Source organism: Colwellia sp. C1TZA3 (genome assembly GCF_007954265.1).
In the GTDB taxonomy this organism is placed as follows: domain Bacteria; phylum Pseudomonadota; class Gammaproteobacteria; order Enterobacterales; family Alteromonadaceae; genus Cognaticolwellia.
The window spans coordinates 1-53,096 of the sequence record NZ_VOLS01000029.1 but is presented as its reverse complement, the minus strand read 5'-3'; the positions used below and the strand labels follow the sequence as shown (position 1 = coordinate 53,096).

The following is a 53,096-nucleotide window of genomic DNA, read 5'->3' as shown; positions in this document are numbered from 1 at the left end:
GGTCAGAAATTGCGAACCAGCAGGCCCAGTATCATTGAACCCAGAAAAGGAAAGTATAAAAAACGCACAAAAAGAAGTCGCTTAATAAAATTAGGGGAAACAGTGTCAACTATCTTGAAAAACACCGCTATCGGTTGTACCTTTTTCATTTAACAAAGGTTTATGTTGGTAAACTTTATGACCTAAAATATCACTCCAATAAATGGCTTGTTCTGCAACAGACCAAATAACAGCTTCGCCAATACGACAATGGCTTTGATGGACTAATTCGACGTTAGACATATTTATCCTTAACTTCTTATTTCACTTAAAAATTTAGTGTTTAATCTTTGTTTTAGATTGATTGCGATGAAAACTTACCATTAACACGACGCACAATGTTGTACGGATTAGCGTTCTGTAGCGCTGCAGGTAAAAGCTGTGCTGGCGTGCTTTGGTAAGCGACAACACGAGTAAATCTGTGAATTGCATCGATTCCCACACTGGTTGTAGAACCATTTGATGAAGCAGGGTAAGGACCTCCATGATGCTGCGAACCACATACTTCTACACCCGTAGGGAAGCCATTAAAGATGATTCGACCTGTATTTTGTTCTAGTAAAACAATGAGCTCTTTCACTAAGGCGTTATCTTCATCAACGGCATGTATGCTGACGGTTAAGTTACCTTCTAAACCTTGAGCTATTTGTGTAAATTGCACATCATCATCACATTCAACCACTAAGGTTGCAGGACCAAATACTTCACTTTGCAATTGTGGATTTTTCAGGAAAGCACTCGCTGTGGTTTTTAATACAACGTTAGGTGGTAATAAGGCATTGTCGGTTGTTGAAGTTAAGCTAGCCTCATCATTATTAACCCATTCAACTTCACCTGTTGCTATAAACTCTTGAATACCTTTCAAAAATGCTTGTCCAATACCTGCATTTAGCATAATACCTTTAGGGTTAGCACTCATGGTTTCGGCTAAAGTATTTACAAAGCTGTCGTTCTTTTGAATCACAATGACACCTGGAGACGTACAAAACTGTCCTGTTCCCATGCAAACAGAGCCAGCAAGTGCTTTAGCGAGTGATTCTGCTGATTGAGTAAGTACATTATTTGTAAAGAACATAGGATTTACGCTGCCCATTTCTGCAAACACAGGAATAGGTTTAGCGCGTTTAGCTGTAGCATCCATTATTGCTCTGCCACCGGTTAAAGAGCCTGTAAAACCAACTGCTTCAGTTAAAGGGTGGCAAACTAATTGAACTGATAACGGGATGGCGTTACCTTGCAATAATGAGAAAACTCCTTGTGGAAGTTCGCAACGTGAAATGGCGTTACCAATAGCATAAGCAAAAAGCTCGTTGGTTGCAGGATGTGAAGGATGACCTTTAACAATAACTGGGTTACCTGCAGCAAGTGCTGATATGGTATCGCCACCTAATGTACCGAAAGCAAAAGGAAAGTTAGACGCGCCAAATACAGCAACTGGGCCTATAGACTTAAGCATTTTACGTAAGTCTGGTTTAGGTAAAGGTGCTCGCTCAGGTTCAGCTGTATCAATACTTGCTTGTACCCAGCTGGCATTTTTTACTATTTCTGCAAAAGCTTTTATTTGACCAGTAGTACGGCCACGTTCACCTGTTAATCTTGGTAAGCCTAATCCTGTTTCTTGGTTACAAACTTCAAGTAGTTGATCACCTAAAGCTTCAATTTCTTCTGCTATCGCTATTAGAAAGTTAGCGTGATCTACAGGTGAAAGTTGATTAAATACAGGATAAGCCTGTTGCGCTGCTTCCATTGCTGAATTTATTTCACTTTCAAGACAATTATTATGCTCAGAAAGGAGTTCTTGAGTTGCTGGGTTTTGTGCTTGAAAAGCTTCTCCTTTTGGAGAAACCCAAGTGCCGGCGATATATGATTTTTGTGTTAGCTTGTACATAAATTGGATATTCCTAAATTAGGTTCAGTTAATTTTGCTTCAGTTAATGTTGCTTCAATATGGCTCAGTTATATAAGGTTTCGTTGAGCAAGATTTTTAATGAGTGCGCTAATACCAAATTCCCATGGTGAAATTTGGTCAGAAAAATGCACATTATTTTGTAGAGAGCCAAGTTTGCTCGTAGATATAACAACACAGTCGTTAATTTTGTGTGTAAAGCCCATATTAGGTTCGTCACGATCTTGAGTTGGTGTGAATAAAGTGCCCGTGAATAAAGCAAATCCATCGGGATATTGATGAGATTTTGAATAAGTTTGAGCAACAAGATCTTCTACATCACGACTGATTTGTGTCATGTCGTTAGTGGCTTCAAGTATATAACCATCTTCACCTGTAACCTTCAGGGTTACTTGTGTTGACTTAACGTCTTCAAGGGTAAATGTTTCATCAAACAAACGAATGAAAGGCCCGATAGAGCATGATGCATTATTGTCTTTAGCTTTACCTAAAAGCAGGGCGCTTCTGCCTTCAACATCACGTAAATTTACATCGTTACCTAAGGTGGCACCGACAATATTTCCTTTGTTATTTACTGCAAGTACAACTTCTGGCTCTGGGTTATTCCAACTAGAAATAGGGTGTAATCCTACTTGTGCGCCAAGGCCTACCGAAGAGAGCGATTGAGATTTAGTAAATACTTCAGCATATGGGCCGATACCTACTTCTAAATACTGAGACCACATGTTTTCTTTGATTAATACTTCTTTTAGCTCGAGCGCTTCAGGCGAACCAGGTATTAGGTTTTCAATACTCGAACCTATGGTTTCATCTATCTTAGAACGAATATTTTTAGCGACTATCGGATCGCCACCGGCTTTTTCTTCAATCACTCTTTCAATCATTGAGCAAACAAAAGTAACGCCACAGGCTTTTATTGCTTGTAAATCAAATGGAGATAAAAGGTGTAAATACGCTTGATCACTTGGGTGATTTATCGAGTTAGACAGTAAGGTTTCTACACTACCAATAATAGGGAAGTTACTCACTAATAATACTTGTTTGGTAATGCCGACATTAAGTAAATCTGAACACGTTGGCGCTAATGAAGATAAATCGTAAACGTTTGAATTGTTTATCCAAATAGGCGACGGACCACTAACATTTATCGTGCTTTCACTTACGTTAGCGGGTACCCAAGCTCTACCGATTAATGTGCCGGCGTATTGGTCTGATGGTAAATATTGATCTAATTGCATAATGTTTATCTTCTAATTGTTCAGAGTTAAGTGTTTATGAGCTTTTATTGTAAGTTTGTAGAGACTAATGATTGTGTCTTGGGAGCTTTTTAGAGATCCCTTGATACTTAGTTGCTAGCTCAATAACGGCGCCTTGTGATAAATCGCCAACGGTATCGCGGTAAATTTCTTGCCAAGGTGTTTGTGATTTAGGAGGTGAAAGTGGCATTGTTGATTTGCGACTTTCAAATTCACCTTCAGGCAACAATACGTCACAAGTTCCCTTGTTCATATTGACCCGCAGCATATCGCCTGTTTGTAAATAGGCTAAACCACCGCCAACAGAGCTCTCTGGTGAAACATGTAAAATTGAAGGACTGTCTGATGTGCCTGATTGTCGGCCATCCCCCAAAGTCGGTAAGCTAGTAATACCTTGCTTAATTAAATGATCAGGTGGCTGCATGTTGACAACTTCAGCAGAGCCTGGCCAACCAATAGGACCAGCGCCACGAATAACTAAAATACAGTGGGCATCAATATTTAAGGATGGATCGTTAATACGTTGATGATAATCCTCAGAGTCTTCAAAAATTATCGCCCGAGCATCAAAAACGCCTTCGTTATCTTTTTCTGAAAGAAAACGTTGTGTAAACTCAGGTGAAATAACACTGGTTTTCATAATGGCGAAGTCGAAAAAGTTACCTGAGAACACAGCAAAGCCAGCGTTTTTCAACATAGGTTCATCAAACGACTTAATCACTTCTCTATCGGTTTTAGGTAAGTTTTGTAAGTTTTCAGCTAATGATTTACCCGTAACGGTTAATACATTGCCATTAAGTTTATTTGCATTTAATAGTTCCCACATAATGGCAGGAACACCACCCGCTCTATGAAAACGTTCACCTAGGTATTTACCCGCCGGTTGAACATTAGCAAGCAATGGAATAGGTCGTGCAAGTTCATTCCAATCTTCAGCGGTTATTTCAACACCTGCATGTCTAGCCATTGCCATAAGGTGTGGTTGCGCATTAGTTGAACCACCTAAGGCTGAGATAACTTTCATGGCATTAATAAAGGTTTCACGTGTGAGTATTTTAGAAGGTGTTAGATCTTCATAAGCCATTTCAACAATTCGAACGCCGGTACGATAGGCCATTTGGCCTCTCTCTTTATAAGGTGCGGGTATTGCGGCACAACCTGTTAAAGACATACCTAACGCTTCAGCAACCGAGTTCATAGTTAATGCAGTTCCCATTGTATTACAGTGACCTGCAGATGGAGCTGAGTTCATAGCTAGGTTGAGGAATTCAGTTTCATCAATTTCACCGGCAGCTAAACGCTTTCTTGAGCGCCAAATAACTGTGCCTGAACCCACTAATTCACCATCGTGCCAGCCATCAAGCATTGGTCCGCCTGATAAAACAATCGCTGGAATATCAACCGTAGATGCCGCCATTAGGCTAGACGGTGTAGTTTTGTCGCAACCGGTAGTTAATACAACGGCATCAATTGGGTAGCCAAATAATATTTCGACCAAACCTAAGTAAGCTAAGTTACGGTCAAGTGCAGCAGTAGGGCGTCGACAATTTTCAAAAATAGGATGAGCCGGAAATTCTATTGGAATTCCACCTGCGGCTCTAACGCCATCTTTTACGCGTTTGGTCAGTTCAATATGAATGCGATTACACGGCGCTAAGTCGCTGCCTGATTGCGCTATGCCAATAATAGGTTTACCTGAACGTAGCTCTTCAGGCGTAATACCATAGTTCATAAATCGTTCTAAATATAAGGCGGCTAAATCAATATGTTCTTTGTTATCAAACCAATCTTGTGAACGGAAACGGTGGTTTTTATTTAATTTCATTATAAGGTTTCTTATTAGATTAATTTAAAGGTGAGGGACATATTCAAAATGATGGAAGTCTGCAAAAACGCCTTCACCACTTTGATCTGAACAATGTAAACAGACAAACGCGCCAGTAAAAAAACCTTTACCTTTTATGTAATCATCTGAGAGTTTCCAAGCATCGAAAACCACATCTAATGGTTGCCAAGTTGAGTCATCGAATGAGTATTCAAACGTTAAATTTTTACCGCGCACACAAACTTTCAACGATATATTACTGACAGAGTCAGGTATATGTATCGGTTGTTCATAGAGATAATAAGAAGCTTTGCCTCGATCCACTTGAATAATTTTAAGCGCACGAATACCTAAGCTTTCATCAAAATCAACAAAACAGTAAACCCAGTTTTTAGTGTTGTAATAACACGCAATACCTGCATTTTGTTGTTCATTAGTTGGGGTGAAAGATACGGTGGTTGTTGCTTCAAAGTCGAAATGCTGCCATCTATACCCAACTGTTGATTGAGGGAATTGTGAAATAAGCGGCTCTTGTCCGTATAACCTTAACCCTGATTTGCTTTCTGTTAGCGCTCCCATTTCTTCACAAAAAGGAACACGTAAAGTTTGCCATTCTGGGTGTAGCGTATTGCGATCAAAATTATCGATAAAACCGTCTGACGAGATTTGAGAAGTCGCTGTTGTAGACGAAAGTGTAGCAAAAGTTGGCGCTTCAACTTGTAGCTTAGTGGATGCTCCGCCAACCACATAAGGCCAACCATCACGCCATTCAATTTTGTCGATAGCGGTTTCTCTGCCTAAAGGGCAATAGCCTGAAATTTTGTTATCGGTAATTTTAATGGTATCTGGTAAAGGACGACCCACAAGAAACACCATATACCATTCGTTTGAATGGGTTTTAATCATTGAACCATGTCCTGCTTTTTGTAGAGGAGCTTCTGGTTTATCAATGGTGGTTAAAATGGTTTCATCAGGGTGTAATTCAAAGGGGCCAAACACACTTTTACTGCGTAATACCGTAACAGCATGGTCGTAAACAGTGCCACCTTCAGCGACCAATAGGTAATAGTAGCCATCAAATTTATATAAATGAGGGGCTTCAGTTAACTTACGTTCTGTTCCACCAAAGATGATTTTACGGTCGGTTGATAAGCGTTGCTCGTCATGAAAATATTCTTGGATGATAATGTTGTTATGCGGATTGCTATGATGTCTAGGTCCCCATTGTCTGTAAGTCATAAACTTTCTACCAGACTCATCATGGAATAGCGAAGGATCGAAACCGCCAAATTTTAGCTTGATTGGCTCGCTCCATGGGCCTTCAATATTTCCCGCAGTAACCAGAAAGTTGTCGCCAGATTTCCAAGGGCTATCAACACTTTTTACATTGGAATACACCAACCAAAACAAACCATCGCTATAGGTAAGGCAGGGAGCCCATACACCGCCAGAGTCAGGTATGCCGTTCATGTCTAATTGGCTAACGCGATCTAAAGGTTGGGCGATTAAGTTCCAGTCGATAAAATCTCGACTGTGATAAATGCGAACACCCGGAAACCATTCAAATGTTGAGGTAGCGATATAATAATCTTCGCCTTTATTACAGATAACAGGATCTGGATTAAAGCCTTTAATAATAGGGTTAGATATCATAATTAATGACTCATAGGAATGTAGTGTATTAAGCCATCAAAGCTACAATTGCATAAGTTAAAATAACATTGGTATTTACTCTTGTTCATATTTGATCCCATTATTTTATGCTGAATTAATTGAATATTCTATTGGTTTTGATGCGTTCAACAGAACGTAATTCAGGTGAACCACCTTGCATTCCTGAACCTGATGCAATCCACAAATAACCATCCATTTCAACAATGCCACTGCCATGTCTACCTTGTTTTAATGAGGCAACTTTCAACCATTCATGTTTTTTTAAGTTATAAAAATGTACTTCTTCATGCGCTTTATTTGGATTGGCGCTTTCGCCACCAACAACAATAAAACCGTTGTTTTTTGCAAATACAGATACACCGGCTCGAGGAACAGGCAATACTTCTTTGAACGTATCCCATTTGTTGGTTGTGGTATTAAATACATCGACTTTATCTACAACTAAATCGAAAACGTTATTTGTTTTTCCAAATGTTTTACGCCCACCAGCAACATAAATTTTATTATCTATAACGGCAGCTTGCGCATGATCTCTAGCATGTGGAGCATCAGGCAATGTAGTCCAAACTTTTGTTTTTAAATTATAACGATCAACCCATGCAACATTACCGTCTGTATGGCCATTTTTTATGCCACCAACAAGAAAAAGAGAATCACCAATAACTACGGTAGATACACTTCCTCTACGGCGTTCTTTAGGAATTTCAGGACCTTTTTCCCATTTGTTTTCGTTAGGGATAAAATAATAAATGTTAGCAACGGGTGTTTCAAAAGGGTAACCACCCGTTAATGCGCCAGCAATGATAATTTTTTTATTCCAAATAACAGGTTGAAAGTGATGCATTTCAAAGGGTGAGGCAGCAAGTGATTTCCAAGCGAGTGTTTTAGGGTTTAACACGTTAACAGGCTTAATTCCGCGCCCACCAATTAAATAACCTTGATTTTCGAAGGTGATAAACCCAGCTTCATGTCTAGCTGAAAATTCATTATTGGTTTCAATAGGATCCCAGTTGTCAGCATATACATTTGAACAGGTTATAAAACTCATTACCGCCATGAGGGAATATTTGCGTAAACAACACATAGAACGATTATTTAATAACATGTACTACTTTTCCTTGTTGAATTGATTAAAGAAACTGGCAACATCGGGGGTGTTTTTAATACCTAAAATCCAAGTAACTTCAGATAAATCTGAAAAATCGACGCCACCATTACTGATCGCTTTATTATGATATCTACCGTTGATACCGTTATATTGCGCAGAAACTTTATTTGCTTCAATCCATGTGTCAGAAGATAATAATTTTTTATTTTCAAGGGGGGTTGTTGAAAACTTTTCTTCGTTAAATCCTGATGAACCGTTGCCAGCTTTATTACCATCTGCAATTTTTATGTAGGTTGTATTTTCTTTCACGTAAAGTAGGGCGTCATGGCTAGTTTCTTTCTCATTCCATTCGCTGTGTTGAACAACAATGATGTTATTTGTAGGAACAGTAATATTTTCAGACTTTAGTGTCTCAAGTAATGTTTGCGTATAATCGCTTTGTCCCGCTTCGGCAATCCAAATGTTACCGCCCATAGTTAATGTAGCTTTGATCTTGTCTGTTGTTTGAGTAATGGATTTTTTTCGCGATTGGTGAGCATCTGTCCAATGTTCAGAAAAAACCATATTAAATAAATTATTGGCTGGCACATATAAACCCGCTTGCACGCCATAAGTGCCAGCTACAGCAAAATAGTTAAGCTCTTTGTAGGTTGGAGAACGTAAAATTAAATCTAATGCAGCAATAGTGTGAACATCATCTACGTCTGTTTTCAGATCAAAATTTAAAAGAAGTAGATCGTTTTTAATATCAAACACAGGTGCTTTGGCAATTGCGCCTAACGACAAAAGCGTTGATATCATTATCGTAAAACTTATTAGTATTTTTTTCATAGTCACTCTCAAAAGTTAGGGTTAAGCAAATGTTTTGTGTTAATGAACTTTTATTTTCTTGCTTTTTCAATTTCTTTTTTAACTATTGGGTACAAGTCATAAGTGGGGTAAAATTCGGTTGTATAAGCTTTCCAGCCATAGCGCTCTACAGATAAATTAAGTGCCGCCAGTTTGCTTGGCGGTACGCGTAAAGTTACCACTTGACCAATGCCCATCATGACCTTCCATGATTCAACTTCAACACCTTCAGGAGGGAAGTGTTTATAAAAGTTAGACTCTTTTAATAATTCTTTTATTTCAAACAGGTTTTTTGATTGGTCATGCTTTAAAAAAACAGTAATGCTTATGGCTTCATCTGTATCGGCAAATGAAGGAAAGGTGATGAGTAAAAACAGTTGCGTTATGAGTATTAATTTCAGATTTTTATAAAGTTTCAAAAGTTATTCCTTTTATGAATGTTACTGGTAACATTGGGTTTGCCAAATACTACCAATAACTTCTCATGCTAACAAGTGCCATACCAATATTTATGCTACAATTCACATACTATTTACTGCTTTTTAGAACTATCTTACTAATAAATATATGAAAAAAGTTAAAAGAACTTCACTGCAAGATATTGCAAATGCTATCGGTATAACCAAAATGACGGTAAGTCGTTATTTAAAAGATGAAAATCTTGTTGCTGAGCCGCTGCGGATAAAAATTAAAGAAACAATTGCCACACTTGGATATATTCCCAATCGCGGCCCCAGTATTTTATCTAAAGGTAAAAGCCAAGCCATTGGTGTGTTATTTCCCTCTATTTCAAATCATGTTTTTGATGAAGTATTACGTGGTATTGAGTCGGTTACGGAGCCTGCAGGCTATCAAATTATGATCGCTCATTATGCATATTCTCCTGAGCTTGAAGAAAAAAGAATTAGCTCTTTGTTAGGCTATCATGTTGATGGGCTTATACTTTCTGAAAGTGTTCATACGGGTAATACTTTACGTATGATTGATTCATCTGGTGTTCCTGTTACAGAGATTATGGATACTTGTACTCCACCTATTCAGCAAGCGGTTGGTTTTGATAATTTAGCAGCAGCTAAACAAATGACGTTAAACATGCTAGAAAAAGGTTATAAAAATATTGCTTATATTGGCGCTAAAGGAGATACACGTGATTTATTACGACAACAAGGTTACGAAGAAGCGGTTCTGTCTTATCAGTTAACGCCTTTAATTTTTCGATCACCTGAATTTTCTTCTATCCGGTTAGGATCAGAAATTTTAGATGATATTATATCTATTGTATCTAAAGTAGATGGCGTAATTTGTACGAACGACGATGTTGCTATGGGGATGTTGTTAAGTTGCAAAAAAAAGGGCATAAAAGTACCTGATGAATTAGGGATTACAGGTATGCATGGACACGATATGGGACAGCTTTATTCTCCTGCTTTGGCTAGTGTTATTACCCCAAGGTTTCTTATTGGACAAGTAGCAGCTGAACAGCTATTAGCTAGAATTGATGGCTTAGAAGAAATAGAAACTTATATAGATTTAGGTTTTACGTTAAACGATGGTGAGAGCATTTGATGTTGTACCAATCAGACTAACTAAGTGATCTTTTTAAATGGGCTAAATACCCAATAACATCGTTGCTTTCAATCCCAATAGCCAGCTATTGGTCAATCAAGCGCCTTGTTCTTGAAAATTTATCCTCATTAAAATTTGAACCATTAATTAATTTTATTGATATTATACAGTTATTGTAATTAGGCTTACATTAAGTTAATAGTAAATAATGTAAACCTAGGGTCTGTTGAACTATCGATATTACTTTTCTTGGTATTCAAAATACTCAAAGTCGGCGTGAATTTTCTGTCCTGAAAGATCTTGGCAAGCTAGTCCATAAAATGCGCCCGTAAAGTTAGGTGAATAGCCTTTTTCTGTATGCACTACATAATCGTCTGATAGAATACTACCGTCTAATTCTGGTCCTATTGCTTGCCATTTAGGTTGGGTAGATCCAATTTCTGTCGCAAAGAAAAACTGTATAACAGCCCCATTAAATTCAGCCTTTAGATAGACTTTTTTAACCTCTGATACATCGATAGCTTGGCTGATAGGGTGCGATGTTTTATTGTCATCGCAACTTAAAACGTTAATAAACTTTTTACCTGAATAAGCATCTATATCGTCACCTGAAATATACACATAATGATAATGAGTTGTATTGTAGTAACAAACTAAGCCTGCCATCTGTTGAAAATTTTCGGGTGAAAAATCAATACAGGTAGACGCTGTTGTATGGTGAGCTTGTACTCTTCTGCCGAGTAAACTTTGTTCAAAACAAGAACTAAGAGATTCACGGCCATATAAACGTAGGTGTTTTTGTCTATCTGTTTGACTTATCCATTCATTAGTCATGGGAACACGTAAACTTTGAAAGTTAATATCTAAAGTAGGGGAGTCAAACGTAATACGTTGTGTTTCAGGTTTAAATGTATGTTCAGGTAAATTTGGTGCAGGAACATGTTGGCGTGCCTCTTGAGAATCATGGTCTAAATAAAGCCAGTTATCTTCTTTCCACACAACCTTTTCTATTGCTGTTTCTCTACCTGTAATGCATCGCCCTTGTTCAGTTAACGGACGACCCGTTAGAAATACCATATACCATTCACCATTTTGGGTTTCTACTAGATCTGCATGGCCAGTTTTTTGTAAATAGTTACTTGGTGAATCTTTAGAGGTGATGATTGGATTATTAGGCGCAATCTCATAAGGACCAAATATAGATTTAGAACGCGCTAAAGATACACAATGGTTATAACTTGTGCCACCTTCCGCTGTTAGTAAATAAAAGTAACCATTCTTTTTATAAATGTGTGGGCCTTCTGTTAACCCATGTTCGCTTCCTGAAAATATATGATGAACTTTTCCTATAGGCTTCTTCAGGTAACGGTCAAATTCCTGGATGACAATACCACCAAAAAATTTACTGTTTCTGTGATCTACCATCATACTCATGTAATACGACTTACCGTTATCATCATGAAATAATGAAGGATCAAAGCCTGTCCCACTTACAAATGATGGTTTAGACCAAGGGCCTTTAATATCTGAAGAGGTAACAACATAATTAGGTGTGTCTTTCCAATCACCATTAAAGTTTTTTACTACGGTATAAGTCAGGTAAAAAACACCATCTACATGAGTTAAACAAGGTGCCCAAATACCACATGAATCAGGTACACCTTTTATATCAAGTTGTGATTCTCTATTAAGGGGTCGAGTAATTAAATTCCAATTTACTAAGTCTCTTGAATGATGGATTTGTACACCTGGGAACCATTCAAACGTTGAGGTGGCAATATAATAATCATCGCCAACTCTAATAATGCTAGGGTCAGGATTAAAGCCTTTTAAAATAGGATTAGAAATTGTATTCATAAATTACTCTTAGATTAAAATTAATCACTTACTTTGAATAAGGGTGGTAATCATAACTGGCCAAGCTTATGATTACCGGGGAAGGGGGGATATTTATTACTATTTATGTTTAAGCGTTTTTGTATCTAAGGCTTATTGCTCGCTCAAACTAAGTACAAATGACTTAGTCTTTAGTTGACGGTCAAATAATAATGGATAGTCAGATCTACCTGTCATTGGCCAATCATTCCTCCATGTTTGAGCATCACTTACGCCCCAAAAGGTTACACGTTTTATAACATCTTGATGCCTATTAAATATTGCAAACAATTCCTGATAACGCGCACCTAACTGATTTTCCACTTCAGTAGGTAGGCCGTCAGGGTAAGGATTAAATTCAGCCTGAAGGTCAAAATTAAGTGATACATCTGCGCCCATGTTATCTTCGTCAGGAAATGGAATAACTGATACATCTAATTCAGTAATTAAAACATCCATATTTAAGGCGCTATAAGCTTTGATAGAGTCTTCAATTTCGTTTAATTCAGGTGAAGTTAAAGAGTAGTGAGCTTGCATACCTACGCCATCAATACGTATACCTTTATTCTGTAAGCTTTTAACTAACTTTAAAACACCGTTACGTTTTTCTGGTTTATATAAGTTGTAATCATTGTAATAAAGTTTAGCTTTTGGAGCGGCTTTTGCTGCCATGATAAAAGCTTGCTCGATAAAGTCGTCGCCAATAATCGTAGACCATTTAGACTCTCTCAAAGAACCATCTTCATTTAATGCTTCGTTAACTACATCCCATGCATCAATTTTACCTGCATAACGACCAGCAACAGCGTTAATGTGCTCTTCCATACGCTTAAGTAATTGAGCTCTATTTAATGGTTTGCCATTTTTATCTTCAAATACCCAATCAGGTACTTGTGAATGCCACACTAATGTATGACCTGTAAAAAAGTGGTTGTTTTTGTTTGCAAACTCAACCAATGCATCGGCTGCTTCAAAATCGTAAACACCCTCAGAAGGGTGAATACGTTCCCACTTCATTGAGTTCTCAGGTGTAATGGCATTGAATTGTTGATTAACAAAAGGTAATACTTCAGTTGCTTGACCCATTATTTGCTCACGACTTAAAGCCGTACCTATTTTGTATTTATCTAAAAATAAGTCTTTTAGTGCAACAGAATTGTTTGTTGTGCTTTCATCTATTAATGCTTTTGCGCTCGAGGTATTTTCTTGAATACTATGATTTGAATTAATACACGCAGACAAAGCCATTGTAATAGCAGGGATCAGTAATATAGTTTTAATTGATTTTTTATGTGACATAGGAATTAATTTCTAATTGTGATTATGACTATTACAATTACTATAATCGTTTAAGAGGGAAACATTCAATAACTTTTAACAATAAAATGATTTTATTCATCTTACCTATTGATATTAAGAAGTTTATTTATATTTATTTAGAATTATACTATTTTCTTTTAGCCAGTGTAAAAGCTTTATTCATACAATTTATTATTAAATTAACATTGTGCGTTATCTGCTAACTATCTATTATTTGATATCAGGCTTAATAAGCGTATTATGCTTTTATGTTTTGTTATTATAAATAAAAAAGTTACCGGTAACATTGTAAGTTATTAATATTATTAATGAAAAGTCCATCTATTTTCCATGATATTATATCGATTTATTGATTTGTTAATGTGGAATATGTATCCTCATCTTAATCAAATAGTCTTTATAACTATATAGGTAGAGAAAGTGACTTTTTTACCTAACATATAACGTACTGCATCAAAATGAGTTAAGAGCCAAATTATGCACCATAGTTCATCTAATATACCAAGCACAGTGCTTGATGAAGAAAAAATACCTGAAGATTGTATTAGTAATCTCACTGTTGATAATCTTATTTTTACTTTGCACGACAGCAAGCTTAAAGTTTTGTTGGTAAAGTATAATAGGGGACTGGCTACTAATAAATGGGGGTTAATAGGACACTGGGTTAGAAGTGATGAAAACTTAGAAGATGCAGCTTTACGTGTAGTTAAAAAAACAACCAATGTCGATAATCTTTACCTTGATCAATTAGGCGCCTTTGGTGCTGTAGATAGGTATCCAGCCGATCGAATTATTACTATCGTTTTTTATTCCTTAGTTAGGCATGAAGAAACTAATTTAATTAGCGGTGAAAATGCACTTGAGTGTGAATGGTTTGATGTTTACGACTTACCTACTTTAATGTTCGATCACGCTGATATTTTAGCTGCGGGTTTAAATTACTTAAAATACAAAGTACGCCATGAACCCATTGGTTTTAACTTATTACCTGAAAAATTTACTTTGCTTGAGTTACAAGAAATTTATGAAGCAATGTTAAATAAATCGTTAGATAAACCTAATTTTAGACGAAAAATTCAAAAAATGAATTTGCTTATTAATTGTAAAGAAAAACAGAAAAAAGTTGCACATCGTGCAGCTACTTTATATAGATTCGACATTAATGTTTACGAAAAATTAAAAGAATTTGGCTTTACATTCGAGTTTTAGTTCATTTATTACTTTTCCCTTAAAGATAACATTTGTTGTCTTTTTTTTTGCTTTACTCTCTGCGGGTTCAATTCCTCGGCGCTTGCGGCGTAAAGGTTTTTGACCTTTGACTAATTTAGAACCCCCCTCTTCGCGAAGCGAATTAGAGCCTAAGCGAGAAGCCTTGGCGTGGGGTAGTTCATTTTCTCTCTTAATCATATAGCTGTTTACATTCGAATAATTTGGATATAGTATTTTGGACTATATCGATGATTAAACAATTATAAAATTATACTTGGGGTATCCATGCAAAACGAACAAAAGAAATTAACAATAAAAGAAAAGTTAGGCTACGGATTAGGGGATACGGCAAGTAATATCGTTTTTCAAATGGTCGCTAATTTCATGCTAATATTTTACACCGACGTTTACGGTTTATCTGCAGCAGCTGCGGGGACATTATTATTAGCGGTTAGGTTATTTGATGGCTTTACTGATCCAATAATGGGTGGTATTGCCGACAGAACGAGAAGTCGCTGGGGCTCTTATAGACCTTATTTACTTTTTCTTGCTGTACCTTATGCTGTTTTTGCGGTACTGGCATTCATCACGCCTGATTTTGATAGTACTGGTAAATTAATTTATGCCTATATAACTTATGGCTTATTAATGACGTGTTATACCGCGATTAATATCCCTTACGGTGCGCTAGGTGCGGTTATGGCAACCGATCCAAAAGAAAGAACATCGTTACAGTCATATCGCTTTGCGATGGCCATGGCAGCATTAGTTGTAATTGTTTGGGCTATCCCTAAGCTAGTCAAATTTTTTGGTGAAGGTAATGATCAAATAGGGTATCCATTAGCCATGGTATTTATGGGTACGTTAGCTGCGATTTGTTTCTTATTATGCTTTAAATATACGAAAGAAAAATCGGTACCTAAAATTGAACTTAGTACTGATAGTTCAATAAAGCAGCGTAAACGTGGAATTAGTAAGGCAATTTTTACTGACTTTTTGATGCTATTCAAAAATGATCAGTGGGTAATTATTGCCCTAATCAGTCTTATTACCTTAATACTTATTGGTATACGTGCATCAGTAGCACCACATTATATTAAGTATTACGTGGGTGATGAATCGCTATTATCAAGCTTTTTAACATTATCAGCTATAGGCGCAGTGTTAGGTGCCGTATCGACTAACTTCTTAACCAAATTTTTTGAGAAAAAGACCTTGTTTCAAATTGCTTTATTGGTTGTTGTGGTTTCTCATTCTTTGTTCTACTTCTTAGGTGCTGATCAAATTGTCACGATATTTATCGTTTACTTTATTGCCAACTTTGCTCACATGATAATCACGCCAATTATGTTTTCAATGGTTGCAGACACTGTAGATTACGGCACTAAAAAACTTGGTAAAACATTAACGGCTATTACATTTTCAGGGCATCTATTAGCGATTAAATTTGGTTTTGCGATTGGTGGTGCTTTAGCAGGGTGGATCCTTGCCTTTACAAGTTATGAGCCCAATGTCACGCAATCAGCAGAATCATTGTCAGGAATACTATTTGCCTTTGCAGGGGTACCTGTAATTTGTACTTTATTGTGTATTGTCGTTATATGGAAATATAAATTGACAGAGCCAGAAGTTAGAAAGATACAAAGCTCACTTGTAAAAAGTTAGTTAACGAAGTTAAGTCGGCATAAACCATTTAAGGTGATGAATTATTACGTTTTATATCGCATAAAATTAAATAATTTACTCACCACATAAGTAATAGAAATAAAGCATAGGAATATATATGACAACTAATATTCAATCGGATATTGATTTAGCAGAATCATTGAGTCACGCTGAGCAAATTCAATTAAAAGATTTAGAGCGCGCTAAATCTCTAAAGCAAAAAAGTCAGCCACTCGTCAGCCACATTTATACCGCAGATCCTTCTGCTCATGTATTCGATGGAAAAATTTATATTTATCCATCTCACGATGTAGAGTCAGAAACGAGCATTAATGATGATGGTGATCATTTTGCGATGAATGATTATCACGTTCTTTCTCTCGACCCTGAAGATTTTAGTGCTACAGACCATGGAGTATCACTTTCTGTTGCCGATGTACCTTGGGCTGATAAACAAATGTGGGCGCCTGATGCTGCTCATAAAGATGGAACTTATTATTTCTATTTTCCTGCACGAGATAAAGACGGAATTTTCCGTATTGGTGTTGCTTCGGGAACCTCTCCAACAGGGCCGTTCACTGCAGAAGAAAATTATATACAAGGTACATTTAGTATAGACCCTGCTGTTTATGAAGATGATGACGGTAGTTATTACCTTTATTTTGGTGGGTTATGGGGTGGCCAATTACAAAATTGGTACGATGGTAAATTTAATAAAGAAGACAAATACCCTGCAGATAACAAAGCTGCTTTACCGGCTAAAATGGCAAAGCTTTCTGCTAATATGCTTGAGCTAGATGAAGAACCTAAAGATATAATTATTATTGATGAAAACGGTGATTCAATAACAGTAGGTGACAATAATCGTCGATTTTTTGAAGGACCATGGGTTCATAAGTATAATGGCGTTTATTACTTTTCTTATTCTACCGGTGATACTCATAAAATAGCTTATGCAACTGGCTCTTCACCTTATGGGCCGTTTACTTATCAAGGGGTTATTTTAAACCCTGTACTAGGCTGGACCAATCATCATTCTATTACTTGCTATGAAGGAAAATGGTATTTGTTTTACCACGATAGCAGCTTGTCAGGAGGTCAAACTCATTTACGTTGTGTAAAAATGACTGAATTGATCCACGATAAAAATGGAAAAATTGAAACTATTGACGCCTACGAGTAAGGCTAAAAATTTACCTATGTAAGATATGGTCAAATAGACCTTTTCTGGTGTTGGGCTAGGCTCAATTTATTAAAACAATCATTTAATGTAGAACACTGAATTCGTTGTTTTTAGTTTAGTTATTTTAGTGTTTAAAGCATTTTTATTCTAGTTTTCAAAAAAATAATTTCATAAGTAATAGAATGTTTTTTCGCCAAAACATCTTATTGTCATATTGAATATAATGTGATAGTAATGTAATTGTCATTTTGACAATAATAAAATAATTATGTAAATCAGGGGAATCAAATGTTTAATAAAAAGATATTAACTACCTCCATCTTAGCGGCGCTTGGCTCAATGTCCATCTCAACTATGGGCTATGCACAAGAAAGCGAAGCGAAAGATATAGAAGTTATTACGGTTTCAGGTATTCGTGGCGGTTTAATGCGAGCTATGGATTTAAAACGTGGCTCTGAAGGTATTGTTGATGCTATTTCAGCAGAAGATATGGGTAAGTTTCCAGATACCAACTTAGCTGAATCTCTTCAACGTATTACGGGTGTTTCTATCAGTCGTGACAACGGTGAAGGTAGCCAAGTAACTGTTCGCGGCTTTGGCGCAGCAAATAATTTAATTACCTTAAACGGTCGCCAGCTACCAACCACAACCGGTAACAGAACATTTGATTTTGCTAATATTGCCTCTGAAAGTGTTTCAGCAGTAACCGTTTATAAAACATCAAATGCAGCCGTTACCTCAGGTGGTATTGGTGCAACAATTGATTTGCAAACTCATAAACCACTAAATTATAAAGAAACAAAAGCATCGTTAGGTGTAAAACTTGTTGAAGATACCTCAACAGAGCAAGGTAGTACTACACCAGAGTTAAGTGGTATTTACTCAACTACTTCTGCAGATGAAACATTTGGTGTTTCTATTTCTGGTAGCTACCAAGAACGTGAAAGTGGAATGCAACAATTTACTGACTCTCAAGGTTACAGAGGAAGTGAATACACAAATACAGGTTGGGGTGGTGTACCTGCTGGTGAAGCAGGTGGTACAAATAGACCAACTAGCGGTATTTATTCAAACCCTCAACAACCACGTTATGTATTTGAAGAACGTCAACGTGAACGTGTTAATGGTCAACTAGTTTTACAATACCGACCTGTAGACAATATTACCGCAACTTTAGATTATACTTTAGTACGTAACACGGTTGAAACACAGCATACTGATGCTTCGGTATGGTTCAATTATGCTGGTGATAGAAGTGAATCAGTTTGGGCCGGTGAACCTAATGCTTATCCGCTTATTTACTCTGAAATTTATGAAATTAACAGTGATGCAGATCTTAAAGATAGCTCGTTAACTGTTGGTTCTTGGGGACGTGAAGAAAAAACTGATTCAATCGGTTTAAATATTGAGTGGCTAGTTAATGATGCACTGACACTTACATTAGATCATCATGATTCTAAAGCTTCTATGGGGGCAACTGATCCACGCCACGGTACAGGTAACAACATTCAATTACCTTCATATACTCGTACTCGTACAGGTGTTGATTTAACGGGTGGTTTACCTGGGATAGCAACTGGTGATATTGAATCATTTAATCCTGAAACTATGCGTTTATCAGGTAGTTGGTTTGCGAACGATAAATACTCTTCTGAAGTTAACCAAACACAATTAAGTGGTGAGTACTTTATTAACAACAACTTAAGTATTGATTTTGGTGCGGGTGTTAATACGGTTAATAACCATTATCGTCATACTCAAGTACAGCGTGCTGATTGGGGTGGTGTAGGTGTTGCAGGTGATTTTGCTGATATTAATTGGCGCGAAGATACTATCTTAGATAAGTTCCAAGAAAGCCCCGGTAACTTTGACGGCACAGCAACACAGTCAGAATATGATTTATTCAATCGTATATTCTTTGCTGATTTTGATGAAATAGTACGCGCAGCAGAATTTGCAGATCCGTTTGCAAATGTTGATACGTTATGGGGTGATTGTTTAGCTCCAGCAGGTGCTTCAGCAGGGCCAAATGGTGAAGGTCATTTCTGTCCATCATCTAACTTTGATGCAGATACTAACCGTTTTACTGAAGAAAAAACCACATCATTATTCTTTCAATTTAATTATGAAAGCGAAATTGGCGTCATGCCGTTCAGTGCATACTTAGGTCTTCGTTATGAAAAAACCAAAGTAGATTCTAAAGCAACTGCACCAGGTTATAGTAGTGTTATATGGAGTGAAGCAACTTCAACAGCTGTTACGGGTGTTACAGGTATAGAAACACAAGTTAAAAAGGCTGATTACAGTTATGTTTTACCTGCTTTAAATATTAATTTAGAAGTAACAGACGATATAACGCTAAGAACAGCATTAAGTAAAACAATTTCCCGCGCAAGCTATAATAGCTTACAAGGTGGAACATCAGTTAACACGGGTGGTAGCTTAAGTGGTTATTCAGGAAGTACAGGTAACCCTGAACTTAAACCTTTAGAGTCTGTTAACTTTGATTTTTCAGCTGAATGGTATTACGAAGAAGGTAGCTATGTATCTTTAGGTTACTTCAGAAAAGACGTAACTAACTGGATAACAACGACAAACGTAGATTCGCAAATTTATGATTTACCAAATCCATTAGATGGTGAGAAATTTGACGCAGCTGTAACCGCTTTAGGTCCAGGAGCTACAAATCAACAACTTCGTACTTATATATTCGAAAATTATGCTGATGATCCAAATGTACAACCTAAATTTGACGAGCTTGGTGAGTTAGATGGCGGTACCATAATTGGTGACCCACTTACCGATAACACAGTAACATTTGGTCTTAATGTTCCTGTAAATGGTGATAACAAATACACGGTTGATGGTTTAGAGTTTAACGTTCAACACTTATTTGGTGACTCAGGTTTTGGTGGTATATTTAACTATACTATGGTTGATACCGACCTCGCATACGATAATACTTCTCTTGATGATACTGAAGCTTTACAAGGCTTGAGTGATACAGCTAACGTTGTTGCCTTTTATGACAAAAACGGCTTCCAAGCACGTATAGCTTATAACTGGCGTGATAAGTACTTAACTGAACGTCGTATAAATTCTGATTTAACAGCACCTATTTATACAGAAGCTTATTCTCAACTTGATTTCAATGTCAGTTATGAGATCCCATCTGTTGAAGGGTTAACTGTATTTTTCGAAGGTATTAACATTACTGATGAATACACTAAAAACGTAGGTCGTGTAAGTCAATTGACTTATCAGTTAACACAAACGGGTGCTCGTTACGCTTTAGGTGCTAGATATAACTTTTAATATTTACAGTATGTAAATAAAGTTTTTAACCTAAGTTAAACATAATCAAAAGCCGCTTTTATAGTGGCTTTTTTTTTATGCTTATTTTTGTTGATTTAGTTATATTAATCTATTTGGCATTTCCCCAATTTCCACTTCGATTTTATGAAACAAGCATCTTCAAGTGAAATGGATATATAAGCTTACTATTGGAAAAATAACTCAACAGGCACTAAAGTTTACCTTATTATAGTTATTGCTTCTTTATTTACTTAACCATATAAGAACCCGGCTTAATAGATGTTTTTCTGGCAGATACTTTCCTGATTTCATCGTTAAACCTACTTGAAATAGACCAACTATTGACGCGAAATTTAACTTGGAGTAATAAAAACTATCTAGCTAGCGCATAAGTTGAAAGAGTACTTTTTAACTTATTTAAAATCATTAAAAATATATTAGCCGAGTTGGGATCACTTAATAATCTGTCCTTGATCACCTTGACTAGTAATTCAATTACTTACTTGTTATAGTCAAATAAACTTTAAGTTGTTAGTGAGTGAGTGAGTGAATAAGTTAAAGCATTAAAAATTTATTGATGACAGGGATAGCAAGTTTACGTTTCTTGAATGGTTAAGTGGTACAGATGCAATCAGAAATAAAAAAAATAGTTATTATTGGTGGCGGCACAGCAGGTTGGATTACTGCAGGATTAATTGCGGCTAAACATTTAGCCGCTAATTCTACTTCATTATCAATCACTGTTATTGAGTCTCCTAATGTTCCTACGATAGGAGTAGGTGAAGGTACTTGGCCTTCAATGCGAGAAACCTTAAAAACAATAGGTATTAATGAGGCTGATTTATTTACTTATTGTGATGCAAGTTTTAAACAAGCGTCTAAATTTGTCAATTGGGAAAAGCTGCCTGACGAGGACGTTGCAACTCATCCTTTAGATAATGCTTACTTTCATCCTTTTTCTCTCCCCGCAGGGATCAATAAATTAGATTTAGGTGCATATATTGGTGAACAGTCTTCGTTAGTTTCATCGTCTCAAACTTTTGCACAGCAAGTATGTTTTCAGTCTATATTGTGTGAAAAAAATTTAGCGCCAAAACAAATTACTCATAAAGTTTACGATTATGTGGCTAATTATGGTTATCATTTAAATGCCACTAAATTTGCTGAACTACTAAAAGCTCACTGTTTAAATAAACTGGGTGTTCAGTATATTTCAGCCCATATTACTCAAATAAATAATGATAAAGTTGGTGATATTTCTTCTCTAAGTACCGACATAGCAGGCGTTATTGAAGGGGATTTATTTGTTGATTGTTCAGGTTCGCAATCACTATTGTTAGGTAAGCATTATAATATTGAATTTTGTTCAAAAAAATCTGTATTGTTTAACGACTCTGCGCTTGCTGTTCAGATTCCATATGAAAACCCAGAAGCAACGATTGCTTCAAGTACGCTTTCAACTGCACAAACAGCCGGTTGGATTTGGGATATAGGTTTACAATCTCGTCGTGGTGTCGGTCATGTGTTTTCTAGTCGCCATACCAGCGATGAAAACGCTAAACAAGAATTACTACAATATATAAAACAGTCGGGAACAAGTGTAAATATTGATGATCATTCTATAAGAAAATTATCCTTTACCCCTGGTTACTATAAAAAGTTTTGGCATCGTAACTGCGTTGCTGTAGGAATGTCAGCAGGCTTTATTGAGCCCTTAGAAGCTTCGGCTTTAGCTATGGTTGAACAAGCCGCTCAAATGATCAGCGAACAATTACCAACAACTAAACTCACTATGGAGATAACAGCCAAACGCTTTAATGAAAAGTTCACTCAGCATTGGCAGCAAATTATTGAGTTTTTAAAATTGCATTATGTGCTATCTAAACGAATAGACTCTAGCTATTGGCTTGATAATAAAGATCCGTTAACGATCCCTCAATCTTTACAAAATATGTTGGAATTATGGAAGTTTCAATCACCATCTTCATACGATATTCCACATAATAACCCATTGTTTCCTGCAGCAAGTTATCAGTATGTTTTGTATGGTATGAATTTTACAACTGAGCGATTAAGGGTAAATAATCAGAACGAGCAATTAATGCATCAAGTGTTATCCGATATACAAAATAAACGACAACAATTGGTTAAAGCGATGGGGACTAACAGAGACCTTATTAATAAAATAAAACAGTATGGTTTAACAAACATTTAACTTGGTGATCTATACGTAAATAACAAAGAACTTATAAAATAAAAATAACAATTACAAAACTATAACGGGGAATTTCATGGCAAACCATGTACTACTAAATAATATTGAACATAAAAATTTAAAAATTAATGGTGAATGTTCAGCGGCAATGGGCGATAACGTATGGTATGCACAAACCTTTCCTATTGAGTTTAGAAGTGCTCAAGCGCATTATCCTATCTTATTTCAAAAAGACAGTAACACTGGGCAGTTTATGCCAATTACTTTGTTTGGTTTTGAAGATGAAGGTAATTTATTTTTAAAAGAAAGCAAGTGGGACGCAGCCTATATTCCGTTAGCGGTACAACGACTGCCTTTTTATATAGCGCAACAGAGCGTAGTAAAAGATGGCGTAAACGAGCAAGAGCGTGTTATTACCATTGACTTAGATTCCCCTAAAGTAAGTACAGATCAAGGTATAGATTTATTTTTAGAGTATGGCGGTAACAGCGATTATTTAGAACATATGGCTAATGTTTTAGAAGCATTGCATATTGGTTTACAAGAAAATGATGACTTCATAGAAGCGATGGTTACATGTGAATTATTGGAATCAGTGACTTTAGATATTGAATTAAATGACGGTAGTAAAAACCAGTTAATGGGCTTTTATACCATTAATGAAGATAATTTAAATAATCTATCACAAGACAAATTAATAAGATTACACAACGCAGGGTTCCTCCAAGCTGTGTATATGGTGATTGCATCACAAGTACACATCCATGACTTAGTCGCACGAAAAAATGCTCAACTAACCGCTTAGTTATTATTTATGTTATTTATAAAAAATACAGTAAAAACCCTTTTTGACGTAACGCCGAGTAATATTAGCGAAGCAATATTAACTTCTGACGAGCCTTTAGTGCTTAAAGGTTTTGGGAGTGATTGGCCTATTGTTAAAGCAGCACAACAGTCTAACGAGCAAGCGGTTAAATACCTTAAAAAAATGGAAAAAGGTATTGCCATTAATGCTTGCTATTTAGAGGCTAAAGAGCAAGGGCGTATTTTTTATAATGATGATATGAGTGGTTTTAACTTTCAAACTAAAACGCAAATATTAAGCGACGTATTAACTGAAATACTCGAACAAGCTAATGCTAAAGTACCTAAAACTATTTATATAGGTTCAACCAGTATTAAACAAATATTGCCTAGCCTTGTAGAAGAAACATTAGCATCGCCATTATTGTCTAACGCCATTTATAACATTTGGTTAGGTAATAAAAGTAAGGTTGCCGCACATTTTGATTTCTTACAAAACTTAGCCTGTTGTGTAGTAGGTAAAAGGCGTTTTACTTTATTTCCACCTGACCAAATAAAAAATCTTTATTGTGGGCCATTAGACAAAGCGCCCGGTGGTCAGCCAATTAGTATGGTTGACTTTGATCAACCTGACTTTGAGAAATACCCTAAGTTTAAAGCAGCTATCGATACTGCTATGGTTGTAGAACTCGAAGCAGGTGATGCTATTTTATTGCCTAGTATGTGGTTTCATCATGTAGAAGGGTTGGGTGATCTTAACGTACTCCTTAACCATTGGTGGAGGACAAGCCCAGCCTATATGGGCAATCCTACCGATACACTTCATCACGCCATATTAAGTATTAGAGATTTACCTAAAGCACAGCGTAATGCATGGAAGCATTTATTTGACCATTATGTTTTTGAGCATGATAAAGATAACTTTAATCATATTATAAACAGTGCAAAAAGCATTCTTGACAGCCCGTTAAACGAATTACAAGCGCGAAGTTTAAGAGCCAATTTACAAAACAAATTAAGACGTTAGTGCCATTTTAGATGCACTCACTTTTAACATTATTAACAGAGTAGGAATTACATCATGAATTCATCAGCAATTAAGAATGTGGTTATTGCCGGCGGTGGCACGGCAGGTTGGATGGCTGCGGCAGCATTTGGTAAGTTGTTAGGTAAAAATTTAAATATTACCTTAGTGGAGTCAGATCTTATTCCTACGGTTGGTGTAGGTGAAGCCACTATTCCTACATTACATATATTTCATGACCTTTTGAAAATAAAAGAAGCTGATGTAATGAAGGCAACTAACGCCACTTTTAAGTTAGGTATTTCTTTTGAAAATTGGCGCGATGTAAATCAAGACTACATTCATTCTTTTGGTTATTTAGGTCAAGGTTGCTGGGCGGCAGGTTTTCAGCATTTTTGGGTTAAAGGAAAACAGCAGGGCATGGTTAGCGAAATAGGTGACTATTGTCCTGAACATGTAGCAAGTAGGCGTGGTAAATTTGCTGTTGTACCGAAACAAGACCGTAATTATGCTTATCACCTTGATGCTGGGTTATATGCTAAATTCTTAAGAGCTATGGCTGAAGAACATGGTGTGAAACGTGTTGAAGGTAAAATTAATCAAGTTAACGTTAATGAAGAGAACGGCTTTATTCAATCAATAGCATTAGATAACGGTAAGCTTATTGAAGGCGATTTATTCATCGATTGTACTGGTTTTAAAGGATTGTTGATTGAACAAGCCTTACATACGGGCTACGAAGATTGGAGCCATTGGTTGCCGTGTGATAGTGCTATTGCAGTGCAGACCAAAATACAAAAGAAAACAGTACCATACACTCGTTCTATTGCTCATAAAGCAGGTTGGCAATGGCAAATACCGTTACAAAATAGAATGGGTAACGGTGTTGTATTTTGTAGTAAACATCTATCAGACGAAGACGCTAAAGAATTACTACTTAATAACATAGAAGGTGAGTTGCTTAACGAACCTCGCGTTATTAAATTTAAAACGGGCACACGTCGCAAACATTGGAACAAAAACTGTGTTGCTGTTGGGCTTTCTAGTGGGTTTATTGAGCCACTTGAGTCAACGAGTATTCACTTAATTCAACAGAGTATTATTCGCTTAATGCAAAACTTGCCTTCAAAAAATATGGAGCAAGCAAATATTGACGATTTTAATAACAAAATGCGTTTTGAAATAGACAACATTAGAGACTTTATCGTGTTGCATTATCATGTGACACAACGTGCGGATAGTCCCTTTTGGCGTTACTGCAAAAATATGGAAATACCTGAAACCTTACAACAGCGCATCGACTTATTTATAGAAAACGGTAACGCTTATAAAACTGAACGCGAGCTTTTTGGCGAAACCTCTTGGATTCAAGTGATGATAGGACAAGGTCTAATGCCTAAGTATTATCACCAAATCGTCAACATGATGTCTGATACAGAATTAAAAAGCTTTTTAGATAACATAAAAATGACCATTGAACGCCGTGTAAATAGTTTTCCTGATCATAATGAATTCATTAAAAATTATTGTAAATCAACGGTAGCTTAACATCTATGATTAAGGTTAATCGTCAAGCAACATTTAGCATTGAATATATTGGACAAGATAAAACGCCAATAATTATTTTTGATAATTATATCGAAAACGTTGATGACTTAGTTAATGACATTGTTGAAAATGGCCAATTTAAACCAGATGAAATAAGCTATTATCCTGGGGATCGGTCAGCAATCCCTAAATCCATTATAGTTAGCTATTTAAAGCCATTGATGGACGCTTTATACCGAGTGTATAAAGTGCCAAATAATTTACAACCGGCTCCAAAAGACAATTATTTTTCACTTATATCAACGAAACCTAAAGAACTTTCGGCAATGCAATCTTGGCCGCATTTTGATACACCTAATCCTAATCTTATTGCTATTATTCATTACATAAATAAGAATGAGCATGGTGGTACCGCTTTTTTTAAACATAATAAAAGTGGCTTGGATCGTATTGATAATCAAAGTATAGAAACTTACTTAAAACATGCTGATAACTATTTTACTTCATTAAATACAAATACTTTTGACTACTGCGATGAACAACATAGTGAATTTACTTGTTATAAAAAAATAGCCTACAAACCAAATCGCTTAATTATTTTTCCGGGACAATTACTGCATTCAAGCTTAGTGAATACCGACACGGATCTTAGTTCAAATCCTGAAGAAGGGCGCCTTACTGCTAACATGTTTATTGAATTTAATTGACCTCGTATTTTAATTTAGAAATTGTAATATCTAATCGAAAAGCAGTCATTTTATTTCATGACAAAAATCACCCGGAAATCACCAAGTTTTCTGAAAAACTAAGTTTATTGTTGAATAATCAAGTTCAAAAATAAGGGGTATTCAGCACCAAAAACCACTGGATACCATGGGTATGACGTTTTATGTTACTTTATAGGGGAATGTTTCTAGAGCGCAAAATACTATACGATTCATGGAAAGAATACTGGATGTATAAATGAAGTTATTAACCAAGGTTTTAGCAACGGTTAAAAATCATAAAGCTAACCCATTTCAGGTTAGCTTTATTAATTGTAAAATAGCGACTTAATTACCGATTTTCTATTTTGATAAGTAGAATGCTATTTGCTGTAGTCTAGGAAAATGATCTTAAGCGTATTTAGTTGCTAATTAAAAATGATATTTATGGACTAACTCTGTTTTGTTAAAAACAATAACGTTAAACCTTGTGTAGTATCTTCGGTATATCGGCAAGTGATAACTCTTTTCCACCTTGTTGCATCGACTGGTAAATCTTTTCAACAATATACATATCGCGCATGCCCATTTCACCTGGCACCAAGACGTCGGTATTGTTTAATACACTAGTGGCAAAGGAGTCCATTTGTAGCACTTGCTCGTAAACCGCGTTGAACGGCATATTACCTTCTGGTGTAAAGCCTTTAAGGCCGTCATACATATAAGCGGGACCTAGTCCGAACTTACCTTTGTCGGCTGTCGCAACCAAACTATCCTGGTAGTCCTGCTCGTAACTGCTTACAGAATTAACAACCGCACCCGATTTAAATTTCAATGTCCATTCTAGCGAGCCTTCTACCGTTTTCCATGCGGCTCTATTAACTGTTGTATCTCTTGCGCTAACGCTAATAGGTAATTCACCTAAGGTATAAATAGCACCTTGAATACAATAAAGACCTATATCCATTAACGGTCCGCCACCAGAATATTTTTTATCAGCACGCCATTGCGATAGATCTCCCATTTTAAAACTAAAATTTGCCTGCATGGAGTTAACTTTGCCATACACTTGATTTTGACCAAGACGCATCATTTCAAGATTATGTGGTTCGTAATGCAAACGGTAACCAATACCTAGCTTTACTCCTTGTTTTTTACAAGCATCAATAACTTGTTGGCATTCAGCCACTGATACAGCCATTGGTTTTTCACTAATAACATGTTTACCTGCTTTGGCAGCGCGAATTGAATATTCGGCATGCATTGAGTTTGGCAACACGACATAAACAATATCAATATCGTCGTTGTGGGCAATGTCGTCAAAATTGTCGTAGTTATAAACATTTTTATCTGGAATATTATATTTTTGTTGCCACTGTTTTTCTTTAGATTTTGTGCCAGTGACAATACCTGCGAGATAACAGTTTTCTGTTTCAAGCAGTGCTGGTGCTAATTGGCTTTCGGCATAATTTCCCAAACCAACAAGTGCAATACCAAGTTTTTTATTATTCCCTTTTTTTGCCGCAACTAAACCAGAGAAGGAAAGGGTAGAGAATCCTAATACAGCAAGACCTGTGATAGAGTTTCCTATAAATTTTCGTCTGGTAATTATTTGTGGTTTTTCGTTTGTTTTTTTCATCATAAATCCTCATTATCTAGAATTAATATTATGATTAAAAATATACTCTTATTTGATTGGAAATACATGTTTAATAAGAGTTGGCAACTAATTTGCCATTAGCATTAAAATAAATGGTGCTATAAATGTGAGCTGGTTTTAAAAACTTAAACTACTGAAGCAAGTATTTCCTTGGGCTTTATCATTTTGGTGTTTTTTCTTTAGCGGCTGTTGATCTTTCAACTCCACAATATAACCGAATGGAATAACTTAAATGAGTCAAATTTTTCAATCATCGCATATTACAACTTTTTATTTGCCTATCTATACAAGTAAATAATATGTCTCAGAATTTTAATTGGCCAAATAATAAATCGGCAACAGTTAGCCTTGCTTTCGATGATGCACTTGATAGCCAATTAGATAATGCGATTCCAGCATTAAACAAACATAACTTTAAAGGCTCATTTTGTTTCAACTAGCTCCCCCCCAAAATAAACTATCTTTCAAAATTATGTAGCAAAAAATCAATCAATGCTTGTACGCGGAGAATTTTATAACGCGCCTGTGGGTAAACCAGCGACACTATACTGTCGTTTAATTGCCAATCGTCAAATACCGTTACTAAGCGTCCTTGCGCTAGGTCATCTTTAATATGGTAATCGGTTAAACGCGCAATGCCTTGATGATTTAATACGGCAAGGCGGCTGACATGTCCATTCGCACAGTGAAATTTTCCTTTTAGGGTTAACTCATAATTTTCACTTGTTCTTTCATTATTCCCTAACAAATTTGGTTGAATAAATGGCCATTTGTTAACCGATCCTAAAATAATGTTATGTTCGAGTAAATCTTTAGGATGGCTAATTTTTTTGTGTTGATGTAAATATTCTGGTGAAGCACAAACGTGTGTTTTATAACGTGTTAGCGGTCGAGCAATCAAATTTGAATCGGGTAAAGAACCCATGCGCACTACAATATCGTATTGTTGGGCAATTAAATCGACGTGCACGCTGCTAAAATCTAAGGTGATAATTACATCAGGATGTTGATCCATAAATAGAAAAAGTAACGGTGTAAAAATTTGCTCACCAAAAACACCGCCTACCGCATTAATTCTTATTTCCCCTGCCAAAGTTTGTTGATCTTCTTGTGCTTGGTCAATTGCTTGCTCTATACAGGATAATCCCTGAGTGCATTGATGATAAAACTGTTCTCCAATATCGGTTAGCATAATAGATCGTGTTGAACGATGTAATAACTGCACGCCTAAGTTTTTTTCTAGTTGGGTAATTAATTGCGACACTCTTGAACGCGAACTGCTTAACGTGTTGGCCGCTGCACTAAAACTTCCATCATCAACCACGCGAAGAAATTCAGGTATACCTTGCAGCTTTTTTTTATCGAACATCTTTCATATCCTTACAGGGGGGAACCATTGCTAAATAGATTGTTTAATAATATTGAACAATGGGTTTAAAGTATAGGTATATGTAAACAATATTTTATTAGGTAAACTCATATTGTTACTTATGTTATTGCTAATGAATTTACTAATACTAACGATGATAGGAAGAACAAGCGATGGAACACTTTCGATGGGGTCTTATTGGACCTGGGCGCATTGCTGAAAACTTTGCTCAAGCATTAACCGTGATAGATGATGCCGAACTTTATGCGATTGCTAGTCGCAATGAACAAAGAGCGGCAAATTTTGCTAATAAATATAAAATTGAAAATATCTATCTAGATTACAATGAACTAGTGAACGATAGAAAAATTGATGCTGTTTATATTGCCACACCACATCGTTTTCATTATGAACAAATTAAATTATGTTTAGAATCCGGTAAAGCGGTGCTTTGTGAGAAGCCATTAACAGTGAATGCCGCGCAATCGCAAGAGCTAATGTTACTGGCAAAATCTAAAGGTCTGTTTTTAATGGAAGCGGTTTGGACACGCTTCCTGCCTATTTATAAGCAAGTTAAAAATTGGTTAGATTCGGGTGTTATCGGTGAAGTGAAGTCGTTACAGTCGAGCTTTGGTTTTTGTATACCAAGAGATCTAGACGACCGACTATATAATCATGATCTAGCGGGTGGCGCTTTATTAGACATGGGCATATATAACATCACTATCTCACAATGGGTTTACGGTCAAAACCCTGAATCTATTCAAGCGGTGTCATTATTAACTGAAACAGAGGTTGATGAACATACCTCTGTAAGCATGCAGTACAGCAATGGTCGATTTTCACAGTTTACTTGTAGTTTTATGGCAAAACACCGTAACGATTTTTGTATTTATGGTACTAAAGGCCACATTAAAGTACATGATATGTTTTGGTGTACAAATAAAGCGACATTAGTGACCGAAAGTGAAACATTAACGGTAGATCAACCTTTCCGTTCAACAGGTTTTGAATACGAAATTGAAGAAGCAATGTCCTGTATTCGTGCAGGTTTATTAGAAAGCCCTGGTATTACTCATCAAGATACGCTCGCTACTATGACGATTATGGATACTATTCGACATCAAGTCGGGCAAAAATATCGTTTTGAATAATTAATCTATGCTCGATACATAATAGCTTAGCCATGATTGGGTAAATCCAATTTAAAAGGTAAATAATAATGAAAAAAAGAATATTAGGCAGTACCGGCTTTGACGTTTCTGAAATCGGCCTGGGTTGTTGGCAATTAGGCAATGATTTTGGTCCCCTTGAAGATAAACAAGCACAAGATATATTATCAACGGCAACAAATGAAGGTATCAATTTATTAGATACTGCTGATGTATATGGCGGTGGTATTAGCGAAGAACGTATCGGAAAATGGTTGAAAAAAAGTAACGAAAAACCTTTTGTTATCACTAAGGTTGGCCGAGGCGGTACGTTATTTCCAGCGGGTTACACGAAAGCTAAAGTAAAAGAAAATATACAAGGCTCACTAACACGTTTAGGTCTTGAGGCTTTAGATTTAGTACAGCTACATTGTATCCCTCCTGAAGTATTACGCGATGGAGAAATATTTAACTGGTTAGAAGACTTTCAACAACAAGGGCTGATTAAAAACTTTGGTGCCAGTGTTGAAATGATTGATGATGCAATATTTTGCTGCCAAGTACCTAAGCTTGCTACGGTACAAATTATTTTTAATATTTTCAGACAAGCAGCGATTGAAACATTATTACCAAAGGCTGCTGAAAATAATATCGGCGTTATTGTTCGTTTACCCTTAGCGAGTGGGTTGTTAAGTGGAAAAATGACTAAAAACCAACAGTTTTCAGCGCAAGATCATCGTCATTATAATAAAGACGGTGCTGCGTTTCACGTCGGTGAAACGTTTAATGGGTTACCGTTTAATAAAGGCGTTGAATTAGCTGATCAGCTTAAAGCAATGCTACCTAGTCATTTAAACTTATTAGAAACCTCGTTACGTTGGTTATTAGATCAACCACAGATCAGCACTATTATTGCTGGAGCAAGTAGCACGCAACAGGTAATAAATAATGCCCAGGTGAGTAACTTGACTCCCCTTGATGAAGAGGTAGATAAACAATTAAAAATGTTTTATCAATCTCAAGTAAAGCAACATATTCGTGGCGGAATATAATTTCACTATAAAATTAATGATTAAGCTAAGTTAAATTAACTTAGCTTAACTAAGAGGTTAAACAGATGAGAATTATAACGTCAATAATATTACTCTTTATTATTTTTAGCTCAACGATCTTTGCAAAAGATTCGATTGAATCTCAAGCTGACCGCTTACATCAATACGCAGGGCTTTGGGTAAGTAGTGAACATGCTAATACTGATAAAGTCGCTGCATTTCCTGCGATTAAAATGAACAATATTTCAACAATGAATCGTCAATCGATGCAAGTTGAAGTACTTCAATACAAAAATGGAAAATACACATCTCTTCTCACCGAATTAATTGGTTACGATGCTAAGAGCGACAAAATAATCGCGTTAGGACAAAACCAAGAAGGAGAGGTTTTCAAAGGAATAGGGCACTTTTCTTCTGACACAAAGTGGAGAATGAAAGATGTTGATATGCTCGGTGATTTTTATTTAGAGGTTGAATTTAACTTTCAAACGCCGACAAATGTATTACTCGAAGGGTTCGATGCATTAGGTAAAAGCCTTTGGAAAACGCGGTATATAAAGGCTAATCCTAAAGATAAAAATATTGGTATTCAATTAGTTTCTGTTCATCAAGAAATGTTAAAAGATCCAAAAGGAACCCTTAAAGAGTTAGGGAGAATGGGCTATAGCTATGTTGAAACATTTGTTTATGATGATGGCACTTTTTATGGAATGTCGCCAACAGAATTCCGTAACCTAGTTGAAGCCAACGGTATGCAATTTCTAGGTTCAATGACATTTCACGATCTTCCTGCAATCGATGACTGGGAAAGTGCTTTGATGTGGTGGTCTAATACCATCGATGACCATGTAGAAGCTGGTGTAAAATATTTAACAACCTCTAATAATCAACTCAAATCGGTAAAGTCCAAAGAAGAGTTAAAACGTTACAGCGATTATTATAATGCCATAGGTAAATTATGCAGTGAAAAGGGCATTACCTTTGCTTTTCATAACCATGCAGATGAATTCAATTCGGTCGAGGGTATTCAGATATATGATTACTTTTTACAAAACACCAACCCTAAATATGTTTACTTTCAAGCCGACATTTATTGGATGGAAATGGGAGGGGTAAAACCTGTCGATTATTTTAAAAAATACCCAAATCGTTTTATAAGTTGGCATATCAAAGACTATAAAGAATTGGGCGCTAGCGGCAAGATAGATTGGATGGAATTATTTCATCATCAAGATTTTGATGTGCCAAAATATATGGTTGCAGAGGTAGAAGATTATTCATACCCTCCAATGTATAGCGTACAGCTGGCATGGGAATATTTATATTATACGATTTTAGATTAGTAATCTCATCAAGGATGGATAACGATCAAAAATGAGATGAATGAAAACAAGTGAAGGGAAATATAACCGTAAATGATTCATCGACTTTCAGCTGCTGATAGAAACACAACAGCTGATTGCGACAGCTGCAGTTAACGTTGTTTTTTCCAGCAATCATCACTTGGAAATAAGTGAGTACCTGTGGATATATCAAGTGGTTTTGCTAACCAATTCTTTGTTGTTTCCACCCAGAGGACAAAGTGAGGCGTTTTTGTGTGTTCTTCAAAGGTCGCTTCATCTTTATAGACCTCGTAAAGATGAAGAAGGTTTGGGTCGTCTTGGTCTTGAACTATGTTAAAGAGGAAGCAATTTGCTTCATTTTTCACTGAACCGCGAGCATCATCAAACATAGCGTCAATAAACTCTTTTTTATGTTCTGGCTTAATAGTAACTTTTACAATTACGGCAAACATTTTCTTCTCCTTTAGTTATAAAATCTTGTTGAATAATAATAATACATTATGTAATTGTTCAACAAGATTTTAACTAGCTATTAATGATAAAGTTTTACTTAAATACCAGATCAAAAACAGCTAAAATTAAATTAATTGGGTCTGCTTTTACAAGCTTTTTAATACTTTAATTACTTCGCTAGGCTCTTGTCTTAATGTGTAATCTTCTTCAACAAAAGCACTCGCTATTGTGCCATCTTGCGCGACAACAAATGTTGCAGCTAAAGGTAAGTCAAATTGGTTTGCACCATTATGTTCTTCAACTTCAATACCAAACGATGAATAAATAGGACGTAGCTCTTCAGGTAATGTAAAAACTAGGCCTAAATCTTTAGCGTATTTAGCGTTAGTATCTGTTAATACCTCAAACTGTAACTCATTTTTTTCAGTGGTTGAAAGTGATGCGTCAGCTAGCTCTGGAGTAATCGCAACTAATGTTGCACCAAGTGCTTTAATTTCTGCAAGTGAGTCTTGATATGCACGTAACGCTAAATTACAGTACGGGCACCAGCCACCACGATAAAAAGTAATAACAACAGGACCATCCTCTAACAAGCTTGATAATGACACATCAGTGCCTTGTGCATTAACTAACGAAAATTCAGCCAGCTTATCTCCCTTTTTAGGCGTGTTTAATACGATGCCTGAATCAGCAAGGTTTTGTGTCGCTTGCTGCATTAGCGCTTGTATGTCTTGAGGTACATTTTCAGTAAAACCTTTTTTAAATTCGTTTAATTTTTCTGTTAAAGCCATGTTAGATCCTAATATTATTTATTTTTGAACGCTCATTCAATCATGTTTTGAATGAGCGTTCAAGTTGTTTTTTGAATAAACATTCAAAGTGCTGTAATATAGGTTAATCGCATTAATACCAATAATAATGAACGCATCAACTTAGTGCTGCATTCATTAACTCAAATGGTATAACTAGTAAGTAATTTTAGAATGTCTAAAACACAGTTTGATCGACAAGATGTATTGCACAAAGCAACCTCACTTTTTTGGCGAGTTGGTTATAATGCAACGTCAATGCAGGCTTTGTTTAAAGTCACTGGCTTAAAACCAGGCAGTGTTTACCTAGCATTTGGCAATAAAGAAGGATTATTTAAAGAATCACTTAAGTTTTATGCTAGCGCTTCTATCGATAAGTTAAATAAAAAATTCAAACAAAACCAAAGCGTTGAAAAAATTATCTGTGATCTACTCTTTTCTTTTGTTGAAGAAGCCGTACAAAGTGAATATTGCAGCTGTTATTTAGTAAAAAGTCAGCTTGAACTCGATGATCAACCTCAAACTAAACACTATATTGCAGAGTATTTAGCGGCGATTGAAAAAATATATGTAGAGCAGTTAGCCACTATCTATCCCGTTGAAGAAGCACAGATAAAAGCAATGAGTATTATGATACATATTTTTGGGCTGCGAGTTTACGGCTATCACACACAAAATAAGCAGTCGATGTTGTCTAGTTTACAATTAGGTTTACCTTGGTTGCCCTGGCCTTCCTAATTCCAATAAGTCTATTATAGGTTCCTATTATAATTGACGTTTAATATTGGCTAGAGCACAAAAATATAGAATACTTCTTCGGCTTTTATTTATGTATTCTCATTTTAAACACTACAGATAGCCATCTGTAGTGTTTATATAACCTGATTAGATCCAAGGTGCACTAATTACCTGAGAATAAGCCAGAATATTTTAAAAGTAATTAAAACTAAAACTAAAACTAAAACCAATAATCATAAAACCTAAGACTCCTTTAATAAAACTATTTCCACCAATGTTCTGTAAATAAAGGACTTTTCAAATCTATGACTTCGCCAAACCTTGGTGTACTTAACATCACTTGTTTTTCTTGAGATATCTTTAAAATTTGATTTAAAGGATCGTCCCAATCGTGAAACGCTAAACTAAAGGTACTATTATGAATAGGTATTAACACTTTCGCATTGAGGTCTTGATGAGCTTGAACGGTTTCAGCAGGAAACATATGAATTGTTTTCCAAAGCTCATTGTAAGCACCATTTTCCATTAAGCTAACATCAAAAGGCCCATACTTCTCTCCTATAGCTTTAAAACCATCAAAGTAGCCAGAATCTCCACTAAAATACACTTTATACTCACCTAATAAAAATACCCAAGATCCCCACAATGTATCGTTTTTGTCCCACAAGGTTCGCCCTGAAAAGTGGTTAGATGGTGTAAAAGCAACAGTAAAGTTACCTGCTTCGTCTGTAAACTCTACTTCTTGCCACCAATTTAACGCTTTAACATTCGTTTTAGCTACGCCCATGCTTATTAAATTTTCGTCAACACCTTCTGGCACATAAAATTGTGTATTGCTGTTAGCATTCGCTAAAAAATTAATCGTGTCGTTATCTAAATGATCATAATGATTATGCGAAATAAACACTTTTTCTATTTGAGGTAAGTCTTCAAGCGCTATTGCTACAGGTTCAAAACGTTTTGGTCCTATAAAAGAAACAGGCGATGCACGTTCGCTAAACATAGGGTCAATCAACCAATATTTACCATAAACCTTCATTAAAATAGAAGAATGCCCTAGCTTAACTAAATACACACTTGTTTCGTCAAGCGCATCTAATTCTGCTCTTGTTAATGTTTTTACGAATTCTTTATCTGGTGTCGTACCTTCACGTTCTTGAAATAAAGAGCGTTTAAGAATAGAAATCCCTGATGTTAAAGCTGATCTATTAGCTGTAGGATCTTCAGCTCTCTCTCTGGAATTAGAGTAAACCGCATCAACCGATGTTGAAGATGTACAAGCAATAAGAATAACTACCGCTAATACAGCGATTAAAATACTCATTTTTTTCATTAATGTTTGCCTACATGTTAAGAATTAATTGAATTGTAAGATATTAGGATCTATTGATCTTTTAGGGTTAAATTTTATTCAATTTAAAAACGGATTTAATAGCGGCGTGAGTTTTGTTTCATAGCTATTTTATGTGAAGCCGCCGCTAATATTATTATTTTACTAAGTCAATTACAGCATCGTGTGCTTTTTTAGCTGAACCGTCTCTTTTAAATAATAATGGGTAATTAGTTCTTCCCACGACTGGCCAGCCATTTAACCAAGAATCACCATCAGTAACGCCCCAAAAAGTAACACGATCAATGCTTTTTTGATGCTTGATAAATGTTTGAAAAATTTCTTTATAGCGCGCAGCAAACTTATCTTCAGCGGCAGCTGGAACGTTACCGTCAGAGTATGGGTTGTTTTCCGGTGTTGCTATTAATTTTTCGATATCAACATCAGCACCTGTCATGCCATCTCTGCCTAAAAAGTCAACGTCAAGCTCGGTAATGTGTAAACGTAATCCAGTAGCAGCATAAAGGGTTAATGTAGTATCAATTATTTCAGCAGATGGATTAACCATGCCCCAATGACCTTGAAGGCCAATGCCGTCAATACGAACACCTTTTTGTTGAAATTCTTTTACCATGGCAAGAACTGTGTCTCTTCGGCCAATTCTATTCATGCCATAATCGTTATAGATTAAAGTCGCGTCTTTAGGCATTTCTTGGTCAGCAATAATAAAAGCTTGTTCGATAAAGTCATCACCAATAATTTGGTTATATAATGACTTTCTTAATGTTCCATCGTCTTCAATAGCTTCGTTAACTACATCCCAAATTTTAATTCTGCTACCATAACGGGTTGCAAACATTTTTGCTCGTTCTCTCATACGTTCAAGTAGAGCGTCTCTGGTTAATAGATTACCTTCATCATCTTTAAATACCCAGTCAGGGGTTTGACTGTGCCAAAATAAAACATGACCTACGGTAGAAATGTTTTCATCAACGCCTAATTGAGCAAATTGATCTGCAATTTCAAAATTGAATTTACCCGGTAAAGGGTTAATACGCTCCCATTTCATGTCGTTATCAAGTGTGACTGCGCTGAAGTTTTCTTTAGCTAACGCTAAAGAAGGGTGATTAGGTGTCGTAAACATTGATGCGCCTAATGTAGCACCCACAAGAAATTTATCCGCGTAAGCTTCTTTTAACGTTACCGTACTACCAGACTGTTCAGTTACTTGTTCAGTTGATTTTTCAGAACAACTAAATACGCCAATCGCAAGTGTAGCGATAATGGCTAAATGAGATATCTTATATATTTTCATAAACTTCCTTATAGGTTAAATATGTATTTATTACAGTTATTGGAGAACAAATAATACTACACCTATTGTAGTCAAAAAGACATTATGCCTTTTAAGAATTGATGACTATTTGTGATGTTTGTAGAGAAAATGTGTTGATTTTATAAATAGAGGTCTAATAAGAAAATATTAATGATAACCAAGGTATATTATTTATATATGCAGAGCAGGGCACTCTAGTAATTTTAAAGGTGTATTGTTACACAGCAGCGGAGGTGCTTGTTTTTGAATTTTGAAATCCGTGAAAACGGTTGAGTAATAGACGTAAAATATCCGATTTTTACTCCCTCAAGAATATAAAAGAGAGGTAAATATGGCAAATATTAGGCATCATGAATCGTTATTTTATGAAAAATGTCTAAATAAACCGTATCGTCGATAAAGCAGCATGCGGTTGCAAATGCCATTGTTGAAATTGAGCACACCACACTATAACGTTAATCATATCTAACTTTCTAAATTCGTTAAAATGACAAGCATCGAACTCTTCAAAAGTTGCATTCATTGAGTCCATGATATACCTCTACATTAAGGGGGAAGGAAGTTTTAGTGGTCCTGTAAGACCACTAAAACTAGAAAGGAGATTGTTGTTATTCGTATTTAGAGCACACTAAAACACTTTCTTTGAGTAAAACACCCCCTTTTAATCTTAAATAAAGTTGCTGACTGACCGGTAAGCAAAAACTTGATATACGTTGATTCAATACCTTTGCGAAATCTACTTGCTGATTAACAAAATATTGAGAAGGGTCAAATGGTATATCGACGTCTTTTAATGAACATAGAGAAACTTCTTCGCCTTCCTTTGTTCTTAAAATGAGTTGAATATCGTGTTTTATAGGTGTTGTTTGTAGGGTGACCAAAATTTGACTGAGAAAAGTATTTTTTTTCGTTTTTGCATCCGTTATTAGGATGTATTGTTGGTACTGCTCAACAACAAATTGATTACTTAACAAGTATTCCTGATAATGCATATTCACCATGAAGGGGTAATCCTCAGTCCAAAACTCTGGGAGCCTTCGCTCATTTTCAATGGCCCATTGTTTTTTACTGAGGAGTTTTGGGGCTTTGTTTTTATCAACACCGATGACTCCTGTTGTTGCGAGAGTTAATTTTTCGTTTGTTACGTTTATGTTTGTCTTTGTCATGTTATTCTCCAAAATGTTAGGCTCTTTGTGCAAAAGAAGTAGTAGAGTAGTGTTCATCAGCACTTTGCTTATCTGCAGCTTGTAGTGCCAATGCAACCTGGGTGATGGCCTGATAACCATACCGAGAGCCAGGGCTTGAACAAGTGAGTATGTGACGTAAAAGCATGCCGCTTTGAGGCTCGTTTATATCTAACTTTTGCAATGCCTGAGCGCATATCTCCAGTGTTAATTCATCATGGTCAACGACCATACCTAATGAAGTTCGAGTTCCATTTGGCGCTAACGTTTTTGTTTTACCAATGTCATGAATGAGTGCTGAAACAATAGCAACATCACGCTCAGCATTGATAAACTGATTAGCGGTAATCACTCGCTCAGCGACATCGACAGAGTGCTCTAATAATCCTCCTTTATAGTTATGATGATGACGAATACTTGCTGGGCACTCTAGGAAATTAATGCCTGTTTCGTTATTCACTAATACATCAGACAAAAACTGTCTTAGGTGAGTAGACTTAATGCTATCAACGAGTTTTTTAAATCGCGGTAATAAATCAGGAATCGGGCAATAACAACCCGCTATACCATTAATGTCGAGTAACTCTTTACTACTCTCATCAGAAACCGTTTGTAAAAAAGCACAGCGGACGTATTGTTGCCCGTCAGCATACTTCAATGCTGCTTCGATATGAACGATGGCATTAGCTTGTAACTGCCTCATAAAATTATTCATATTAAAGCAATACACATTGATGAACGTTGATATGTCTGACAGCTGCATTACCCAGTACTGCTTACCTAATTTATCGGTTTTTTCAATGCAGCTGACCATGGTATAGCATCCTTTAAATCGCTTGAAAGAGGAGATATTTTCAAGCAAAGGCTGAATTGATTGTTTAACGGTTGCTTGTACTAACTGTGTGTTGTTGGAATTAGTCATGGTTTTTTCCTTTAAGTGATTTTTTTAATAAACGTTCAAATGCTGAGCCGTCACGACGAGTAAGGTTTGGTACAAAGCGAGAGTAAACTTGAAAAAGCATCTGAGTGTTACTATGCCCCATCTGTTTTGCTATCCACTCTGGAGACTCTCCGCTTGCCAGCCAAAGGGTTGCTGCCGTATGACGGCTTTGGTATGGCCTTCGTTTTTCAAGACCAAGTCGCTTAAGGAGGGGGTACCAAATACGTTTAGTCACATTGTTGTGATCAATCGGTTGACCTGAGTTAGTACAAAAAACAAAATCAGATAGCGATGAACTAGCGTCATGTTGTAATTTTAATGCATTAAAAACAGGCTGGCTCATTGCTATTTCACGTTGTGAGAAATCATTTTTTGTATAATCACATTCACCCGCGACAATCGTTTGTCGAATTTTTATTTGACGGTTATCAAAGTCGACGTACTTCCATTTGAGGCCATCAATTTCACCTGTACGAGCTCCGGTTAAAAATCGAATTAAGTAATAGCGGCTATAGTCTTTTCTGACGTTAGAGACTATTTTGTTCACCTCATCAAAAGTAAATGGGTTAACATCCGTTTTTTCAATCTTCAATGGCTTGATCCGAATGAAAGGCGTGTTAAAATCATGACGATCGGCGGCTTCCTCAAATACTCTCCGTAACGGGTCCATTATTTTATTAATGCGATTATTACTGATAGTTGAGCGTCCATTTCGGCCCGGTTCTTTGGCGAGAGAGGTTCGAAACTTTAGTAAATCAGCGCGAGTAATGCTGTCGATCTTTTTTTCTGAAAAAGCCGGAAGAAAATATTTTTTCTTCATACTTTGCATGTTCCTGAGGTGAGATGGACGCCACTTTAATGTGCTTTCTTCAAACCACTCCCCAAGAAAATCACCAAATAGAGGAATGTTTTTAACCGCTTCCCCTGAACGTTCTAGTTCATCCTGTGTCAGCTTTTGGGCAATTTTACTTGCAGGGAAATGAGCTAAGTAATCAAATCGTTTTGTAAGCAACTCAGCGTTCATTTTATCTAGCTTCTTTTGCATACGGCGACGATTAATCTTTGTATCACTTAGGTTTGTTTTCTCCCTACAACGTTTACCTTGATAGGTAAAATCAAAATAGAGGTTGTTGGTATCTTTACGTGATGAGAGTCTAGCCATGATTTACTACCTCCATAGGCTCTTGGTATGCAAGTGCTAAAGAATCATGAGCAATGCTTAGCATGTCAGATTCAATAGTGTCCCAGATGAACAAGATTTTTCGACGACCGAAAGGTCTGATGTAATGCTTGCCTTCAATTAAGCAGGCATCGAGTAATTCATTACGTATTGTTCTCGCGGTGTAATGAATTCGCTCTGCTAATTGCTTTGTTGTTAAATAAGTTTGAACTGATTTCATCGATCTTCTCCTAAATTAATGCTAATCTGAATGAATAAAAGATACTTTAGTAATCAAAATGTCATTCTGAGTAACATAATAACATCTTGAATGTCATTTGCAATGTTTTTTTGTCATTTTAAATGACATAATTTTATTTAGGGTGACTATAAATTGATTAAATGCCATTTAGCTCGTTTAATGGGTGAAAGAAAAATGAAAGTTATGGATGTAGCTAGGGAAACAGGTTTAAACAGAAATACTGTAACTTTATTATATAAAGAAACAGCTCAGCGGATTGACTTAGAGGCTATAGATAAACTTTGTGGTTTGTTTGATTGTGAGGTAGAAGATCTTTTAGAGCGAAAGGTTGATTAAAAAGGTAAAAAACATCAGGAGTCTGGCTTTTACCTTTAAATTAAAGTCTACAACTTAATTTAAAGCATCTTTTAATGCCTTTCCTGCCTTAAAGCCAGGTGCATTTGAAGTTGCAATTTGAATTTCTTCACCTGTTTGTGGGTTACGACCCTTACGTGCAGCACGAGCTGACACTTTAAATGTACCAAAACCAACAAGCGCAACATCACCCCCATTGGCTAATTCAGCGGTTACTTCACTTATGATACTATCTAATACTCGACCTGCTGACGCTTTTGTAACATCAGCACTTTCTGCTATTTTATCTACTAATTGACCTTTGTTCATTTTTACTTCCTATTTTTTGGTTTTATTGTTGCTTCATAGTAAACAAATATATCTGTATAGGGCAATAACTCCACACATATATATGCATCAGCATCGCTGATAAAATACCACCATACTATATTGGATGAAAATGACTTAAGTTTTTGTTTGAGCATTCTTGAGGACTGTCTAAAGAAACTTTCAATTATGATTATCGAAATCAAATAAGTGATGGAATGGATGCATGCTTTACTGTTATCTCCGATTTACTCGTGATTGCCCCTGATAATATATCCATTTATAAAGTGATGCTCATTGCAGGAGTAATGAGGTCAGATTCTATAACTATGATGGGTTCTCAAAGATTTAGTGCTTTTGCCATTATGGCCATAGTAAAATTGTGGAAAGATTTTTGATAAAGATGTTCAAGCCATTTTTTGCGGGTATTTAACTTTATTCCCTCTCCATATTAAGCTTATAGAGACGATAAGAAAAGAAGATTTTGAACGTGGGCAATTTGACAATGAACTCTCTGGGTTATGGGAAAGATTATTTGAAGGTAATGAAGGAACCCTAAACTTTGTTGAAACTAATAATATAGTGAAGCTTAGTAATGTTGATTACTCCAAGCTTGATTTGCACACTAAATCTGTGGCTATTTATATACTACCTAATGACTCAAGAGCGTGGGCACTTGATTCTTTTAAATGGTTAGTTAATGCATCAGTGGATACTATTTTTGGAGATGACAGAAGTAATTCTAATGATTATCAGAGTCGGCATGATTTTCTTAAAAAGTTTGCTATTTATATATTGAATTCACAACCTTCTGATATTTCTGATCTTATTAAGCCATTCATCGATAGTTTTAATTCATCTGAAGGGGTTTCTGATTTATTAGAAGAAATGGTTTTAGCGCAAGATGGGCAAACTTCATACGAAAATTTCTGGCTGATTTGGAATTTGTTTAAGCCTAAAGTAATCCAGCTGGCGCAAGAGGGCCACTTTAGGCATCGTTTTGAAAAAGTAATAAAGGATTACTTATTCGCTCTATCTTGGCGAAAACAAGATGCGAAAAACTGGAATACGTTCAAAGATAAGTATGCACGTTTCTTTAATGAAATGGCAGAAAAGCTTTCTAACTGCCCGTCAACTCTGTTTTCGTTTGCGTTGTTACTAAATGGTATTGGAAGTAGGTATGTACCTCAAGGGGTAGTTTAGATAGCAAAAATTATAAAAACGAATAGTGCTTTATCAAAATCAGACTTAGATGATAACACTATTTATTACCTTAACGCTTATATGCGAAAGTATCTGTATCGAGAAAAAAGCAAAGTACGTCGTTCTCCTGAATTAATGTCATATACATTGATCATTCATTAATTGAGCAAGGTGAAGTCTCAGGATATTTAATGAGAGAAAGTATTGTATAAATTAAGCACAAAAATTTGGTTGTATTACCGCTAATTGCCACCGCCATGAATATTTGTAGGATAAGGATAAGTAAGATAATGGCTAACTTCCCTATAGGGCAGTAAACAGTCTTTTTATGGCTATTATTTATATATAAAATTGTCTCGAATGTGGCAGCTGTGAGCCTTATTTATTAATAAATATTCAAATAATGGCGCTTTTAGACTGGCGTTAACACTAAGGACTCTTGGTGCGAAATGGAAAAGTAAACTGGCTAATATTCCTAAAATCCGAAGGGTGTAACCAGTTAATAATTTACTAAATAAAAGATCTAAAATGTCACAAAGTTATTGTGGAATGTTTTGATGGATATGAACTCCCCGAGTCAACAATCAGCTGTTTTTAAAGAAAATATAATGAATATTTAATTGAACACTTAATGTAAATTTAGGTATGTTAAGAACGCTATACGTCACGTTTTCCTCTGTAACGTAGAGCGTTGAAAATATAAATAGCCCTAAGGTCAAAAATTGCATGTTTATGCACTTTTTGATTGATTTATGTAGAGTTAAAAAAGAGCAAAACGAGACGAAATGTCTCACTGAGGTCACAAACGAGTTTTTAGCTGTTTTTGATGATTTGTGTAAAGATAAGAAAAACTAAGGTAAATTAAAAATATTAGCCTAACAAGCTTAAGTAATCTATCCATTCTTTGTGACGTAATTTCATGCCACGCTACAATGAATTTGATAAAGGTAGATTGACAAAATAAATAAAGTGGGTTTATTTTGTTGATTATTGAAGAATAAAAGTGGTTGCGGGAGCTGGATTTGAACCAACGACCTTCGGGTTATGAGCCCGACGAGCTACCAGACTGCTCCATCCCGCGACAGGAAGTATTGTACTTTTGGTATTATATTTTCTAATGTAAAAGTTGGTTGCGGGAGCAGGATTTGAACCTACGACCTTCGGGTTATGAGCCCGACGAGCTACCAGACTGCTCCATCCCGCGTCCGTGTTATCTAATTAACTAACTAGATAAACTAAGTTGTTTTAATTCTAACTTAAGAATGGGTTGTGGAAGTAGGGTTTGAAGCTACGACTTTTGGCTATTCTTTATAAGAAGTAGCCCGACTCGGTTGAACTTTTAGGCTACTCCATTCCGCGTCCGAATGGTTTAAGTAAACACTTAAACAAGCCAAGCTGTTTTAATTCAAACTTAAGAATTGGTTGCGGGAGCAGGATTTGAACCTACGACCTTCGGGTTATGAGCCCGACGAGCTACCAGACTGCTCCATCCCGCGTCCGAATGGTTTAAGTAAACACTTAAACAAGCCAAGTTGTTTTAATTCTAACTTAAGAATTGGTCGTGGAAGTAGGGTTTGAAGCTACGACCTTTGGCTATTCTTTATAAGAAGTAGCCCGACTCGGTTGAACTTTTAGACTGCTCCATCCCGCGTCCGAATGGTTTAAGTAAATACTTAAACAAGCCAAGTTGTTTTAATTCAAACTTAAGAATTGGTTGCGGGAGCAGGATTTGAACCTACGACCTTCGGGTTATGAGCCCGACGAGCTACCAGACTGCTCCATCCCGCGTCCGATTGACTTAATAGATTAGTCAAAGCAACTTGTTTTAATTCTAGTTAAGAATGCTTGAAAGAAGCGGTTAGCTGCTTGCCTTAAAGCGAGGCGTATAATAAGGATACATCATCTAATTTGCAACATGTTTTATGCTTATTTTAACGATTAATTTCATTTATTTTCTACTTGCTGTTTTTTTGCTCGTGAATGACTCGTATTTCAGGCGATTAGTTGAAGTTAGGCTGAATTTAAAATAAACACTGCTTAATTTTTTAGATATTGCTAGGTATTGTTAGATAGTTTGCGCTAATTTGTAAAAGGCCTATAAGTAGCACGTGTCTTTGTTTATAATCGCGGCATAAATTAGATTGGGAAACCTATATGCAGCAATTTTTAGCATTAACCTCACCAGGTATAGAAATATTACTGGCACAAGAACTTAAAGATTTAAAAGCCGAACAAGTGGTTCAAAAGCCTGAAGGCGTTTATTTTAGCGCAACGATTGAACATGCGTATCACATTTGTCTGCGTTGTCGCTTATCGACTCGCATTCTACTGAGACTAGCTGAAGGTGATGCCAGCAATAAAGATGAACTTTATGCGGTAGCAAAGTCAATCACTTGGTCGGAAATGTTCTCGGTTGATAGCACGTTTGCTATTGATTTTGTTGGTACAAGCGATGAAATCAGAAATAGTCAATTCGGTGCTTTAACAGTTAAAGATGCGGTTGTTGACCATTTTCGCGATTTAAACCAAGAACGTCCGTCAGTAGACAAGTCAGCGCCACAGGTAAGTTTTCAAGCGCGTTTGTTAAAGCAAAAAGTGGTTATTTATTTAGACTTTTCTGGTCGTAGCTTATTTAAAAGGGGCTATCGAGAACATTCAGGTGCTGCACCATTAAAAGAACACTTAGCAGCAGCCATTATTACGCGTTCGGGTTGGTTAGACGATACCTCTAAACCTTTAGTTGATCCGATGTGTGGCTCTGGCACCATAATAATAGAAGCGGTATTAATGGCGGCGGGTTATGCGCCGGGTATTGATAGAGCACAATGGGGCTTTGATTTTTGGTTAGGACATCAGCCTGCCGCCTGGAAATCAGCAAGATCTGCCGCCATTGAACAATCACATGTCGGTTTAACGCAGCTTAAAACTAAAGTATTTGGTCTTGACCTTGATAACCGAGTATTACAAACGGCCCAGCAAAATGCTAAAAATGCCGGCGTACAACGCTTTATTGAGTTTTCTTGTAAAAATGCTAACGACATCAAAAATGCCTTTGGCCCTAAAGGCACGGTCTTATTTAACCCACCTTACGGTGAACGCATCGGTGAGCTACCTGAATTGGTTGAAAGCTTTGCTTTGTTAGGACAGAAGTTTAAATCTCATTTTGTTAACTGGCGAGTCGCTGTTTTAACCGCTAATGCTGAGTTGTTAGCGATGATGAAAATGGTCACGTTAAAACGTTATAAATTTAAAAACGGCCCATTAGATTGCCAATTTGCACTTTATAATTTAGATGACAAGCAAGTATCAAGCAGCAATGTTAATACTGAATTCGATGGTAAAGACTCAGACTTTGGTAATCGCTTATTAAAGAATAAGAAAAACTTGAAAAGCTGGCTTAAGCAAGAAGCTATAGAGTGTTATCGTTTATATGATGCCGACATTCCTGAATATAATGTCGCGGTTGATGTTTATGGCGATCACCTTGTTATTCATGAGTACACAGCACCTGCGATTATTGAGCCTGAAAAAGTAGCAAAACGACTGCAAGAAGTGGTTTATTTTGCTCCAAAGGTACTGGGCGTACCTACCGATAAAGTCATTATTAAAACGCGGGCCAAACAAAAGGGCAAAGATCAGTATCAACGGGTTGAACAAACTAAAAAATCTATGGTGGTACATGAATACGGCGCTAAATTAAAAGTAAACCTTTGGGATTATTTAGATACTGGGCTGTTTCTTGATCACCGTAAAACCCGCCAAATGGTTGCAAAAAAATCAACGGGTAAATCATTATTGAATTTATTTGCCTACACCGGCTCGGTGTCTTTACAAGCGGCATTGCATGGCGCGGATACGGTAACTACCGTTGATATGTCGAAAACTTATTTAAGTTGGGCACAAGACAATTTTGTATTGAATAATCTCAGCGGTCACAAATATGACTTTATTCAAGCCGATTGTTTGCAATGGTTGAAGAAAAATGAGCAAAAATTTGATCTGGTGTTTATTGACCCACCGACTTTTTCTAATTCAAAGCGCATGGGTGAAAGTTTTGACGTGCAGCGTGATCACATTAGCTTAATTACGGATGGGGTTAAATCACTCGCTAAGGGGGGTGAGTTAATTTTTACCAATAATAAGCGTAATTTTAAAATGGATTTTGACGCGATTTCAGCCTTAAATTTACAGGTGCAAGAAATAAGCGAGAAAACCCGAGATAAAGACTTTCAACGTAACAAGCATATCCACAACAGTTGGTTGATTACACGTAAGGTGAGTTAATATGTCGGTAAAATTTAATCTCTATGGCAGTGAAGGCTGTCATTTATGTGAAGAGGCTTTAGCATTATGCTTGGCCGTTATGCCCGCAGCAGATATTTGCGTGGTCGATATACTCGATGATGATAAGCTAGTTGCGCTGTATCGTGTTCACATTCCTGTTTTAGAGCGTCTTTCGAGCCAAGAAAAATTATTTTGGCCATTTGAACAAGCACAAGTTTTGGAGTTATTGTAGTTTATGGAATTAATTCGTATTTCCCAAGGTGAATTAGCCTTTGGTGAAGACAAAGTCTTAGATAAAGCAGATCTGAGTGTACAAACAGGCGAAAGAATTTGTTTAGTCGGCAGAAACGGTGCTGGAAAATCAACATTAATGAAAGTATTAATGGGGGCTCAAACCTTAGATGATGGCCAAGTGCTTAAATCTAGCACCATGCAAGTCGCCATGTTAGAGCAAGATCCACCAGAAACTTCAGATATCAGTGTTTTTGATCATATTGCGCAAGGCGTAAAAGAAAATGCTGATTTAATTAAGCGCTACCATGCGATTATACATGATGTTACTGAAGACCCATCAGACAAAAATCTCAATAAATTAGCCAACGTTCAAGACCAACTTGAAGTGGCAAACGCTTGGCAAGATGAACAGCGTATCGAGCAAGTGATGACCACCTTGGCGCTGAATCCAGATGAGAAAATTTGCGACCTTTCAGGTGGTTGGTTACGTAAAGTAGCGCTAGCTAAAGCCTTAGTGACCGCACCTGATATTTTATTACTTGATGAACCGACTAACCATTTAGATATTAAAAGTGTTTTATGGCTAGAGTCATTTTTAAAAGACTTTGCCGGTACGATACTCTTTATTAGTCATGATAGAGCATTTATTCGTGGCGTATCGACACGTATTATTGACCTTGACCGCGGCACGTTGAAAAGTTATCCCGGTAATTATGATCTGTACATAGAGCAAAAAGCGCATGACTTGCAGGTTGAATCACAACAAAACTCGCTATTTGATAAAAAACTAGCAGAAGAAGAAGTGTGGATCAGACAAGGGGTAAAAGCCCGTCGTACCCGTAACGAAGGTCGAGTAAGAGCACTTGAGAAACTCAGAGGTGAACGCCAAGCACGTCGTGAGGTTCGCAATCAAAGTACCATGAATATTACCCAAGGCGACCGTTCAGGTAAGCTGGTATTTGAAGCTGAAGAATTAACCATCGCTTTTGATGATAAAGTTATTATTAAAAATTTAGATTTATTGATTACTCGAAATGACCGTATGGCTTTTATTGGTGCCAATGGTACGGGTAAATCTACTTTGATTAAAATGATTATGGGCAACTTGGCAGCTACCAGCGGTAAAATGCGCTCAGGTGTTAATTTAGATATCGCTTATTTTGATCAACACCGTGAAGCCTTAGACCTTAACCAAACCGTACAAGAAATTGTTGGTGAAGGTAAGCAAGAAGTTGTGGTAAACGGTAAACCACGACATGTATTGGGTTATCTACAAGATTTTCTTTTTAGTCCTAAACGAGCAAGAACCCCGGTTAGAGCCTTGTCGGGCGGTGAAAAAAATCGTTTATTACTGGCGCGATTATTTTTACGCCCAAGTAACTTATTGATTTTAGATGAGCCAACCAATGATTTGGATATTGAAACTTTAGAGTTATTGGAAGAAGTCGTTGCAAATTATTCAGGAACGGTTATTTTAGTTAGCCATGATCGCGACTTTGTTAATAACTGTGTTAATAGTTGCTTGTATTTTGATGGTACTGGGCACGTTACACAAATCGTTGGCGGTTATGATGATGTTGATGATTACTTAGCTTATAAAGACCAGCAACGTGAAACGGCTACTAAGGCAGTTGTTAAAGCTGTTGCAGCTGAAAAAGTTGAAAATAATAGCAAGGTTAATGCCCCAGCTAAGAAAAAGCGCTCATTTAAAGAGAAAACAGAGTTGGAAAGCTTACCTGGGATTATTGATGAATTTGAAACATCAATTGCCAAATTGCAGGAAGAAGTTAATCATGCTGACTTTTTCAGTCAAAGCAAAGAGCAAAGTAATAATACATTGAACCAGTTAGCTATAAATGAGTCAAAACTCGAAGTTGCCTACGCTAGATGGCAAGAATTAGATGATTAATAACAAAAGTGAGTTTAGTAGTTACATGAACAAATTTGTAAAATCAATTTTAGCATTAGGTATTACTAGTGCATTAGGACTATCCGCGGTTAATGCTGCAACTTACCAAGTTATTGATAAAGGTAATGTTTCTTCATTAAAATATACTTACTCACAACAGGAAAATAATAACGGTGAAGCGGCTATTTCTGGCACTGACATCTATAATTTTCCTGTGCAGTTTCAATATCTTGACGAAGAAGATTATAATTTTGTTGTGGCTACCGCTGAAGCAAGCCACGAAGGTGTGCACGACTTAGTTAATATTGAAGATGAAGTCGCTTTGCGTGCCGGTAACCCAACGGCGAATGATCTTTCATGGGTTATTAGATTTTTGAGTTCAAGAGCAGGTAACAGTCTTTATCAAGAAGTGGGTGATGTTTTTGCCATGACTAATTTTAATGGCCAAACTGAATTATTTAATGTTTTTGATGAAAACATTCCTAATACAGATATTCTTACCCGTTCAACCAAAGAATTTATTAGTGGCATTACTAATGAAGGTTGGGTATATGGTAACGCCTCAGCGCCTTATTTACCGCTTGATTTTACTAACAGTAATGCTGAAGAAGTAACCCATTGGGTACGTGCATTTACCACTCGTGGTTTTTTCTCGTCTGACGGTGGTGCTAGTATCATCGAAATCATTCCTCCTAGTGAAACAGACTTACCCGAAGATCAGCGTTTTGGCGGCGAGTCAGCTATATTAGATATTAGTGAATCTCATTTTGCCGTTGGTTATGCGAGTACCAGTATTGATCAAAATGCCATTGATTTTATCAACGATGAAACCGGTGGTTGTGCTGATCCAAACGTACTTGATGATTTACCGTTTAAAGTTTGTGTGCAGCAAATTATCGCAGAAGTTTATAACACTGAAGCGATAAAATGGTCGATTGATGAGCAAGGTATTATTAGCTCAGAAATATTAGGCCAGTTAGTTACTCCTAACGTTGATGATGTGCGTGAATATGTTAACTATGCTCAAGCTATTAATAATCAAGGTGTTGCGGTGGGTTATGCTCATGGCTGGGTCGATGAAAATGAAACTGAACCGAGCGCAAGAGAACGCCGCAGTTTATATGCCGTAGTTTATAAAGACGGTGAAGTGAAAGACTTTACTGAGGATCACGGCAAATACTTTGATTCGCGTACCTATGACATTAACGATGCGGGTATAGCTGTAGGGCATGCTAATACTTTTGTTAACGGTAATCAGAGAACTAAGTTCTATCATGTTGATACCAATGCTGAAACGATGGAAATGGTTTTACCAAAAGACTTTTTTAATGGTAGTTCGAGCACGGCTCGCGCGATTAATGAAAGTGGTAAAATAGTGGGTGAAGGTGAGTTTGAAACGCATAATGACAATACCAGCACCCCGAGAAGAACACATGGTTTTTTATATGATATTACCAGTGAAACTTTTACCGACCTTAACAACTTTTTAGCCTGTGACAGTGCTTATACTATTATTGAAGCACGTGATATTAATGACGCTAATGAAATTTCAGCAACTGCGCTGATTAGAGTGCCGCGCCGTGATTCAAAAGGTGAATTAATGTTGGATGAGCAAGGTGAACAACTACTTGAAGACGTAGTTCGTGCAGTAACCTTGGAGCCAATAGCGGGAGAGATTCAAAATTGTAGCGCCGTTGAAGAGAAAATAGAACGTAAAGGTGCAGGTTTTGGTTTAAGCGCTATATGCTTGTTAATGTTTGCTGGCTTAACTCGCAGATTAACATTGAAGAGCAAGCGTAAGCATTAGATAAGCCGAAGCTTTAGATAAGGCGCAGCGTTATAAAAACCCAATAACAAATTTTGTTATTGGGTTTTTTTATGCTTTAAACAAAACAGAACAATATTTTGCTGCAGATTTTTTGGGTCTATCAAGCTTATTGTTACCTAAACGGTTGACGGACTAAAGTCCGACCTACAAAAAATTACCAACGTTAAGTGCTGGCCAAACGTTTAATGATCGTCCTTAGGTTTTATCTGATTTCAGTGCTGTTGGATGCTTAATATAGTTTTAATGTAGGTTGGACTTTAGTCCATCAGGTTAAATGAAATTTAACCGTGTTTAGTATAGAAACCTAAAGGCAGAACGATACTTTGCTGCAGGTTTTTTTGGTCCATCAAGCTTATTGTTAGCTAAGCGGTTGACGGACTGAAGTCCGACCTACAAAAAATTACCAACGTTAAGTGCTGGCCAAACGTTTAATGATCGTCCTTAGGTTTTATCTGATTTCAGTGCTGTTGGATGCTTAATGTAGTTTTAATGTAGGTTGGACTTTATTCCATCAGGTTAAATGAAATTTAACCGTGTTTAGTATAGAAACCTAAAGGCAGAACGATACTTTGCTGCAGGTTTTTTTGGTCTATCAAGCTTAATGTAGTTTTAATGTAGGTTGGACTTTAGTCCATCAGGTCAAATGAAATTTAACCGTGTTTAGTATAGGAACTTAAAGGAAGAACGATACTTTGCTGCAGGTTTTTTTGGTCTATCAAGCTTATTGTTAGCTAAGCGGTTGACGGACTAAAGTCCGACCTACAAAAAATTACCAACGTTAAGTGCTGGCCAAACGTTTAATGATCGTCCTTAGGTTTTATCTGATTTCAGTGCTGTTTAATGCTTAATATAGTTTTAATGTAGGTTGGACTTTAGTCCATCAGGTTAAATAAAATTTAACCGTGTTTAGTATAGAAACCTAAAGGCAGAACGATACTTTGCTGCAGGTTGTTTGGTCCATCAAGCTTAATGTAGTTTTAATGTAGATACCATCTCTCCATACCGACTTCAAACACTCATTTAAATTGCTTGAGATCGGTATTCGCTTTGGTGCTTTAACACCCCAAAACAAATCTGTACTAACTTTCTCATTGCAGCGCCAAGGGC

General features: G+C 36.5%; 43 protein-coding genes and 4 tRNA genes. 21 read left to right on the top strand and 26 right to left on the bottom strand.

What is annotated here, in order from left to right:
- Nucleotides 1–105: 105 nt before the first annotated feature.
- From ESZ39_RS10220 to ESZ39_RS10185, 8 genes are all read right to left on the bottom strand, one after another.
- Complete coding sequence (locus tag ESZ39_RS10220) at nucleotides 106–282, bottom strand: SMP-30/gluconolactonase/LRE family protein (RefSeq protein ID WP_146879809.1); 177 nt, start codon at nucleotides 280–282, stop codon at nucleotides 106–108.
- A gap of 52 nt (nucleotides 283–334) precedes the next feature.
- A complete protein-coding gene (locus tag ESZ39_RS10215) occupies nucleotides 335–1,927 on the bottom strand; it encodes an aldehyde dehydrogenase (NADP(+)) (protein WP_146879808.1) in 1,593 nt (530 codons plus the stop codon).
- A gap of 68 nt (nucleotides 1,928–1,995) precedes the next feature.
- The gene (locus ESZ39_RS10210; RefSeq protein ID WP_146879807.1) at nucleotides 1,996–3,183 is read right to left on the bottom strand and encodes a fumarylacetoacetate hydrolase family protein; all 1,188 of its coding nucleotides are present in this window, start codon (nucleotides 3,181–3,183) and stop codon (nucleotides 1,996–1,998) included.
- 64 nt (nucleotides 3,184–3,247) lie between these two features.
- Nucleotides 3,248–5,026, bottom strand: a complete 1,779-nt coding sequence (locus ESZ39_RS10205) for an IlvD/Edd family dehydratase (RefSeq protein ID WP_146879806.1) — start codon at nucleotides 5,024–5,026, stop codon at nucleotides 3,248–3,250.
- 24 nt (nucleotides 5,027–5,050) lie between these two features.
- On the bottom strand, nucleotides 5,051–6,679 hold the full coding sequence (locus tag ESZ39_RS10200) for a glycoside hydrolase family 43 protein (RefSeq protein ID WP_223270339.1): 1,629 nt from the start codon (nucleotides 6,677–6,679) through the stop codon (nucleotides 5,051–5,053).
- Nucleotides 6,680–6,794: 115 nt separating this feature from the next.
- Entirely contained in the window at nucleotides 6,795–7,805 is a 1,011-nt protein-coding gene (locus ESZ39_RS10195; RefSeq protein WP_146879804.1) for a Kelch repeat-containing protein, read from the bottom strand.
- Between the two features lie 3 nt (nucleotides 7,806–7,808).
- Nucleotides 7,809–8,639 carry a hypothetical protein gene (locus ESZ39_RS10190; protein WP_146879803.1) on the bottom strand — a complete coding sequence of 277 codons (831 nt, stop codon included), beginning with the start codon at nucleotides 8,637–8,639 and terminating at the stop codon, nucleotides 7,809–7,811.
- Nucleotides 8,640–8,689: 50 nt separating this feature from the next.
- Complete coding sequence (locus ESZ39_RS10185) at nucleotides 8,690–9,076, bottom strand: hypothetical protein (protein ID WP_223270338.1); 387 nt, start codon at nucleotides 9,074–9,076, stop codon at nucleotides 8,690–8,692.
- 148 nt (nucleotides 9,077–9,224) lie between these two features.
- Here ESZ39_RS10185 and ESZ39_RS10180 point away from each other — a divergent pair, with 148 nt between their 5' ends.
- Nucleotides 9,225–10,223 carry a substrate-binding domain-containing protein gene (locus ESZ39_RS10180; protein ID WP_146879802.1) on the top strand — a complete coding sequence of 333 codons (999 nt, stop codon included), beginning with the start codon at nucleotides 9,225–9,227 and terminating at the stop codon, nucleotides 10,221–10,223.
- A 240-nt stretch (nucleotides 10,224–10,463) separates the two neighbouring features.
- On the opposite strand, the gene ESZ39_RS10175 is transcribed toward ESZ39_RS10180, so the two are convergent.
- Nucleotides 10,464–12,080 carry a glycoside hydrolase family 43 protein gene (locus tag ESZ39_RS10175; protein ID WP_146879801.1) on the bottom strand — a complete coding sequence of 539 codons (1,617 nt, stop codon included), beginning with the start codon at nucleotides 12,078–12,080 and terminating at the stop codon, nucleotides 10,464–10,466.
- A 132-nt stretch (nucleotides 12,081–12,212) separates the two neighbouring features.
- A complete protein-coding gene (locus tag ESZ39_RS10170) occupies nucleotides 12,213–13,397 on the bottom strand; it encodes an endo-1,4-beta-xylanase (protein ID WP_223270337.1) in 1,185 nt (394 codons plus the stop codon).
- Nucleotides 13,398–13,895: 498 nt separating this feature from the next.
- On the opposite strand from ESZ39_RS10170, the gene ESZ39_RS10165 reads away from it, so the two are divergent.
- From ESZ39_RS10165 to ESZ39_RS10125, 9 genes are all read left to right on the top strand, one after another.
- Nucleotides 13,896–14,627, top strand: coding sequence for an NUDIX hydrolase (locus tag ESZ39_RS10165; RefSeq protein ID WP_146879800.1), 732 nt, complete (start codon nucleotides 13,896–13,898; stop codon nucleotides 14,625–14,627).
- Between the two features lie 285 nt (nucleotides 14,628–14,912).
- Nucleotides 14,913–16,292, top strand: coding sequence for an MFS transporter (locus tag ESZ39_RS10160; RefSeq protein ID WP_146879799.1), 1,380 nt, complete (start codon nucleotides 14,913–14,915; stop codon nucleotides 16,290–16,292).
- Between the two features lie 118 nt (nucleotides 16,293–16,410).
- On the top strand, nucleotides 16,411–17,475 hold the full coding sequence (locus tag ESZ39_RS10155; protein ID WP_146879798.1) for a glycoside hydrolase family 43 protein: 1,065 nt from the start codon (nucleotides 16,411–16,413) through the stop codon (nucleotides 17,473–17,475).
- 288 nt (nucleotides 17,476–17,763) lie between these two features.
- Entirely contained in the window at nucleotides 17,764–20,790 is a 3,027-nt protein-coding gene (locus tag ESZ39_RS10150) for a TonB-dependent receptor (protein ID WP_146879797.1), read from the top strand.
- Between the two features lie 625 nt (nucleotides 20,791–21,415).
- Nucleotides 21,416–23,005, top strand: a complete 1,590-nt coding sequence (locus tag ESZ39_RS10145; protein ID WP_146879796.1) for a tryptophan halogenase family protein — start codon at nucleotides 21,416–21,418, stop codon at nucleotides 23,003–23,005.
- Between the two features lie 76 nt (nucleotides 23,006–23,081).
- Nucleotides 23,082–23,810 carry a SapC family protein gene (locus ESZ39_RS10140; RefSeq protein ID WP_146879795.1) on the top strand — a complete coding sequence of 243 codons (729 nt, stop codon included), beginning with the start codon at nucleotides 23,082–23,084 and terminating at the stop codon, nucleotides 23,808–23,810.
- Between the two features lie 9 nt (nucleotides 23,811–23,819).
- Nucleotides 23,820–24,836, top strand: coding sequence for a cupin-like domain-containing protein (locus ESZ39_RS10135; RefSeq protein ID WP_146879794.1), 1,017 nt, complete (start codon nucleotides 23,820–23,822; stop codon nucleotides 24,834–24,836).
- Nucleotides 24,837–24,890: 54 nt separating this feature from the next.
- Complete coding sequence (locus ESZ39_RS10130) at nucleotides 24,891–26,381, top strand: tryptophan halogenase family protein (RefSeq protein WP_146879793.1); 1,491 nt, start codon at nucleotides 24,891–24,893, stop codon at nucleotides 26,379–26,381.
- A 5-nt stretch (nucleotides 26,382–26,386) separates the two neighbouring features.
- On the top strand, nucleotides 26,387–27,088 hold the full coding sequence (locus ESZ39_RS10125) for a DUF6445 family protein (RefSeq protein ID WP_146879792.1): 702 nt from the start codon (nucleotides 26,387–26,389) through the stop codon (nucleotides 27,086–27,088).
- A gap of 478 nt (nucleotides 27,089–27,566) precedes the next feature.
- On the opposite strand, the gene ESZ39_RS10120 is transcribed toward ESZ39_RS10125, so the two are convergent.
- Entirely contained in the window at nucleotides 27,567–28,727 is a 1,161-nt protein-coding gene (locus ESZ39_RS10120) for a Gfo/Idh/MocA family protein (RefSeq protein ID WP_223270336.1), read from the bottom strand.
- Between the two features lie 317 nt (nucleotides 28,728–29,044).
- On the opposite strand from ESZ39_RS10120, the gene ESZ39_RS18025 reads away from it, so the two are divergent.
- Nucleotides 29,045–29,185: a hypothetical protein gene (locus tag ESZ39_RS18025; RefSeq protein WP_223270335.1), complete on the top strand. Its 141-nt coding sequence runs from the start codon at nucleotides 29,045–29,047 to the stop codon at nucleotides 29,183–29,185.
- A gap of 17 nt (nucleotides 29,186–29,202) precedes the next feature.
- Here the strand turns inward: ESZ39_RS18025 and ESZ39_RS10110 are convergent, their stop codons facing one another.
- Nucleotides 29,203–30,114, bottom strand: coding sequence for a LysR family transcriptional regulator (locus ESZ39_RS10110; protein ID WP_146879791.1), 912 nt, complete (start codon nucleotides 30,112–30,114; stop codon nucleotides 29,203–29,205).
- 173 nt (nucleotides 30,115–30,287) lie between these two features.
- Here ESZ39_RS10110 and ESZ39_RS10105 point away from each other — a divergent pair, with 173 nt between their 5' ends.
- The 3 genes from ESZ39_RS10105 (at nucleotide 30,288) to ESZ39_RS10095 (ending at nucleotide 33,660) form a co-directional block, all read left to right on the top strand.
- On the top strand, nucleotides 30,288–31,268 hold the full coding sequence (locus ESZ39_RS10105; protein WP_146879790.1) for a Gfo/Idh/MocA family protein: 981 nt from the start codon (nucleotides 30,288–30,290) through the stop codon (nucleotides 31,266–31,268).
- A gap of 68 nt (nucleotides 31,269–31,336) precedes the next feature.
- Nucleotides 31,337–32,317 carry an aldo/keto reductase gene (locus ESZ39_RS10100; protein ID WP_146879789.1) on the top strand — a complete coding sequence of 327 codons (981 nt, stop codon included), beginning with the start codon at nucleotides 31,337–31,339 and terminating at the stop codon, nucleotides 32,315–32,317.
- Nucleotides 32,318–32,382: 65 nt separating this feature from the next.
- On the top strand, nucleotides 32,383–33,660 hold the full coding sequence (locus ESZ39_RS10095) for a sugar phosphate isomerase/epimerase family protein (RefSeq protein ID WP_146879788.1): 1,278 nt from the start codon (nucleotides 32,383–32,385) through the stop codon (nucleotides 33,658–33,660).
- Nucleotides 33,661–33,791: 131 nt separating this feature from the next.
- On the opposite strand, the gene ESZ39_RS10090 is transcribed toward ESZ39_RS10095, so the two are convergent.
- Both ESZ39_RS10090 and ESZ39_RS10085 read right to left on the bottom strand, forming a co-directional pair.
- Nucleotides 33,792–34,112 (bottom strand): putative quinol monooxygenase, encoded by a 321-nt coding sequence (locus tag ESZ39_RS10090; protein WP_146879787.1) that lies wholly within the window; start codon nucleotides 34,110–34,112, stop codon nucleotides 33,792–33,794.
- Nucleotides 34,113–34,259: 147 nt separating this feature from the next.
- A complete protein-coding gene (locus ESZ39_RS10085; protein WP_146879786.1) occupies nucleotides 34,260–34,904 on the bottom strand; it encodes a peroxiredoxin-like family protein in 645 nt (214 codons plus the stop codon).
- A 192-nt stretch (nucleotides 34,905–35,096) separates the two neighbouring features.
- Between ESZ39_RS10085 and ESZ39_RS10080 the strand changes: the two genes are divergently transcribed.
- Nucleotides 35,097–35,660: a TetR/AcrR family transcriptional regulator gene (locus tag ESZ39_RS10080; protein ID WP_146879785.1), complete on the top strand. Its 564-nt coding sequence runs from the start codon at nucleotides 35,097–35,099 to the stop codon at nucleotides 35,658–35,660.
- A gap of 262 nt (nucleotides 35,661–35,922) precedes the next feature.
- Here ESZ39_RS10080 and ESZ39_RS10075 read toward each other — a convergent pair whose 3' ends face one another.
- The 7 genes from ESZ39_RS10075 to ESZ39_RS10050 all read right to left on the bottom strand — a co-directional run bounded on the left by ESZ39_RS10075 (nucleotide 35,923) and on the right by ESZ39_RS10050 (nucleotide 41,850).
- Nucleotides 35,923–36,993, bottom strand: a complete 1,071-nt coding sequence (locus tag ESZ39_RS10075; RefSeq protein WP_146879784.1) for an MBL fold metallo-hydrolase — start codon at nucleotides 36,991–36,993, stop codon at nucleotides 35,923–35,925.
- A gap of 154 nt (nucleotides 36,994–37,147) precedes the next feature.
- On the bottom strand, nucleotides 37,148–38,305 hold the full coding sequence (locus ESZ39_RS10070; protein WP_146879783.1) for an endo-1,4-beta-xylanase: 1,158 nt from the start codon (nucleotides 38,303–38,305) through the stop codon (nucleotides 37,148–37,150).
- 397 nt (nucleotides 38,306–38,702) lie between these two features.
- On the bottom strand, nucleotides 38,703–38,858 hold the full coding sequence (locus tag ESZ39_RS17770; protein ID WP_191321753.1) for a hypothetical protein: 156 nt from the start codon (nucleotides 38,856–38,858) through the stop codon (nucleotides 38,703–38,705).
- 76 nt (nucleotides 38,859–38,934) lie between these two features.
- Nucleotides 38,935–39,492, bottom strand: a complete 558-nt coding sequence (locus ESZ39_RS10065) for a hypothetical protein (RefSeq protein WP_146879782.1) — start codon at nucleotides 39,490–39,492, stop codon at nucleotides 38,935–38,937.
- A gap of 16 nt (nucleotides 39,493–39,508) precedes the next feature.
- Nucleotides 39,509–40,432, bottom strand: coding sequence for an HDIG domain-containing metalloprotein (locus ESZ39_RS10060; protein ID WP_146879781.1), 924 nt, complete (start codon nucleotides 40,430–40,432; stop codon nucleotides 39,509–39,511).
- Entirely contained in the window at nucleotides 40,425–41,612 is a 1,188-nt protein-coding gene (locus ESZ39_RS10055) for a site-specific integrase (protein WP_146879780.1), read from the bottom strand. The genes ESZ39_RS10060 and ESZ39_RS10055 overlap by 8 nt, the downstream gene beginning before the upstream one ends.
- Entirely contained in the window at nucleotides 41,605–41,850 is a 246-nt protein-coding gene (locus tag ESZ39_RS10050; protein ID WP_146879779.1) for a hypothetical protein, read from the bottom strand. Before ESZ39_RS10050 ends, ESZ39_RS10055 begins: the two co-directional genes overlap by 8 nt.
- A 153-nt stretch (nucleotides 41,851–42,003) precedes the next feature.
- Here ESZ39_RS10050 and ESZ39_RS10045 point away from each other — a divergent pair, with 153 nt between their 5' ends.
- Nucleotides 42,004–42,207 (top strand): helix-turn-helix domain-containing protein, encoded by a 204-nt coding sequence (locus ESZ39_RS10045; RefSeq protein ID WP_146879778.1) that lies wholly within the window; start codon nucleotides 42,004–42,006, stop codon nucleotides 42,205–42,207.
- A gap of 54 nt (nucleotides 42,208–42,261) precedes the next feature.
- Here the strand turns inward: ESZ39_RS10045 and ESZ39_RS10040 are convergent, their stop codons facing one another.
- Nucleotides 42,262–42,534, bottom strand: a complete 273-nt coding sequence (locus ESZ39_RS10040; RefSeq protein ID WP_146879777.1) for an HU family DNA-binding protein — start codon at nucleotides 42,532–42,534, stop codon at nucleotides 42,262–42,264.
- Between the two features lie 579 nt (nucleotides 42,535–43,113).
- Here ESZ39_RS10040 and ESZ39_RS10035 point away from each other — a divergent pair.
- On the top strand, nucleotides 43,114–43,734 hold the full coding sequence (locus tag ESZ39_RS10035) for a hypothetical protein (protein ID WP_146879776.1): 621 nt from the start codon (nucleotides 43,114–43,116) through the stop codon (nucleotides 43,732–43,734).
- Between the two features lie 1,004 nt (nucleotides 43,735–44,738).
- On the opposite strand, the gene ESZ39_RS10030 is transcribed toward ESZ39_RS10035, so the two are convergent.
- The 4 genes from ESZ39_RS10030 to ESZ39_RS10015 form a co-directional block, all read right to left on the bottom strand.
- Nucleotides 44,739–44,815, bottom strand: a tRNA-Met gene (locus ESZ39_RS10030).
- A 46-nt stretch (nucleotides 44,816–44,861) separates the two neighbouring features.
- A tRNA-Met gene (locus tag ESZ39_RS10025) sits at nucleotides 44,862–44,938 on the bottom strand.
- Nucleotides 44,939–45,153: 215 nt separating this feature from the next.
- Nucleotides 45,154–45,230 (bottom strand) — tRNA-Met (locus tag ESZ39_RS10020).
- A gap of 215 nt (nucleotides 45,231–45,445) precedes the next feature.
- A tRNA-Met gene (locus tag ESZ39_RS10015) sits at nucleotides 45,446–45,522 on the bottom strand.
- A 366-nt stretch (nucleotides 45,523–45,888) separates the two neighbouring features.
- On the opposite strand from ESZ39_RS10015, the gene rlmKL reads away from it, so the two are divergent.
- From rlmKL to ESZ39_RS09995, 4 genes are read left to right on the top strand one after another with little or no spacing between them, the layout of a single operon-like run.
- Complete coding sequence (gene rlmKL, locus ESZ39_RS10010) at nucleotides 45,889–48,018, top strand: bifunctional 23S rRNA (guanine(2069)-N(7))-methyltransferase RlmK/23S rRNA (guanine(2445)-N(2))-methyltransferase RlmL (RefSeq protein ID WP_146879775.1); 2,130 nt, start codon at nucleotides 45,889–45,891, stop codon at nucleotides 48,016–48,018.
- 1 nt (nucleotide 48,019) lies between these two features.
- On the top strand, nucleotides 48,020–48,250 hold the full coding sequence (locus ESZ39_RS10005; RefSeq protein ID WP_146879774.1) for a glutaredoxin family protein: 231 nt from the start codon (nucleotides 48,020–48,022) through the stop codon (nucleotides 48,248–48,250).
- Between the two features lie 3 nt (nucleotides 48,251–48,253).
- A complete protein-coding gene (locus ESZ39_RS10000; protein WP_146879773.1) occupies nucleotides 48,254–50,161 on the top strand; it encodes an ATP-binding cassette domain-containing protein in 1,908 nt (635 codons plus the stop codon).
- A 25-nt stretch (nucleotides 50,162–50,186) separates the two neighbouring features.
- Complete coding sequence (locus tag ESZ39_RS09995) at nucleotides 50,187–51,968, top strand: DUF3466 family protein (RefSeq protein WP_191321752.1); 1,782 nt, start codon at nucleotides 50,187–50,189, stop codon at nucleotides 51,966–51,968.
- Nucleotides 51,969–53,096: the final 1,128 nt, after the last annotated feature.

Coding starts and splice junctions, on each gene's coding strand:
- ESZ39_RS10220 (WP_146879809.1), bottom strand. CDS start 282: ATGTCTAACGTCGAATTAGTCCATCAAAGCCATTGTCGTATTGGCGAA.
- ESZ39_RS10215 (WP_146879808.1), bottom strand. CDS start 1,927: ATGTACAAGCTAACACAAAAATCATATATCGCCGGCACTTGGGTTTCT.
- ESZ39_RS10210 (WP_146879807.1), bottom strand. CDS start 3,183: ATGCAATTAGATCAATATTTACCATCAGACCAATACGCCGGCACATTA.
- ESZ39_RS10205 (WP_146879806.1), bottom strand. CDS start 5,026: ATGAAATTAAATAAAAACCACCGTTTCCGTTCACAAGATTGGTTTGAT.
- ESZ39_RS10200 (WP_223270339.1), bottom strand. CDS start 6,679: ATGATATCTAACCCTATTATTAAAGGCTTTAATCCAGATCCTGTTATC.
- ESZ39_RS10195 (WP_146879804.1), bottom strand. CDS start 7,805: ATGTTATTAAATAATCGTTCTATGTGTTGTTTACGCAAATATTCCCTC.
- ESZ39_RS10190 (WP_146879803.1), bottom strand. CDS start 8,639: ATGAAAAAAATACTAATAAGTTTTACGATAATGATATCAACGCTTTTG.
- ESZ39_RS10180 (WP_146879802.1), top strand. CDS start 9,225: ATGAAAAAAGTTAAAAGAACTTCACTGCAAGATATTGCAAATGCTATC.
- ESZ39_RS10175 (WP_146879801.1), bottom strand. CDS start 12,080: ATGAATACAATTTCTAATCCTATTTTAAAAGGCTTTAATCCTGACCCT.
- ESZ39_RS10170 (WP_223270337.1), bottom strand. CDS start 13,397: ATGTCACATAAAAAATCAATTAAAACTATATTACTGATCCCTGCTATT.
- ESZ39_RS10165 (WP_146879800.1), top strand. CDS start 13,896: ATGCACCATAGTTCATCTAATATACCAAGCACAGTGCTTGATGAAGAA.
- ESZ39_RS10160 (WP_146879799.1), top strand. CDS start 14,913: ATGCAAAACGAACAAAAGAAATTAACAATAAAAGAAAAGTTAGGCTAC.
- ESZ39_RS10155 (WP_146879798.1), top strand. CDS start 16,411: ATGACAACTAATATTCAATCGGATATTGATTTAGCAGAATCATTGAGT.
- ESZ39_RS10150 (WP_146879797.1), top strand. CDS start 17,764: ATGTTTAATAAAAAGATATTAACTACCTCCATCTTAGCGGCGCTTGGC.
- ESZ39_RS10145 (WP_146879796.1), top strand. CDS start 21,416: ATGCAATCAGAAATAAAAAAAATAGTTATTATTGGTGGCGGCACAGCA.
- ESZ39_RS10140 (WP_146879795.1), top strand. CDS start 23,082: ATGGCAAACCATGTACTACTAAATAATATTGAACATAAAAATTTAAAA.
- ESZ39_RS10135 (WP_146879794.1), top strand. CDS start 23,820: ATGTTATTTATAAAAAATACAGTAAAAACCCTTTTTGACGTAACGCCG.
- ESZ39_RS10130 (WP_146879793.1), top strand. CDS start 24,891: ATGAATTCATCAGCAATTAAGAATGTGGTTATTGCCGGCGGTGGCACG.
- ESZ39_RS10125 (WP_146879792.1), top strand. CDS start 26,387: ATGATTAAGGTTAATCGTCAAGCAACATTTAGCATTGAATATATTGGA.
- ESZ39_RS10120 (WP_223270336.1), bottom strand. CDS start 28,727: ATGATGAAAAAAACAAACGAAAAACCACAAATAATTACCAGACGAAAA.
- ESZ39_RS18025 (WP_223270335.1), top strand. CDS start 29,045: ATGTCTCAGAATTTTAATTGGCCAAATAATAAATCGGCAACAGTTAGC.
- ESZ39_RS10110 (WP_146879791.1), bottom strand. CDS start 30,114: ATGTTCGATAAAAAAAAGCTGCAAGGTATACCTGAATTTCTTCGCGTG.
- ESZ39_RS10105 (WP_146879790.1), top strand. CDS start 30,288: ATGGAACACTTTCGATGGGGTCTTATTGGACCTGGGCGCATTGCTGAA.
- ESZ39_RS10100 (WP_146879789.1), top strand. CDS start 31,337: ATGAAAAAAAGAATATTAGGCAGTACCGGCTTTGACGTTTCTGAAATC.
- ESZ39_RS10095 (WP_146879788.1), top strand. CDS start 32,383: ATGAGAATTATAACGTCAATAATATTACTCTTTATTATTTTTAGCTCA.
- ESZ39_RS10090 (WP_146879787.1), bottom strand. CDS start 34,112: ATGTTTGCCGTAATTGTAAAAGTTACTATTAAGCCAGAACATAAAAAA.
- ESZ39_RS10085 (WP_146879786.1), bottom strand. CDS start 34,904: ATGGCTTTAACAGAAAAATTAAACGAATTTAAAAAAGGTTTTACTGAA.
- ESZ39_RS10080 (WP_146879785.1), top strand. CDS start 35,097: ATGTCTAAAACACAGTTTGATCGACAAGATGTATTGCACAAAGCAACC.
- ESZ39_RS10075 (WP_146879784.1), bottom strand. CDS start 36,993: ATGAAAAAAATGAGTATTTTAATCGCTGTATTAGCGGTAGTTATTCTT.
- ESZ39_RS10070 (WP_146879783.1), bottom strand. CDS start 38,305: ATGAAAATATATAAGATATCTCATTTAGCCATTATCGCTACACTTGCG.
- ESZ39_RS17770 (WP_191321753.1), bottom strand. CDS start 38,858: ATGGACTCAATGAATGCAACTTTTGAAGAGTTCGATGCTTGTCATTTT.
- ESZ39_RS10065 (WP_146879782.1), bottom strand. CDS start 39,492: ATGACAAAGACAAACATAAACGTAACAAACGAAAAATTAACTCTCGCA.
- ESZ39_RS10060 (WP_146879781.1), bottom strand. CDS start 40,432: ATGACTAATTCCAACAACACACAGTTAGTACAAGCAACCGTTAAACAA.
- ESZ39_RS10055 (WP_146879780.1), bottom strand. CDS start 41,612: ATGGCTAGACTCTCATCACGTAAAGATACCAACAACCTCTATTTTGAT.
- ESZ39_RS10050 (WP_146879779.1), bottom strand. CDS start 41,850: ATGAAATCAGTTCAAACTTATTTAACAACAAAGCAATTAGCAGAGCGA.
- ESZ39_RS10040 (WP_146879777.1), bottom strand. CDS start 42,534: ATGAACAAAGGTCAATTAGTAGATAAAATAGCAGAAAGTGCTGATGTT.
- rlmKL (WP_146879775.1), top strand. CDS start 45,889: ATGCAGCAATTTTTAGCATTAACCTCACCAGGTATAGAAATATTACTG.
- ESZ39_RS10005 (WP_146879774.1), top strand. CDS start 48,020: ATGTCGGTAAAATTTAATCTCTATGGCAGTGAAGGCTGTCATTTATGT.
- ESZ39_RS10000 (WP_146879773.1), top strand. CDS start 48,254: ATGGAATTAATTCGTATTTCCCAAGGTGAATTAGCCTTTGGTGAAGAC.
- ESZ39_RS09995 (WP_191321752.1), top strand. CDS start 50,187: ATGAACAAATTTGTAAAATCAATTTTAGCATTAGGTATTACTAGTGCA.